Origin of the sequence: Okeania sp. SIO2F5, from assembly GCF_010692685.1 — a bacterium.
Taxonomy (GTDB): domain Bacteria; phylum Cyanobacteriota; class Cyanobacteriia; order Cyanobacteriales; family Microcoleaceae; genus Okeania; species Okeania hirsuta.
Genome location: NZ_JAAHGU010000004.1, coordinates 1 through 57,671, shown reverse-complemented (window position 1 = coordinate 57,671; position 57,671 = coordinate 1). Strand labels below are relative to the sequence as shown.

The 57,671-nt window shown below is 36.4% G+C and carries 48 protein-coding genes and 1 other RNA gene (1 of these 49 running past the window's edge); 29 read left to right on the top strand and 20 right to left on the bottom strand.

The annotated features are described in order from the left end of the window. The 5 genes from F6K27_RS02425 to F6K27_RS02405 form a co-directional block, all read right to left on the bottom strand. Positions 1 to 371, bottom strand: the 5' portion of a protein-coding gene (locus F6K27_RS02425) for a RidA family protein (protein WP_287273206.1). 22 nt of this gene lie to the left of the window's left edge; the window shows 371 of its 393 coding nt (coding positions 1-371); the start codon lies at positions 369 to 371; its stop codon lies beyond the left edge, outside the window. 267 nt (positions 372 to 638) lie between these two features. After that, positions 639 to 1,457: an ion transporter gene (locus tag F6K27_RS02420; protein WP_287273205.1), complete on the bottom strand. Its 819-nt coding sequence runs from the start codon at positions 1,455 to 1,457 to the stop codon at positions 639 to 641. A 323-nt stretch (positions 1,458 to 1,780) separates the two neighbouring features. After that, positions 1,781 to 3,106, bottom strand: coding sequence for a photosystem II assembly protein (locus F6K27_RS02415; RefSeq protein WP_287273203.1), 1,326 nt, complete (start codon positions 3,104 to 3,106; stop codon positions 1,781 to 1,783). Positions 3,107 to 3,405: 299 nt separating this feature from the next. Then, on the bottom strand, positions 3,406 to 4,287 hold the full coding sequence (locus tag F6K27_RS02410) for a radical SAM protein (protein WP_287273201.1): 882 nt from the start codon (positions 4,285 to 4,287) through the stop codon (positions 3,406 to 3,408). A gap of 628 nt (positions 4,288 to 4,915) precedes the next feature. Further along, positions 4,916 to 5,920: a Gfo/Idh/MocA family protein gene (locus tag F6K27_RS02405; protein ID WP_287273199.1), complete on the bottom strand. Its 1,005-nt coding sequence runs from the start codon at positions 5,918 to 5,920 to the stop codon at positions 4,916 to 4,918. A gap of 308 nt (positions 5,921 to 6,228) precedes the next feature. Between F6K27_RS02405 and F6K27_RS02400 the strand changes: the two genes are divergently transcribed. The 3 genes from F6K27_RS02400 to F6K27_RS02390 all read left to right on the top strand — a co-directional run bounded on the left by F6K27_RS02400 (position 6,229) and on the right by F6K27_RS02390 (position 7,584). Beyond that, a complete protein-coding gene (locus F6K27_RS02400; RefSeq protein ID WP_287273197.1) occupies positions 6,229 to 6,519 on the top strand; it encodes a 2Fe-2S iron-sulfur cluster-binding protein in 291 nt (96 codons plus the stop codon). Between the two features lie 395 nt (positions 6,520 to 6,914). Next, a complete protein-coding gene (locus F6K27_RS02395; RefSeq protein WP_287273195.1) occupies positions 6,915 to 7,208 on the top strand; it encodes a ferredoxin in 294 nt (97 codons plus the stop codon). Between the two features lie 67 nt (positions 7,209 to 7,275). Continuing rightward, entirely contained in the window at positions 7,276 to 7,584 is a 309-nt protein-coding gene (locus tag F6K27_RS02390) for a 2Fe-2S iron-sulfur cluster-binding protein (RefSeq protein ID WP_124144346.1), read from the top strand. A gap of 86 nt (positions 7,585 to 7,670) precedes the next feature. Here F6K27_RS02390 and F6K27_RS02385 read toward each other — a convergent pair whose 3' ends face one another. Further along, complete coding sequence (locus tag F6K27_RS02385) at positions 7,671 to 7,823, bottom strand: hypothetical protein (protein WP_287273193.1); 153 nt, start codon at positions 7,821 to 7,823, stop codon at positions 7,671 to 7,673. A 386-nt stretch (positions 7,824 to 8,209) separates the two neighbouring features. Here F6K27_RS02385 and F6K27_RS02380 point away from each other — a divergent pair, with 386 nt between their 5' ends. Continuing rightward, a complete protein-coding gene (locus tag F6K27_RS02380) occupies positions 8,210 to 8,374 on the top strand; it encodes a hypothetical protein (RefSeq protein ID WP_287273189.1) in 165 nt (54 codons plus the stop codon). A 77-nt stretch (positions 8,375 to 8,451) separates the two neighbouring features. Here F6K27_RS02380 and F6K27_RS02375 read toward each other — a convergent pair whose 3' ends face one another. The 3 genes from F6K27_RS02375 to F6K27_RS02365 form a co-directional block, all read right to left on the bottom strand. Beyond that, a complete protein-coding gene (locus F6K27_RS02375) occupies positions 8,452 to 9,294 on the bottom strand; it encodes an aldo/keto reductase (protein WP_287273188.1) in 843 nt (280 codons plus the stop codon). Between the two features lie 832 nt (positions 9,295 to 10,126). Next, positions 10,127 to 11,029, bottom strand: coding sequence for a hypothetical protein (locus F6K27_RS02370; protein WP_287273186.1), 903 nt, complete (start codon positions 11,027 to 11,029; stop codon positions 10,127 to 10,129). Positions 11,030 to 11,128: 99 nt separating this feature from the next. Continuing rightward, positions 11,129 to 11,695: a Uma2 family endonuclease gene (locus tag F6K27_RS02365; protein WP_287273184.1), complete on the bottom strand. Its 567-nt coding sequence runs from the start codon at positions 11,693 to 11,695 to the stop codon at positions 11,129 to 11,131. 481 nt (positions 11,696 to 12,176) lie between these two features. On the opposite strand from F6K27_RS02365, the gene dacB reads away from it, so the two are divergent. From dacB to F6K27_RS02295, 14 genes are all read left to right on the top strand, one after another. Next, positions 12,177 to 13,640, top strand: a complete 1,464-nt coding sequence (dacB, locus tag F6K27_RS02360; protein WP_287273182.1) for a D-alanyl-D-alanine carboxypeptidase/D-alanyl-D-alanine-endopeptidase — start codon at positions 12,177 to 12,179, stop codon at positions 13,638 to 13,640. Then, entirely contained in the window at positions 13,631 to 13,753 is a 123-nt protein-coding gene (locus F6K27_RS02355) for a hypothetical protein (protein ID WP_287240270.1), read from the top strand. Before dacB ends, F6K27_RS02355 begins: the two co-directional genes overlap by 10 nt. A 1,024-nt stretch (positions 13,754 to 14,777) precedes the next feature. Then, on the top strand, positions 14,778 to 15,269 hold the full coding sequence (locus F6K27_RS02350) for a (2Fe-2S)-binding protein (RefSeq protein WP_287240268.1): 492 nt from the start codon (positions 14,778 to 14,780) through the stop codon (positions 15,267 to 15,269). Further along, positions 15,256 to 16,236 (top strand): xanthine dehydrogenase family protein subunit M, encoded by a 981-nt coding sequence (locus F6K27_RS02345; RefSeq protein ID WP_287273181.1) that lies wholly within the window; start codon positions 15,256 to 15,258, stop codon positions 16,234 to 16,236. The genes F6K27_RS02350 and F6K27_RS02345 overlap by 14 nt, the downstream gene beginning before the upstream one ends. Next, entirely contained in the window at positions 16,211 to 16,387 is a 177-nt protein-coding gene (locus F6K27_RS02340; protein ID WP_287273179.1) for a hypothetical protein, read from the top strand. Before F6K27_RS02345 ends, F6K27_RS02340 begins: the two co-directional genes overlap by 26 nt. A gap of 495 nt (positions 16,388 to 16,882) precedes the next feature. After that, complete coding sequence (locus F6K27_RS02335) at positions 16,883 to 19,090, top strand: xanthine dehydrogenase family protein molybdopterin-binding subunit (protein WP_287273178.1); 2,208 nt, start codon at positions 16,883 to 16,885, stop codon at positions 19,088 to 19,090. Between the two features lie 642 nt (positions 19,091 to 19,732). Next, on the top strand, positions 19,733 to 20,116 hold the full coding sequence (locus tag F6K27_RS02330; protein WP_124144353.1) for a hypothetical protein: 384 nt from the start codon (positions 19,733 to 19,735) through the stop codon (positions 20,114 to 20,116). Between the two features lie 435 nt (positions 20,117 to 20,551). Then, positions 20,552 to 21,658, top strand: a complete 1,107-nt coding sequence (locus F6K27_RS02325) for an XdhC family protein (RefSeq protein ID WP_287273176.1) — start codon at positions 20,552 to 20,554, stop codon at positions 21,656 to 21,658. A gap of 127 nt (positions 21,659 to 21,785) precedes the next feature. Continuing rightward, positions 21,786 to 22,421 (top strand): nucleotidyltransferase family protein, encoded by a 636-nt coding sequence (locus tag F6K27_RS02320; protein ID WP_287273174.1) that lies wholly within the window; start codon positions 21,786 to 21,788, stop codon positions 22,419 to 22,421. A gap of 312 nt (positions 22,422 to 22,733) precedes the next feature. Beyond that, complete coding sequence (gene sufU / locus F6K27_RS02315) at positions 22,734 to 23,174, top strand: Fe-S cluster assembly sulfur transfer protein SufU (protein WP_124144356.1); 441 nt, start codon at positions 22,734 to 22,736, stop codon at positions 23,172 to 23,174. A gap of 355 nt (positions 23,175 to 23,529) precedes the next feature. After that, positions 23,530 to 23,865, top strand: a complete 336-nt coding sequence (locus F6K27_RS02310) for a CU044_2847 family protein (protein WP_124144357.1) — start codon at positions 23,530 to 23,532, stop codon at positions 23,863 to 23,865. A 153-nt stretch (positions 23,866 to 24,018) separates the two neighbouring features. Further along, positions 24,019 to 24,162 carry a hypothetical protein gene (locus F6K27_RS02305; RefSeq protein WP_161564447.1) on the top strand — a complete coding sequence of 48 codons (144 nt, stop codon included), beginning with the start codon at positions 24,019 to 24,021 and terminating at the stop codon, positions 24,160 to 24,162. Between the two features lie 363 nt (positions 24,163 to 24,525). Then, entirely contained in the window at positions 24,526 to 26,013 is a 1,488-nt protein-coding gene (locus tag F6K27_RS02300; protein WP_287273171.1) for a SulP family inorganic anion transporter, read from the top strand. 397 nt (positions 26,014 to 26,410) lie between these two features. Beyond that, positions 26,411 to 27,418: a Gfo/Idh/MocA family protein gene (locus F6K27_RS02295; RefSeq protein WP_287273169.1), complete on the top strand. Its 1,008-nt coding sequence runs from the start codon at positions 26,411 to 26,413 to the stop codon at positions 27,416 to 27,418. Positions 27,419 to 27,983: 565 nt separating this feature from the next. Here the strand turns inward: F6K27_RS02295 and F6K27_RS02290 are convergent. Beyond that, positions 27,984 to 30,065, bottom strand: coding sequence for a HAMP domain-containing sensor histidine kinase (locus tag F6K27_RS02290; protein WP_287273167.1), 2,082 nt, complete (start codon positions 30,063 to 30,065; stop codon positions 27,984 to 27,986). 845 nt (positions 30,066 to 30,910) lie between these two features. Here F6K27_RS02290 and F6K27_RS02285 point away from each other — a divergent pair. The 4 genes from F6K27_RS02285 to F6K27_RS02270 all read left to right on the top strand — a co-directional run bounded on the left by F6K27_RS02285 (position 30,911) and on the right by F6K27_RS02270 (position 35,636). After that, positions 30,911 to 32,473 carry a cryptochrome/photolyase family protein gene (locus F6K27_RS02285; RefSeq protein ID WP_287273165.1) on the top strand — a complete coding sequence of 521 codons (1,563 nt, stop codon included), beginning with the start codon at positions 30,911 to 30,913 and terminating at the stop codon, positions 32,471 to 32,473. A gap of 732 nt (positions 32,474 to 33,205) precedes the next feature. After that, on the top strand, positions 33,206 to 33,442 hold the full coding sequence (locus F6K27_RS02280; RefSeq protein ID WP_287273163.1) for a DUF2811 domain-containing protein: 237 nt from the start codon (positions 33,206 to 33,208) through the stop codon (positions 33,440 to 33,442). A gap of 342 nt (positions 33,443 to 33,784) precedes the next feature. Then, entirely contained in the window at positions 33,785 to 35,221 is a 1,437-nt protein-coding gene (gene hemG, locus F6K27_RS02275; protein WP_287273161.1) for a protoporphyrinogen oxidase, read from the top strand. A 292-nt stretch (positions 35,222 to 35,513) separates the two neighbouring features. After that, entirely contained in the window at positions 35,514 to 35,636 is a 123-nt protein-coding gene (locus tag F6K27_RS02270) for a hypothetical protein (RefSeq protein WP_287273159.1), read from the top strand. Positions 35,637 to 35,853: 217 nt separating this feature from the next. Here the strand turns inward: F6K27_RS02270 and F6K27_RS02265 are convergent, their stop codons facing one another. From F6K27_RS02265 to F6K27_RS02250, 4 genes are all read right to left on the bottom strand, one after another. Beyond that, positions 35,854 to 36,540 carry a response regulator transcription factor gene (locus tag F6K27_RS02265; RefSeq protein WP_287273158.1) on the bottom strand — a complete coding sequence of 229 codons (687 nt, stop codon included), beginning with the start codon at positions 36,538 to 36,540 and terminating at the stop codon, positions 35,854 to 35,856. Positions 36,541 to 37,011: 471 nt separating this feature from the next. Then, a complete protein-coding gene (locus F6K27_RS02260) occupies positions 37,012 to 39,168 on the bottom strand; it encodes a tetratricopeptide repeat protein (protein WP_287273157.1) in 2,157 nt (718 codons plus the stop codon). 314 nt (positions 39,169 to 39,482) lie between these two features. Continuing rightward, positions 39,483 to 39,656, bottom strand: a complete 174-nt coding sequence (gene psb34 / locus F6K27_RS02255; RefSeq protein ID WP_124145780.1) for a photosystem II assembly protein Psb34 — start codon at positions 39,654 to 39,656, stop codon at positions 39,483 to 39,485. A 201-nt stretch (positions 39,657 to 39,857) separates the two neighbouring features. Next, on the bottom strand, positions 39,858 to 40,694 hold the full coding sequence (locus tag F6K27_RS02250) for a thiazole synthase (RefSeq protein ID WP_287273156.1): 837 nt from the start codon (positions 40,692 to 40,694) through the stop codon (positions 39,858 to 39,860). A 720-nt stretch (positions 40,695 to 41,414) separates the two neighbouring features. Here F6K27_RS02250 and F6K27_RS02245 point away from each other — a divergent pair. Both F6K27_RS02245 and F6K27_RS02235 read left to right on the top strand, forming a co-directional pair. After that, entirely contained in the window at positions 41,415 to 41,570 is a 156-nt protein-coding gene (locus F6K27_RS02245; protein ID WP_287240229.1) for a hypothetical protein, read from the top strand. Between the two features lie 275 nt (positions 41,571 to 41,845). Then, positions 41,846 to 42,010, top strand: a complete 165-nt coding sequence (locus tag F6K27_RS02235; RefSeq protein ID WP_287273154.1) for a hypothetical protein — start codon at positions 41,846 to 41,848, stop codon at positions 42,008 to 42,010. A gap of 580 nt (positions 42,011 to 42,590) precedes the next feature. Here the strand turns inward: F6K27_RS02235 and F6K27_RS02230 are convergent. From F6K27_RS02230 to corA, 3 genes are all read right to left on the bottom strand, one after another. Next, positions 42,591 to 43,460, bottom strand: coding sequence for a phytanoyl-CoA dioxygenase family protein (locus tag F6K27_RS02230; protein WP_287273152.1), 870 nt, complete (start codon positions 43,458 to 43,460; stop codon positions 42,591 to 42,593). Positions 43,461 to 43,516: 56 nt separating this feature from the next. After that, positions 43,517 to 43,906: RNase P RNA component class A (gene rnpB, locus F6K27_RS02225), an RNA gene on the bottom strand. Positions 43,907 to 44,743: 837 nt separating this feature from the next. After that, positions 44,744 to 45,907 carry a magnesium/cobalt transporter CorA gene (gene corA, locus F6K27_RS02220; RefSeq protein ID WP_287273150.1) on the bottom strand — a complete coding sequence of 388 codons (1,164 nt, stop codon included), beginning with the start codon at positions 45,905 to 45,907 and terminating at the stop codon, positions 44,744 to 44,746. Between the two features lie 357 nt (positions 45,908 to 46,264). Here corA and F6K27_RS02215 point away from each other — a divergent pair, with 357 nt between their 5' ends. Together F6K27_RS02215 and F6K27_RS02210 are read left to right on the top strand one after the other, a co-directional pair. After that, on the top strand, positions 46,265 to 47,461 hold the full coding sequence (locus F6K27_RS02215; RefSeq protein WP_287273148.1) for a lipid-A-disaccharide synthase-related protein: 1,197 nt from the start codon (positions 46,265 to 46,267) through the stop codon (positions 47,459 to 47,461). A 693-nt stretch (positions 47,462 to 48,154) separates the two neighbouring features. After that, positions 48,155 to 52,294, top strand: coding sequence for an amino acid adenylation domain-containing protein (locus tag F6K27_RS02210; RefSeq protein ID WP_287273147.1), 4,140 nt, complete (start codon positions 48,155 to 48,157; stop codon positions 52,292 to 52,294). 551 nt (positions 52,295 to 52,845) lie between these two features. Here F6K27_RS02210 and F6K27_RS02205 read toward each other — a convergent pair. Both F6K27_RS02205 and F6K27_RS02200 read right to left on the bottom strand, forming a co-directional pair. Then, positions 52,846 to 53,877, bottom strand: a complete 1,032-nt coding sequence (locus F6K27_RS02205) for a leucine-rich repeat domain-containing protein (RefSeq protein ID WP_287273145.1) — start codon at positions 53,875 to 53,877, stop codon at positions 52,846 to 52,848. Between the two features lie 474 nt (positions 53,878 to 54,351). After that, positions 54,352 to 54,555, bottom strand: coding sequence for a hypothetical protein (locus tag F6K27_RS02200; protein WP_287273144.1), 204 nt, complete (start codon positions 54,553 to 54,555; stop codon positions 54,352 to 54,354). A 450-nt stretch (positions 54,556 to 55,005) separates the two neighbouring features. Between F6K27_RS02200 and F6K27_RS02195 the strand changes: the two genes are divergently transcribed. Both F6K27_RS02195 and F6K27_RS02190 read left to right on the top strand, forming a co-directional pair. Next, complete coding sequence (locus F6K27_RS02195; protein ID WP_287240218.1) at positions 55,006 to 55,158, top strand: hypothetical protein; 153 nt, start codon at positions 55,006 to 55,008, stop codon at positions 55,156 to 55,158. An 83-nt stretch (positions 55,159 to 55,241) separates the two neighbouring features. Further along, the gene (locus F6K27_RS02190; protein WP_287240216.1) at positions 55,242 to 55,445 is read left to right on the top strand and encodes a hypothetical protein; all 204 of its coding nucleotides are present in this window, start codon (positions 55,242 to 55,244) and stop codon (positions 55,443 to 55,445) included. 491 nt (positions 55,446 to 55,936) lie between these two features. Here F6K27_RS02190 and F6K27_RS02185 read toward each other — a convergent pair whose 3' ends face one another. Continuing rightward, complete coding sequence (locus tag F6K27_RS02185; RefSeq protein WP_287273142.1) at positions 55,937 to 56,659, bottom strand: M15 family metallopeptidase; 723 nt, start codon at positions 56,657 to 56,659, stop codon at positions 55,937 to 55,939. A 629-nt stretch (positions 56,660 to 57,288) separates the two neighbouring features. On the opposite strand from F6K27_RS02185, the gene F6K27_RS02180 reads away from it, so the two are divergent. Then, positions 57,289 to 57,651: an EF-hand domain-containing protein gene (locus F6K27_RS02180; RefSeq protein ID WP_287273140.1), complete on the top strand. Its 363-nt coding sequence runs from the start codon at positions 57,289 to 57,291 to the stop codon at positions 57,649 to 57,651. Positions 57,652 to 57,671: the final 20 nt, after the last annotated feature.

Below are 57,671 nucleotides of genomic sequence, written 5' to 3'. Positions count from 1 at the left end.
ATTTCTACAAGTACATCTTTGGGTAAGCGAGCAACTTCAACACAGGCGCGGGCAGGGGCATTTTCGGGGTTGAAGTATTTAGCGTAGATGGTGTTTACGGTGGCAAAGTCGTTCATGTCTTTGAGGAACACGGTTGTTTTGACAACATTTGACCAAGATGCACCTGCTGCGGTAAGTATAGCTTCTAGGTTTGCCATAACTTGTTCTGTTTGTTTACTTACATCATCGGTGTAGACTATTTGATTGGTTCTAGTGTCGATCGCTATTTGACCGGAGACGAAAATCATTTGACCTGTGGCAGCGATCGCTTGATTATATGGGCCAACTGGTTCGGGAGCTTTATCAGTTTTGATTATTTTACGGGTTGTCATATTTTGTTTTTTTGTTGGTTGATTATGGCTTGGTGTTGATGGCTAATAATTTTCAGCTTGATACATTTCACCATTTCGCATTATTGCATAAGTAAAGTCTATTTTTTCAACTTTAATGTAGTTATATCATGTCTGCTTAATTAGTGATAGAAAACTTTCTTCTTCTGTTCCTTCTTTTTTCCTCCTGACTTTTGACTCCTGAGGAGGTCCTCCTCCGTCATTATTTATAAGTATTCAACCGGACATGATATTACTGCGATAATCTTGTTATTCTTCATCTATTTTTTGACCACAATGGGGACAAATTATAGATTTTTTATTTTGATTTGAAGCCCGTTTTTTTTCTATTTCTTCAGTAAAACCAGAAGCAACTATACCTGCTGGTAAAGCAAATATACCAACTCCTACTAATGCAGCGATCGCCCCTAAAAATCTACCTAAAGGAGTAATGGGATAAACATCTCCATAACCCACAGTAGTTAAGGTGATAATTCCCCACCACATAGCAGCAGGAATATGAGGAAAATCATCTGGTTGAGCTTCATGTTCAGCGAAGTAAATTAAACTGGCAGAAGTTACTAATAAAACTAAAGCAATAAATAAAGTAATAACTATCTCTTCTTGTTTTGACTTGATAACTTTACCAAATAATTTTACTGTGCTTGAATATCTACTAATTTTGAATAACCTAAATATTCTAAACAAGCGAAACGAGCGAGTAAATATTAGATTTGGCCAAAATAATGGTAAATAAAATGGAAGAATTGCTATTAAATCAATAATTGCTAAAGGTTTGATTATAAATCTTATTCTTCCCCATATTGGATGTTTATATCCAGGAGCAACATTGGATGACCAAACTCGCAAAATATATTCTATGGTAAATATAATTACTGATATTAGTTCAAAGTTATCTAACCAGATTTGGTATGGCTGATAAATCTCTTCTACTGTGGAGATAATTACAACTAGAATACTCAGAAAAATCAATGTGATGATGCAGATTTTGAAGGTTTTGCTGTAAGTATCTCCGGGATTATCTAGCTCAATAATTTGAAATATTCGGCGTTTGATTTTGTAGAGCATTTTTCTAGATAAGTTTTGGAGTTATATCATGTTCAGTTGAATACTTATGCTTTAGAAAAAAGGAAGGCAGAAGGCAGAAGGCAGAAGGCAGAAGGCAGAAGGGAAAGAAAGGTTTAAAGGGAGAAGGTTTTTTATTACACTATGTTATTTCTTAGGAGTTAGTGGTAGGGTAAAACGGTCGCCCGTACAGAAGTTAGAATAAATAGCTTTGATACCATTTATTAGGTCGGAATTTATCTTTTTAGTCTAAGGAAAATATCCCACAGGTGTCTTTTTATTGCCCTTATTTTTCGTAAAATTATTTTTCCAAATTGGTATTATTTTCATTTTTTGCCGATAATTATATAGTCATCTATTATATGATGCGAGTCATAATTTTGTCCTAGATATTCACGTTGAAGTGGACTTATATATTTCAAAACTGGTAATGTCTTGACAAATTTTGAAAAATTTCCTCTATCTTCTCTCATACCTGTTGAAGTCACATATTTATACCACTCCAGTTTTAATCCTAATTCCTCAACTAACTTTTCAACTAATTTTTTTTCTTGGATAATATCTTCTTTGGGCTGCATATTATAAAATCCGAATAATCTTTTTATTTGAACAATTAACATTACATAACCATCACGACTCAAACTTTCCTGAAATATTTTTCGATAAACATCAAAAGACTTTTTCTTTTCTGCTTGGTCAGCAAATAAACAGTGAGAAATAACTATAAAGTCAAAAAAGCGTTGTGGCAAAACTTTCGATTGTTCGTTGTATGTAAAAATATCAGTTGTATCAAATCGAAAATAAAGATTAGTTGGCATTCTTTGTTGTTCTATATATTGTCGCCAAAATTGAAGACCTCGATATTGAAATTGAGCTTGTTTTTCCAAAGAATAGTAACAAATGTGCATTGGAGGAGGGGAGAAAAAACCACTACTACTTTGTAGGAATAAAGCTAACCCATAAGCAACGGTTCCCGGACCAGCACCGATGTCAAGAATATTAAGTTTTGTAGGCAATAATCCAGATTTATATACTAGAAACCAAGCCAAATAACTAGAATATACATGATCGGGAAAATATTTCATCATATAAACATAAGGAGTAAAATTAAAAGCATAATCAGGATCTATATTACGCTTTAGTAATTTCATATCCTCGATGGCTGCTTGCAATTCTGATACTTGTTTTTCTTGGGAAAATATATTAATTTCTTTCTGTATATACTCTGCCAACTTTGATTCAAAATCGTCAAATATCCGTTCATTTATTCCAGTACATTGCCATAAATTTTCATCTTTTTCAATTAACTGAAAACTTTTCGTGACAAATTCAATAAATTTTGGTTCTGGGGTCAATACATAGTCATCAAGTCGTCTAATTACTGGCTCGTCAAAATCAATCTTTAATTCTAACTCATCTAATTTATAAACAGCTTTTCTCAGATGCTCGGTTAAACTATTGATTTCTCTATCTTTGTCATTTAAAGCTGTCTGAAACTTCAGCTTATCCTGATACAACTTCTCTAGGGGCGATAATTTAGCTCCTGAATTTTCAATAGCTTTAAATATTTGATTAGCTTGAGCATTTTTGCCTTGTTTTAGGGCAAACCAAAACTTGAGAGAACGCCAAAAATTTGTGATGTAATTATTCATTAGTCAATTCTGCCTGAAATTATTTGATTCCTCAATTATTTAGTTTTTGTATTAACTTAATCGGGGAAATTTTGAGAATTTATCCCTAGATTAAACTGTTGATTTCTCTATCTTTGTTATGTTAAAGATGCCTGAAACTTCAGCCCATTCTGATCCAACTTTTCTAGGAGCGATAATTTATACCAATTTGGAAAAAGAATGTTATAGCAGTTGAAGGAAAGGTTAGGATAGATCAAAAACTGAAAACTCAAACAACCTAAGATTTTTTCTTCTTACTTCTTCCTTCTTCTTTCTTCCTTTTATTCATAAGTAAATCCTGCTTGACCTTCTTTAATTTCTACATCACTCAGTATTTCTACTAACTGAGATTTGAAGCTTTGATAATTTTTATTTTCATTATTGTACCACCAACTATACTTTTTTTTCATATCTATAGCTTCCTCGCGAGTGCTTGCTATGAGCGATCGCTTATGACTAGCATGAAACTCTTGAATTACAACTCTATCTACAAAATTTAGTTGTCTAATAAAATTTTCTTGTTCTTCTGGCAAAGTCGGCAGTAAAGGAGTAATAGTAATAGAAAGTTTAGGCAAATAACCTGTTAAATCATTAATTGTAGTTTTAATTTTTTTCATAGCATTAAGTCTAGCTCTAATACTAGGAGTTTGAGGCTCAAAATCTTTTCTTATTTTCTCACTACCAGTGGGAATACTCATATTAATTCTTAGATGTTTAAATCGCTGTAAAATATCAATATCTCTAGTTATCATTGGGCTGCGAGTTTGGATAACTAAAATTGGTCGATATTCCAACATTACTTCTAATAATCTACGAGTTAATTGAGTTTTAGATTCTATCGGTTGATAGGGGTCTGTCACACTACTCATATAAATACTAGGGGCTTTACTAGGATTTTTATTCTCCCATTTCAATAATTCTTTCTCTAAAACTTCCGCAGCATTTTCTTTAATCAAAACCCATTTTCCCCATTCATCTCTCATTTTTTCATTAGGGCTAAAAGCTGCAGCATAACAATAGCTACAACCATATTGACAACCGCGATATGGATTTAAAGTAAAGTCATAAGCTTTAATAAAACCACTAGCTTTATTTAAGATCGATTTAGCGTTTTGTGCGTAAACATCAGCACTGCCAAATTTTTCACTAACTACTAATATCATGTTCGGTTGAATACTTAATAAATAACTGTTGTGAGGAGTCAGGAGTCAGGACTCAGGAGTCAGGAGGGAAGAAAGGAGTAATACATAGGAAATATTAGAGAATAGTATTGATAATTTCAGGATTTATTTGGTACTGTCAGTGTTATCAGTCCTTAAATTTTATTATAACTGACCCGTCCGTTAGCGTAGCTCCCCCGGAGGGGGAACATGATATAATATATTAAATGATGAAAATGTTTTTTAAAGTTACCAAAATTCCAGATTAATTCAGTATTTTCAAGGCTAAAATTTTCATAAATAAAATCAACAAATTTTTTGTTGAAAAGGATGTAAATTTTAATTTAATTAGAACAAAACTATTCCAGAAAATAGGCAGTAGGCAGTAAGGGAAAAGAATTGATAAATTCTGTGTGATAATTGATTTGATTTTTTATTATAGGAGATGTCTATTTTAAATTCCCAGCTCTGTTGTTGTAAGCATTTCCTACGGAATGCTGCGCAAACAGCATTCAGCTATGAGTTATGAACTTATATCATGTCCGGATAATAGCGCGATCAAAAAACTTTCTCTTTCTTCTTCTTTCTTCCCTCCTGTCTCCTGTCTCCTGACTCCTGACTCCTTCATCTTCTATAGATTAATAATTTTATTTATTTCTGATGCTTTTCTAGTCGCCTCAGCAACTTTTAGGGTATACAAACTTGCTTCTGGAGTTACATATAAAGGAGTTCCCTCCAATAAATGTTCAATTACCATTTTTGTATCTTTAGCAAATAAACCTCGTCGCGCCCCCACTTCTATAGTTTGTGTTTTTTCTCCCTGCAATAGTTGACCTTGTTGAGGAGTAAAAATTAATGTGCCTGCTTCGCCGTAAATACTAAAAATGTTTTCTGAGAGCCAAAATGTTTCACCTTTGCCATAGACGCTTTCCCCAATAACACCATTGCTAAATTTTAACTGGGCAGTACACAAACAAGCATTATAAAGGTCTGCTTCAGTGTACCAAAACTGACTTTGGCAATTGACATTATCAACTTGACCAAATAGGTCGGTAAACCGATGCAAACGAGAAAGCGCTCCCATAAAAGGAAAGCCAAATAATGAAGGTTGATAAGTCCATTTTACAGGTGCTGGCTGTTTAGAATTGATTGTAATGTAACGAGCGTAGAAGACTTTACCAATAGCTGATAAAGATTGTTTAATAGCATTATGAAGACTGCCAAGAAGCTCAATATGTTCGACGTGCAATAGCTTATTTTTCTTAGCTGCCAGAGAAATTAATGATTCGGCTTCATTTGAGTCTAGGGAAAGAGGATACTCCACAATGATGTGTTTATCATTTTCTAGGGCTGCACGAACAATTGATCCATGGTCTCTATTAATAGTAGAAACGATAACTAGATCCAAATCTTCTCGTTTTACCAACTGTTGCCAAGAAGCTGTATTCTGAACTTGGAAGGTTTGACTAAATTCCTCAGTTTTTTCTGGGGTATGACCTGCGACTGCAACTAAGAGCGATCGCGTATCTACTTTTAATGCCTCAGCTCTAGTTTTAGCAGCATGACCAGTACCAACAATACCTACTCTGATCGGGATAGTGGGGCATAAAGAGGAAGAGAGATTTGTTTGGGCCATAGTTAAAATACAAAATCAAAAACTTATATTTTAGATTGTATATGCCAATGGTCGTACTATACTTCAATATTTTTTAACATCTGTCTCAGGGTTGTTGTCCAATCAGGTATAAGTAATCAGAATTAAATTAGAATTATTTATAACAAATTCTATAGTAATTTTTTGCCTAATTTGTTTTACAACATTGATTTTTTCCCTTAATATCAAAGATGGAAATAAAACAAGTACAAATAATTTGGCTAATCAAGCCTTGTAATTTGTATAAGTTTAAATTATATCTATACCAAACTACCAAAGAGGGAAATTAAATGGCCACCTACAAAGTTACTCTAGTTACACCAGATGGTGAAAAGGTAATTGATTGTCCTGATGATGAGATCATTCTTGATATTGCTGAAGATCAAGGATTAGATTTACCCTATTCCTGTCGCGCTGGTGCTTGCTCCTCCTGTGCTGGTAAAATTGAATCAGGTACAGTAGATCAAGACGATCAGTCATTTTTAGATGATGACCAGATAGAACAAGGATATGTACTAACCTGTGTGGCCAAACCAACGTCTGATTGTACTATTAAAACTAACGTGGAAGAAGAGCTATAAGTAGTAGAACAGATCAAATTAATTAATTTTTTTTGGTAATAGTTGAGTATCTTTCAACTATCAGCTAATATGCTGAAATTAAGGCTCTTCTCTTGTGTGAGGTAATTAATCAGCTAGCTTAAGCTCCAAGTAATTTTGGGGTTTTGCTTGTTTGGGTAATTGACCTCTACTAATTCTAATGTGAATCCCAGAAAATGAGTATCAGCGATCAAAATGAATATAAGTACTGATCGCTATTTTTCTAGTGGATAGCAGTAAAATCAATCAAAGAGTTGCTGATTTAAAGCATCACGAGTCAGCTCTATTGCCTTAAAAATGAGTATGACTCTATCTAAACTAATGAACCCTTTTGTTTGTGGGATAGAGACGAAACTATTGAATATAAGGAATGCAAAATGGCAAGCTATAAAGTAAAGTTGAAAACTCCAGATGGAGAGCAAGAAATTGATTGTCCTGATGACAAGTATATTCTTGATGAAGCAGAAGAGCAGGGACTTGACTTACCCTACTCTTGTCGTGCTGGTGCTTGTTCTACCTGTGCTGGTAAAATAGTAGAGGGTACAGTAGATCAAGGCGATCAGTCATTTTTAGATGACGATCAGATGGCCGCAGGGTATGTTTTAACTTGCGTAGCTTATCCCACATCTGATTGCACAATTGAAACCCACCAAGAAGAAGCACTTTACTAAAGTTAGCAACTTCGAGTCAATCAAAAATCAAAAAATTTGTCTAATTAATTATTGAGAGGAAAATTATATGCCTACCTACAAAGTTACTCTAATAAATGAAGAAGAGGGAATCAACCAAACTATTGATTGTGCCGATGATACCTATATCCTTGATGCTGCTGAAGAAGCAGGTATTGACCTACCTTACTCCTGTCGTGCTGGTGCTTGTTCGAGCTGTGCAGGAAAGGTAGAAGGTAACGCAGATGATGTGATAGATCAAAGTGATGGCTCCTTCTTGGATGACGATCAGATTGCAGAAGGATATGTACTAACTTGTGTTGCTTACCCTAAAAAAGACTGCACCGTTACGACTCACCAAGAAGAGGCACTTACTTAGTAGTTGAGAGAGTGTTTGTCAAATAAATATTAGACAGCGTAGTGGCGCGTCAAGCTTAAAATGGTATTGACATGGAGAAACAGGTGTTAATAGTCTTGGCGTGCCACAGTTTCAACAACAGGATAAAGATGCTTCAATTTAATTCGTGCATCTTGGGTTGTCAAATGCCAAATTACTGGACTAGCTGTGCGATTTTGTTCCTGTTGCCAAGCCTTCAATTCCGATGCCAGTTGCGTCACAGTAGGAATACGCCCAGCCAGACATTGCTGTGATCAAACACTCAATTCCATCTCGGCAACCCGATCGCCAACTGCCATTACGAGGTGGCGTGATCAATGTGGATTTGGTGGACTTAGGGGAGTTCGACGATTCAAACTCAGTCCGATTCCCTCCTCTAAAAATCTTTGGCGAATTCGGCCTACTGTGTTGGTATGGACGTTTAATCCAGAACTGATTTCCCTATCTGTCCATTTTTTCTGGGCTTGAGTTCCTTGAGCACACATCAATCAAACTTGTGCATGAAGTATTTTTGTTGTTGGTGCATGACCATTACGACTAATTTCTTCCAGTTTGTTTCTCTGGTCTGAAGTAAGCATTATATCAAATCCGGTTAAACAGCCATAGAATGGTTAAGTTACGAGGAGTCAGGAGTCAACCCACCCCTAACCCCTCCGGTGGAGGGGAAGTCAGTCGGACCTCCTCAGGAGGAGAAAGAATTACAAAGATAAACGTAGTTATGGCGATTGAAGATTTTTTTTATGTCCAATTAAACGGATTTGATATTACCTGATCCCGACGACTTTTTCCCATAAGCTCTAGTATTTTTCAACAAACCTAAAACCTAAAACCTACAACCTACAACCTTCCTCAAGTCCAAGCACGGAAGAAAGTATTTTCTTGCCAAACACTGGCTGTTTTTTGTTCGATCGCTCCCATGTCCTGTTGAGTTAACTGTTGAAACGTTTGGGCGACTCTAACATTAGACTGCAACATTTCCACAGACTCTGTAGCTACGATACAACAATGTACGCCCTCTAAGGACAATACATATCCCATCGCTTCCTCCATATTCAATACCCCCGGTCGGAGTAATTTACCGTAAGCGGGTATTTTCATTCCAATAACGCCTACATTTTTTTGTTGCGCAACAGGTAACACAGTAGGAGCAAATGGTCGGGGATGATGTTTGTCAGCAGCATTAATAGAAACCAGAGTCGTGTCAAATGGATAGCGACGTAGTCCCTCAGCAATAATATCAGGTTCGTGATGACCTGTAATTCCCGAAAATTTGACTATACCTTGTTCTTTTGCTTCTTCCATTGCTTTGATAGCACCTTGGGAACTGAATATTTCATCTAAAGTTTCTGTAAATGAAACATGGTGTAACTGCCACGAGTCGAGATAATCTGTATTTAATCGTTTTAGCGATCGCTCTAATTCCCTCCATGCTCCGTCGCGGTCGCGTCTTCCGGTTTTACTTACCAAAAATATATCTTTTCGATAAGCGGGTAAGACTTTTCCTAAATGTTCTTCACTTGCACCATAACTAGCAGCAGTATCAAAATATCTAATTCCTAGAGACAGAGCAGCTTCAATTATTGCAACTGACTCTTTTTCCTGTCCGCTTTTATTGAGGGGTGTTCTTCCTGCTCCACCTAAACCTAACAATGGTACTTTTACACCCGTTTTACCTAATACTCGTTCTGGCATTGTGGATGTGGTGGGTAGTTTTTCAGCAGATGCTACTTTGGTTTGAGTCTGTTTATTGATGGCAGCACCACCGATGATGCCACCCGTAACCGCAAGACTGGTTATTATTAAGTTACGTCGAGTCGTTTTTTTTTCATAGTTATCGATAGGTTTTTTTGACGTTATAACAACTCTAAAAAATTATGTTTTTTGTGAGAGCAGATTTCATCTTAGTAAGGTACAACTGTGACAACAAGGCTCCTGTGTTACAGTTTTTATCATTAGACATCTCCAGAAAATAAATAACGGGACTTAAAGCATTGTATAAAACTAGCTTAATCCTGAAAATTAACCATAAAAAATCTTTTTTATACCTTTTTCCTGAAAATCTATATTCCTGTTGCCTGTTGCCTCTAAGAGCAAGAAGCCCATTCTTTTTCGGAGATGCCTATTAATATTTGTATTTCATATACTTGGAATTTACTGTATATTATACCAAGCGTGAAAAAAGAATGTTACGAATAGTAAGAAGAATAAAAAGAAAAATGCAGGATATGCCCTTTGACAAAAACGATGATTTCCGATCTAAAAAACGCTTTAAATACTATTCATTCTGACTCCTGACTCCTGAGGACTGACTCCTAAGAAATATCCTAGCTATTTGTAGCAAACATTTATCAAATTGGTATTACTTACTTATTTTGGGTTAGCAAATATCAATTACAGGACTTACGCAAGTGAACTCAGAAACCGGGTTTCTCGTAGATGTTTACTGTCAAAAACAATGATTTACCCTAGAAACCGGGTTTCTTGGTGCTGAATATACTCTTGCAAAAAAAATTACGATCCACCACTACCTAGAAATCTTCTCTTGGGTAAGTGCAACAGCATCTATTTTAGTAGGTTCCTTGTTTCTATCTCTTCTTAAGAGAATATTAACGGCCTTAAAGGTTATAGCTTCCTTCATTCCATATATATAATCTCCAGTCTCTTCATTCTGACCAATAACGTGTTTCCATTGTGACGGTGCTACTACTAAAGATTCACCTAATGATTCCCATTTATCATCTTTGAAAAAGAAAAGCTCGACCTCAACCTGCTGATTTTTTTCCTGAACTCGCATACGGTATTCTCTTTGAGAATTAGGTTGACTATCCAAGGTGACATAGGGAAATTTAGAACCATCGCGCTCTTCTGGTTGTACGCCAGGAGTAAAATCTGGATCTATATGCAGTCTTATGAATCCAGGGATAGTAGGTTCTTTAGGACGTATCCAAGCCCTAAGTTCAGGATTTTCCCTAACCTGACTGAAACTTTTTGGACAGGGAGAAGCATCTTCTGTGAGAATAATTTTAACATCTTGACCAACCTTCCCATTCCAACAGAAGGGTGAATTCTCGGCATATTCTAAGCCTAAAATATAAGTATTTCTCGGCTTTGTTGCATCTTCTGGAAAAATCCCTCTCCAATACAAATTAATCGCACCATTACTTGGATCGAGAGGACTTATTCCTAATTTGGCTAACTTCAGTGATGCAATTTGAAAATCACCATCTGAAATTAAATAACCTGAATCAATACGAAGTTTTGAACGTAGTCGCCAATTTCCTTGACTATCAAAGTCATCTTTTAATAAAACTGTCTCATTTGAACTAAATTTAAAATCAAAAATAAAGGTTTTTTCAGAGAAAATTGCTATACTTACTACCATGCTTGCTACCAGAATAAGAACCAGTAAATAATTTTTAATTTTCATTGATTTAGTAAATTAATTTGTGGTCAGTTAATAATACTACTAATTAATCACAAAAATCAAGGAATAACAAAAACAAGACTTACACACCAACCACTAAATCTAAAAATCCCACTCCATAAATAAGTCTGTTACTGGTAATGTAAAACCTGGTAAAATATCTTCTCCATCTAAATTATCAGCAACTTGTAATAATTTATCTGGTTGTGGTTTATGGTAGATTAAAATTGATTTTTCATCAGGATTAATTACCCAAACTAAACGACAGTTATTTTCAAAGTATTCAACAATTTTTTGATGTAGTTCCTCAAATGTATTATTGGGAGAAATTACTTCTACTGCTAAATCGGGAGCGCCCTGAAAATAACCTTTAGGTAATCGCTTTAATCCTAATAAACGGTCTTTGGAAACAAAATAAATATCTGGAGAACGTTTATTACCAGATTTGAAAGTAAAGGCTGTACTAGAATCGCAAGTTACACCTAATTTTTTAGGACGAGCATATAATTCTATTACACCACATAGATAAGCGGTAATATTACCATGCTCCATTCCCGAATTTCCCATATCAACAACTTCTCCATTAATTAATTCATAATGACTGCCATCTTCTGATAAAGCCTGAAACTCTTGGTCAGTTAATATCTTATTTTCGGTTGCTATATTCATCAATTTATTCTGCTATTTTGTGATATTTTTTTGTGATAATTTAATTAAGTAATTTAATAATTTATCAAATTAGCCCAATTACATTTTAGATCATATCAAATCTGCTTGCTATGGTTCCCGTTTGCGTAGTATAAACTAGGAGAAAATTGGAGTATATAGAATTTATACTGTCAGTAGGGGCAAACTGCCGTTTGCCTCTACAATATTGATTCTTATTACTAAATGCCAAATAATACTAAAGAAAAGCGGATTTGGTATCATAGCAATTTGAAAAAAGAATGTTACAAATAATAAGCAACATGAAAATAATTTGTAGGAAATATATATTGGACTAAAAAGATAAATTACTACATAAAAAATGGTATCAAACCTATTTATTCTGACTCCTGACTCCTGTCTCCTGACTCCTAAGCAGTAACCTATTTATTTGCAGCAAATATTTATCAAATTGGTCTCACACTCTATTTTTAGTCAATAGCAAATGTTTAAACTTTCCCTCAAACAAATTACAATTACTTTTCTTGTAGTATTTCTCAATCCATTAATAGCACTTAGTCAGGAAACTGCTACAACAATTTGTCCCTCTGAATTAAGTAATCGGATTGATACTGTAATTAACCGCCCAATTTTTAATCGTTCTCGGTGGGGAATTTTAGTTGAAACTTTATCGAAAAAAACAACAGTTTATAACCGAGATGCTGAATATTATTTTATTCCTGCTTCTACGGCTAAACTATTAACAACTGCAGCAGTATTACAAAAACTTCGCCCTCAATTTAGAATTAGAACTTCAGTTTATGGTGATGGGAATGGCAATATATATATTGTGGGTAGAGGCGACCCTAGTTTAACAGAAACTCAACTGCAAAGTTTGGCTGAACAATTAAAGGAACAGGGGATAGAAAATATTAATCAATTAATTGCTGATGATAGTTATTTTGAAGGAACAGGAGTTAATCCTAATTGGGAATGGGAAGATGTTCAGGCTGGTTATGGGGCACCTATTAATAGTTTAATCCTGAATCAAAATGCTATAGATTTGGTTTTGTCGCCTCAAAATTTAGGTCAACCTTTACAAGTTACTTTTGTTAATTCTGTTGAAGGTCAAAAATGGCAGATTGAAAATAATTCGGTGACTGTAGGAAAGAATGAAAAAGAATTTGTTGAGGTAGGAAGAGATTTTATTCAGCCAATAATTCGGATATCTGGGCAACTAAGAGTTGGTTCGACATCGGAACCTGTTTATGTGGCGGTTGTAGAACCTGTGGATAATTTTTTAAATAAATTTCGTGAAGTTTTAGCAACAACAGGAATTCAGGTTTCTCAAATAGTAAAAAAATCACAGATTGCCTCTAATATAAATTTGAATGAATTAGCTTTTGTGGAGTCTCCAACATTAGCGGAATTAGTGGAGGAAGTTAATAGAAAGAGTAATAATCTTTATACAGAAGCTTTGTTACGGCAAATGGGAGTTAGGAGTAGATTAATTCCTAGGAAAAAATCTAATAATCAGACTTTAGCAAAAAGTTTGGAGGAGGTAAAAGTAATTTTAACTAGGTTAGGAGTTACTCCCAATAGTTTTGTTTTAAATGATGGCTCTGGTTTGTCTCGTCATAATTTAGTTAGTCCGGAAGCTTTGGTACAAACTCTCAGAATAATGGCTAATTCTCCTTGGGCAAATATTTATAGAAATTCTTTACCTGTGGCTGGTGTAAATGGTACATTGAGTAGACGTTTTAGAAATAGTTTTGCGGAGGGAAATGTACAAGCAAAAACAGGAACAATTAGTGGAGTTTCGGGTTTAGCAGGATATATTCAACCTGCTAATTTTGAGCCTTTAGTATTTAGTATTATTGTCAATCAGTCTGACTTAGAAACCAAAGATTTGAGAAGTGCTATTGATGAAATAGTTTTGCTCTTAACTCAGTTAAAATCTTGTGGTTAGAAGAAGGAAGAAGGAAGAAGGAAGAAGAAATAAAAAGGAAAAAGTGGATGGGGATAGTCTTCGACAAGCCGCTCCGCGTCTACAAACCTCAACTAATTGTAAACACCATGTAGACAGTGGGGTATTAAACCCAAAAGAAAAAGATAATTTTTGGAGTAGTTAAAAATTATTAAAGTAGCACTCAGCAATCAGCAATCAGCTTTTCAAGGTGTATAATGGGGGATTAAAACCCCCATAAAAGGCACACCACGCGCTTTTTCAAATATAGTGGGGGACTTAAACCCTTGAATTTTCAGCTGATAGCTAAATGCTGTTTGCGGAGCATTCCGGAACGGAAAAGCTGATAGCTAGTTAAATTATATTAATTCACATTAATATACAGCAGATTCCACTTTGGTACACCGATGGCGAGCAAGATGCCCGCACTATAAACATTTAATTGTTAATTTCTGTACTTCTTATGCGAGGAATCTGCTGTAATACCAATAGTAAAGTTTTTCCCTGAATCTATCCCACTATTTTTTTTTACAGGTTTATTTGTTTAAGTAAAATGTGTTTTAAAAGCTGAAATTTTCGTTTTTAACTCTCAAAATATTTAGGGTTTTTAGCAAAAATCTTAGGTGGTAGTGCATTGTCATGGTCGTGCATTGTCATTATTTTTGTAACCAGACACAGTAGTGGGAGCATCTTGCTCCCTTTTGAACTTTCCTAACCTTTCCTTCCAATGCTATACCAGATACAGTAGTGAGATCATCTTGCTCCCTCCCTTCGAGGATGCCCGCACTAGGCATTGTTCATCTGCATATAGCATTACTATGCAGGACTATCAAATCTTATACCATTTCTGAATAGTAATGCTATGTTTGATTAACATCTCCCTATCTCCCTATCTCCCCATCTCTCCATATTATGATAAAAAAACTTAAAAATTACTTCGGTTAAAAGTGAAAAAGTCTGATATTATTTTAGTTGGTACAAAACTTACGCACAAGGCACGAAAAATTAGTGTTTGAGATTGCTTTCCGTTCCGGACTGCTCCGCAAACCCTATCGGTCGCAATGACCGAAATACACTCTACTGCGTAAGTCTTATGGTAGTTATGACAGAATAGTTATCTAAATTTTACAGATTATTAAAATGTTAGAAAAAGAAAAAATAGCACTAACATTAAAAATTAATGGAGTGCAACATCATCTAGAGATAGAACCTCGCGTGACTCTGTTAGATGCACTGCGAGAATATCTAGGTTTAACAGGGACAAAAAAAGGATGCGATCGCGGAGAATGTGGAGCTTGCACGGTATTAGTTGATGGAAAACGAATTAATGCTTGTATGACTTTGGCAGCAATGCAAATGGGAAAGTCAATTATTACTATTGAGGGTTTAGCAGAAGATGGACAACTCCATCCAGTGCAAACAGCTTTCATTGAGCATGATGCCTTTCAATGTGGTTATTGCACTCCCGGTCAAATAGTTTCCGCAGTAGGTTTACTAGCAGAAACACAACCAAAGTCAGATCGAGAAATTCGGGAAGGTATGAGTGGCAACCTTTGTCGCTGTGGTGCTTATCATCATATCGTTGCAGCAGTTCGTGAAGTAGTGGAGAAAACAGAAAATGCAGCCATTTAGTTATGCCAGAGTTAATGAAGAAAATACCGCCATAAGCACAGTTTCTCAGGATGAGACTATATATTTTATTGCTGGTGGTACAGACTTAATAGGTTTAATTAAAGATGGCGTACAAACACCAAAGCAAGTTCTAGACATCAACTCTCTGTCTTTAGACTCAGTGGAAGTCGATGCTGACAACAACCTCCGTATCGGTGCTTTGGCAAAATTGAGCGATGTTGCCCGTTATTCCACAGTGAAAAATTCCTATCCTGTCATTTCAGAAGCAATATTAGAAAGTGCTTCTCCTCAACTGCGGAATATGGCAACAGTGGGAGGAAATTTATTACAGCGTACCCGTTGTAATTATTTTCGCGACCCAGTTTTTCCTTGCAACCGTCGTATTCCAGGTACGAGTTGCCCTGCTATAGAAGGTTACAATAGAATGCACGCTATTTTAGGTACGAGCGAATATTGCATTGCCACTCATCCTTCAGACTTGGCAGTAGCATTAGTTGCTTTAGGTGCAGTAGTTTGTATTCAGGGTAAAACTGCACAACGTCGAGTGCCGATAAATGATTTTTATCTGTTGCCTGGAGATACACCTCACCGAGAAAATGTTTTAGAGCATGGGGAGTTAATAGTTGCTGTGGAAGTACCTGCTGTTTCGTGGTTTAGCAACTCCCACTATCTCAAAGTACGCGATCGCGCCAATTATGAATTTGCCCTAGTTTCTGTAGCTGTTGCTCTGGAAGTTGAGCAAAATATTATTAAGTCTGCGCGACTAGCATTAGGAGGAGTTGGTACAAAACCTTGGCGTTCCCAGGAAGCAGAAACAGCATTGCAAGGAGAACCGATAAATGAAGCAACTTTTTCTACTGCAGCAGAAGCAGCTTTGGCACTAGCAAAACCACAAAAATATAACCAGTTCAAAATTGAACTAGCTAAACGTAGCATTATTCTTGCGCTGTCAACTGTATTACTATAGGAGTAAACCCACCCCTAACCCCTCCCAGGAGGGGAAGTCACCGAGTCAGGAGTCAGGAGGGAAGAAAGAAGAAGAAACAGGAGTAGAAGGAGAAAGTTTTTTGTTTGCTGGCGTACAACGCATCCTATCTCCTGGGTCGAAGCTGCGCTAAGGTCATAAAGGGCGCAAACGTTAACGGTTTTGCTTCGCCAAACGCAAAAAAAACGGCGTTGGTAAATTAGTGTATGATATTAATCTTAATTACTTAGGAGTCAGGAGTCAAGCCACCCCTAACCCCTCCTGGGAGGGGAAGTCACCGAGTCAGGAGGGAAGAAAGAAGAAGAAACAGGAATAGAAGGAGAAAGTTTTTTGCTAGGGTAAAGGTCACGGAGTTCTATAGCGCTCTTCTCCGGACATGATATCATACCTCAAATTACCAATGCCCGCAAAAAAAACTAACTATTACGAACCTATTTTCAGTAAATGAAACAGGAGTCAGGAGTCAGGAGGGAAGAAACAATAAGAAACCCCCAGTAGAAGGAGAAAGTTTTTTGTTGAGCTAGCGCACAACGCCTCCTGTCGGAATGAAGGGCGCAAACGTTAACGGTTTTGCTTCGCGAAACGCAAAAAAACTAACTATTACGAACTATTTAAGTAAACACGAAACATGAATAAAGTTATCGGAAAACCCATCAACCGTGTAGACGGAAAACTTAAAGTTACAGGTGGCGCATGTTATACCGCTGATATGCCAGTTGAAAATTTGACTTACGGCGTATTAATAGAAAGCACCATTGCTAAAGGCAAAATTACCAAGCTCGAAACTACCGCAGCAGAAAACGCCCCCGGAGTATTAGCAGTTATTACCCACCGCAACGTTCCCAAATTTAATCAAATTACTTTTTTTCCTGGGGGACAAAGTCTCCCCATTCTCCAGGATGAGAATATCTATTATCAAGGACAGCACATTGGGATAGTAGTTGCAAAAACTTTAGAGCAAGCTCAATATGCAGCTACCTTGGTTAAAGTCGAATATAAAATTGAACAACCAATTATAGATATAGATACAGCACTCCAACAGGGATATAAACCAGAAAAAATTTTTGGTGGAATGTTACCCGCTCATATATTCAGGGGCGATATTACCTACGGGCATTCCCAAGCAGAGGTATTAGTTGAACAAACCTACAGCACTCCGATGGAAAACCATAACCCCATCGAACCCTCAGCAACTATAGCAGTTTGGGAAGACGACCGTCTCACCCTCTACGAAACAACTCAAGGAATTTATTCTGCACAAGAAGCGATGGCTAAAGTTTTCGACATTCCTCCAGAAAACATCCGAGTCATTTCTGAATTTCTCGGCGGTGGGTTTGGTTGTAAAGCACTTGTTTGGTCTCACACCATCCTTGCCACTTTGGCAGCGCGTTATGTGGAGCACCCAGTTAAACTCGTACTTACCCGCGCTCAAATGTATACCTCTGTCGGATATCGCGCCCCCACTAAACAACATCTTACCCTCGGCGCAACTAAAGAAGGCAAACTCACACTCATCAAACACATCGGCGAAACTATAACGTCACCCTTTGACGAATTTACCGAACCCGTGACAATGACAACGAATATGATGTATAACTGCCCCAACATTGATATCAACTATCGCCTTGGCCGTATCAATGCTGGCACTCCCACTTTTATGCGGGCACCAGGGAAAGCAGCGGGAATGTTTGCCTTAGAGTCAGCAATGGATGAACTTAGTTACGCTTTAGAATTAGACCCCATAGAACTCCGCCTCCGCAACCATGCAGATGTAGCTCCTGCTACTGGACACCCGTGGTCGAGTAAATCTCTGAAAGAATGTTATCAGCAAGGAGCAGAAATATTTGGTTGGAAACACCGCAACCCTAAACCCGGTTCTATGAGTAACGGCGAAAGTCTAATTGGTTGGGGAATGGCAAGCGCAACTTTTCCTGCTGGCACTAGGTCTGCCACTGCGAAGGTAACTATATATAATAGTGGAGAAATATTAGTCGAAAGTGCTACCCACGACATAGGTACAGGAACTTATACTGTGATGACACAGGTGGCAGCAGAGGTTTTAGGGGTATCTCTAGAACAGGTGGAATTTAAACTCGGTGACACAAATTTACCTAAAGCTCCAAGAACTGGAAATTCAACTACAGCAAGTAGTGTGGGTTCGGCAGTACAAGCAGCAGCAATGAATGCTCGGAATAAAATATTAGAGATAGCAATTTCTGACTCAAACTCTCCACTGTATCAAGCAAAACCAGAGGAGATAATTTTTGATTCAGGGAAATTATTGTTGCAAAATAATCCTACTGTGGGGGAAAGTTATCAGGAAATTCTCACTCGTCATGGTAGGGAAAATATTGAAGCGGTTGGTGATAACGCATCGAAACAGAAACAACCAGAATATGCTAAACATTCTTTTGGGGCAGTTTTTGTGGAAGTGCAAGTAGACCGACTTTTGGGAGAAGTGCGGGTGAAGCGGTGTGTTGGTGTCTACGGTGCTGGACGTATTCTCAATGCGAAGACTGCCCGCAGTCAAATGATAGGCGGTATTACTTGGGGTATTGGTATGGCGTTGATGGAACATACGGTAATGTCTCCTCACTATGGTCGCATTCTCAATCATAATCTTTCTGATTATTTGATACCCGTGCAGTTAGATGTGCCGGATATTCAGGTGCAGTTTGTAGAGGAGGAAGATCCTTATGTGAATGCTTTGGGTACTAAGGGTATTGGGGAACTTTCTCTAGTAGGTGTTGCAGCAGCGATCGCTAATGCTGTTTATCATGCCACAGGTAAGCGTATTCGAGATTTGCCTATTACTCCAGATAAGTTATTAGAATAAAGTTGAAGGGAGGAGTCAGTCCTCAGGAGTCAGCAGGGAAAGGAGGGAAGAAGAGGAGAAAGTTTTTTCATCACTAATTATTCGGACATGATATTACGCAGTAGAAAGTATTTCCTTCATTGCGACCGACAGGGTTTGCGGAGCAGTCCGGAACGGAAAGCAATCTCAAAGGCTACTTTTTCGTACCTCGCGCGTAAGTCCTGACACAGTGAAGAAAGTGGGGTTTTTCACAAGGGTTGCCGAGTAACAGAGAGCTTGAAAAAAAGGAACGAGTTGCTTAGGACTGATGTTAATGATGAACCGTAAGACAGGGAAATGTTTTTCTCACTGTTCTCTGTTCCCTGCCATAATTTTCACTTGAAAAACTAAAAGAAAATAAATTATGATACATAAATCATCAACCAATTTTACCTTTGACTTACTTCCTTTGTTATCTTTGGTGTTTTCATGTTACCAATTATTCCACCTCCGAAAGGGTTCAGAATCTTTTATTCGCCTAACAGCGACCTCCTATTAGTTTACCGTCCAAATGGTATGACATACTTACTTATATTCTCAGTTATCTGCTTTTTTATCTGGATACTATTTTGTATTTTCATTGCTACATTATTAATAAGTTCATTTATACTGACTCAAGATTATGTGATTAGTATTTTAACTTTTCTATTTTTTTTCATTCCTTTAGTTTTGTATTTTTTTGCCGCTAAAATATTTAATCAAGTCTATATAATTTTCTATTTTTTTCTAGGTAAATTAAGTTTTGACTTTAGATTTAATTGCTTAATTTTTACCAAAAACATAGGTATTTTAACAAATGAAATACAAGAAATTAAACGGTCAAAAATCAAATATGTACAGCAAGTTAAAACTAGCGGTTTTAAAGGCAATAGATTTTCATCATGGGGCTTATTAATCAAAACTACAAATCAAGAGTATAATCTTCTTTCCTATCAATCTTATGACAAAACTAAATGGTTAGGTAATGTTATTGCCGCGTGGGCTAAAGTTAAGTATCTGCCATTATAGAAGGAGTCAGGAGTCAGGAGTCAGAGTTAATTAAAACAATAACAGAAGGCAGAAGGAAGAAGGAAGAAGGAAGAACTAAAGTTGAAAAAATCTTACTTTGTCTGAGTTTTAAGCTTTTGATCTATCCTAACTTTTCCCTCAACTGATATACTTGGAGTCTGCTGGAATTTATCAGAAATATCAAATAATATCAAGTCTCATTAATTAGCCATAATAAAAATATTTTCTCTGATAAATTTCTCCCTGTTCCCTTTTTCCAAATGATATCATTTCCTTTGGTATCGTTTGTGTAAACCCAAGGGTGGATATCTACAGGAAATTTAGGTTTTTTTCTTGCTCAATAGTTTTCTTCCCTCTTTTCTCTTCCCTCTTCCCTCTTCCTTCTTCCTTCTTCCTTACCTTCGCGCTTACAATACTGATGCTACCTAACATGATATGAAAGAATTACAAGACATTATTGCAACTTACGCCAAACTCAAAAATGCTGGTCAAACCCTTGCCCTCGCTACTATTGTCAAAGTTGCGGGTTCCACATATCGCCGAGCTGGGGCACGAATGTTGATGACTGCTAAAGGTGAAATGGTCGGTTCCCTCAGTGGCGGTTGTCTCGAAGGTGATGTTTTGGAGCAAGGGCAAGAAGTCATGAGTTCCGGTAAGTATCGCCTTGTTACTTACGACACAACTTCTGAAGCAGATATTATCTGGGGTTTGGGAATGGGTTGTCAGGGAATAGTTGATATATTCATCGAACCTCTATCCGGTGAGAAGGGAGTAGACTTAATGTCATTTTTTGCTGACTGTCTTCAGCATAGACAACCAGGAGTTTTAGTTACAGTATTTAGAAGTCAAACTACCGAGCAATATCATTTGATGTTATCTGCGGATGGTGATTTTACTACTAAAATAACTGATAATTCCCTAGTTCAACTATTAGTAGATAATGCCAAAATAGCTCAGAGTTCGGGTAAGTCATTTCACATATCTATTAATAATATAGAAGCTTTTATTGAGGTCATTCATCCACCCCTATCTCTAGTAATATTTGGTGCTGGTCACGATGCAATACCTGTAACATTTTTTGCTAAACAATTAGGATGGTATGTCACAGTATTAGACTGTCGTCCTGCTTATGCCATATCTGCTAGATTTCCAGAAGCAAATTCCATAGTTATTTCCGAATATGAAAAACTACCAAAATCGGTAATTTTAGATGAAAAAACTGTAGCAGTTGTAATGACTCATAACTATCTTTATGATTTGACAATTATCACAAATATTTTACCTTTGCCCTTACGTTATTTAGGAATACTCGGACCCCGCAGAAGAACCGAAAAATTATTAGGAGAAATTCCCATAGATGAGCAATACAAAAAACGTTTATATGCTCCAGTTGGTCTAGATATTGGTGCTGATAATCCACAAGAAATTGCTTTAGCAATTATTGCAGAAATTCAAGCAGTAATTTCTAATCGTTCGGCAGGTTTTTTACGTCATCGTAACCTACCAATTCATAGTCAAATTGAAGAAGGAGACAGGAGATAGGAGACAGGAGACAGGAGGAAAATTACATGGGGATAGTCAACGAAGGGCCGCTCCGCGTCTACGCTCCCCCAAGTAATTTTGAACACCCTGTAGACGGTGGGGTATTAAACCCATAAAGAAAATGATAATGAATAAATCTATAGGAATTATAATTTTAGCTGCTGGTGCATCAACCCGTTTGGGGCAACCCAAACAATTGTTGATTTACAAAGGAAATACTTTGATTTTAAATACTGTTGAAATTGCTGTAAATTCTGGTTGTTCACCAATTATTGTAGTGCTTGGTGCTTATGGCAATCTAATACTTCCTGAAATTAGTAATTTTCCAGTAAAAATTGTAGAAAATCATGATTGGCAGGAAGGCATGAATACTTCAATCCGAGCTGGTATTAATACTTTGCAAACTACTCAAGAAATTATAGAAGCAGTAATAATAATGGTTTGCGACCAGCCTTTTTTATCTACTAACTTAATCCATAAAATGATTGATGTTTATTATTTAAAATCAAATCCAATAGTTGCTTCTAAATATGCTGGCGTTTTAGGGGTTCCGGCTTTATTTAGTTCTAGCCTTTTTCCAGAAATGCTCAACTTAAACACAGATAAAGGTGCGAAACAAATAATTAATAAGTATGCTGGCCAAGTAGCAATAGTTAATTTTCATAGAGGAGAAATAGATATTGATACTTTTACTGATTATGAAAGATTAAAAATTCTCTCAGAAGGGAGTAGGGAGTGGGGGAGTAGGGGAGTAGGAGAGTAGAGGAGATCAGAATAATTAATATGCTACTGGCTAATAATCAAAAATATCATTGCGCCTGTGTTATTGTAACTGCTAGGTTGATGTTTGACAATTAGTGCGAATATCTTTCTCGCGTCATAAATCATCATAATTACCCGATGTCCTGACTATAGTGGCGACTGCTATGCTATAATACCAAATCTCATAAGTATTGATGAAATATAGCATTATTTTTGGTAATTAGTATAATTACTTAATAATTAAAGTTTCACCTCACAAAAGCATTCTTTTTTCACGGTTGATATCACACCTAAAACCTACCATCTAACACCTATGAATACTCAAAACCATCTTCGTAACCTCCAACATCAAACAATTCTTGAACGGGCTAAATATCCACAAAACAGAGGAAAAACAAACCCTATAGACCGCTATCAAATAGGAGATAACCCCTTATGTGGCGATCGGATTGAACTAACAATAAAATTTAGTCAAACAAAGCAAATTATAGAAGATATAAAATTTCAAGGGAAAGGTTGTGTATTAACTATTGCTTCCGCAGATTTAATGGCAGAAATATTGTTAGGAAAAACTAGAGAAGAAGCATTAGAAATCACAGAAAAATTTCGTCAAATGCTCAAAGGAGAAATTAGTCTTTCCGATAATTTACCAAAACTAAATATCTTTCAAGGAGTTTCCCAATTTCCCATCAGAATTAAATGTGTTTTACTAAGTTGGCACACCCTGAAAACAGCACTAGAATCACCAAATTAAAAAGCATTTAGCAGTTCAGCAATCAGCGGTCAGCTTTGAGCGTCCAGTACGGAAAGGGGATAAGAAACCCCTCCTAAAATTAAACAACAAGCTAGAAGTCGGGGATTTAAACCCAAGTAGTATTTAATTCTGTGGGGTTTGTTGCAACACACCAATAATAATTAGTAGTAACCAAGTTTAGTTTTTCTATATCTATACATTAGACATCTCCAATAATAAAAAATAAAATCAATCATCCCAATAGATACATCAATTATTTCTCCCTGCTCCCTCTTTTGGAGGAGATGTCTATTATTCTGAAAATCACTGAAATGTGCTTGAATAGAATAGCAATTAGATTCAGTAATAAACATATATGGCCACCAGATTAATTAAACTAGAAGATGGGATTTTGGTTGAGGCAGAAGTTCCAGAGAATGAAGCAAAACCAATTTCTACTAATGTTATTAAACAAGTTAAATCTAGTTTTGCTAAAGTTAAACCTATATTAATAAATATTAGTCGTCCAATTACTGAGACTTGGCAAGAAATTAATAAAGATTTGGAAATTGAACAAGCTGAGGTGGAAGTTGATCTTAACTTTGAAGGGGGAGGTAATCTATATATTCCAAAAGGAAAAGCTGGTACAAATTTAACAGTGAAATTAGTGCTGAAACCGAAAAAATCAGAGAAAATCAGCCTTGAAAAGTAGATTAAAAAGCTAAGAATAATTAAATCAATAAAGAGCTAGATTGGCTACTTTAGACATTTATTTTTCTGCAATTGTTACTCTACTATCATAGCAGGATTAGGTATCAGAGAATGAGTAACTTAGAATAATCTATTGTTTTAATTACCAGTACTATTGACAAATAAAGCAAATGTTATTGGTACTGGGTTTCCTTTTTATCGGGAGCAAAATTATACTGATTTTCTAACTTGTGCCCATGTTGTTGAAAATGTGGGTGGAAAAGAGAATGTATTAGTAAATAATACTCCCTCGCCATGACAAGATGAAAGTTAATAATCATTGCCACATTAGAAAAGTGATTAATAGCAAATATTTCCCCATAAATCTGTCTAATTTGATTACTTTACCTAATTTACTTAGGGATATGATGAATTAGGTTAACATACCACACCTAACTGCAGACTCTTCGCGGAGCAAAATGTGCCTTTGATACCAATTTTAAAAAAGAATGTTACAAATAGTTTCAAACTTTAGATGTCGAATAATTTGCTGAAATTACTGAAGAATCAAAGTTTTGAACTATGAAATCATAATGCATGACTTTTGACTTTTGAATTCCGTGAAACGGTATGACTTCCAGGGAAAAATATTAACTGTTATTGTGCTAAAAATTGGGAGAAAATGAAAGATATATTAACAAAACAAGCCTGGTTTTCTAATGTCCAAAAAGATTTATTAGCAGGCGCTGTAGTCGCCTTAGCCTTAATTCCTGAAGCCATTGGTTTTTCTATTATTGCTGGTGTCGATCCGAAAGTAGGATTGTACGCCTCATTTTGTATTGCCATAGTTACAGCTTTTTTAGGTGGGCGGCCAGGAATGATTTCCGCAGCAACCGGAGCTATGGCATTGCTGATGACAAGCTTAGTTAAAGATTATGGTTTAAATTATCTATTCGCAACCACTATTCTCACAGGTATCCTGCAAATTTTTCTAGGATGGATTAAGTTAGGAAATCAAATGAGATTTGTTCCTAGAGCGGTGATGTTAGGATTTGTCAATGCTCTGGCAATATTAATTTTTGATGCTCAACTCACTCAATTTGAAGATGCTTCTATCTGGGTTTATATAATGGTAGCAGCAGGATTAGGTATTATTTACGGGTTGCCTCGCATCACCAAAGTAATACCTTCTCCTCTAGTTGCTATTGTTGTCATCACTGGGTTCGCACTAACTACGGGATTAGACATACCCACTGTAGGAGACATGGGAACATTGCCCGATGCTCTACCTAGTTTTGCCCTACCAATAGTACCGCTCAACTTTGAAACCCTTGATATTATTCTGCCTTATGCTTTAGCACTTTCTTTAGTGGGGTTACTAGAATCATTTTTAACAGCTAATGTTATTGATGACCTCACCGATACTTCTAGTGATAAAAATCAGGAAGCAGTAGGACAAGGAATTGCTAATATTGTCGCCGGATGTTTTGGTGGAATGGCAGGATGTGCGATGATCGGTCAGTCGATGATTAATATTGGGTCTGGTGGAAGGATGCGACTCTCGTCTCTGAGTGCAGGCATTTTTCTGTTTGTTTGTATTATTCTGCTCAATGATTGGGTGGCGCGTATTCCCATGGCGGCCTTAGTTGCAGTGATGATTATGGTCTCTATAAGCACCTTCCATTGGGATTCTATTCGCAATCTTCGTCGAGTACCCAAGAGTGAAACAGCAGTGATGATGACAACTGTGTTTATGACAGTTTTGACTCATAACTTAGCTATTGGAGTTGTTGTTGGAGTGGCGTTGAGTGCAATTTTCTTCAGTCGTAAAATTGCTGCGCTGATTTTCGTTGACTCTTATTTAAAAGAAAGTGGTGTTGAGCGTATTTACAGCGTTAATGGTCAAGTATTTTTTGTTTCTGTGGAAAATTTTCTCAACACCTTTGATTTCCGCGAACATATAGAATCTGTAACTATTGACCTAACTCATGCTCATTTATGGGATCAATCTGCTGTAGATGCAGTAGATAAAGTTGTACTACGTTTTCGCAGACGGGGTATTAAAGTACATTTAATTGGTTTGAATGAGGCGAGTGCAACTTTATTAGACCGTTTGACTACTCATTCTAGTAAACAAACTATTTTTAAAGAGGGACGGGTTATTCATTAGATATAGCGCTGTGCGCTGGGAGATGGGGAGATGGGGAGATGGGGAGATGGGGAGATGGGGAGATGGGGAGATGGGGAGATGGGGAGATGGGGAGAAGTAAACATAAGAATAATAGACATCTGGTGAAAATAAAAAATAAAATCAATTCTTATCCATAAATTATCAATTATATCATGTTCCCTGTTCCCTCTTTTCTGGAGATGTCTAATTAACACGAATTAATTGAATACTATAGCGCTACGCATTAAGGTGTTTGACATTTCTCAACCCTGTTAGCGGAGCTTTTCCGCACCGAAGTTTACTATTCCCTATTTCCTGCTATAATTGCCATATTAGCATCAATATGATAGGGTGAAAAAACTCTGATAGAATCACCTATATTTTTACATCAAAACTAATGGAAATAGGAATTGCTATATTTGGTGCAGGTCGTTGGGGAACTCACCTAATTCGTAACTTCTGCAATCATCCTCAATCTCGTGTTATTGCCATAGTAGACCCTAACCTAGAACAGTTACAAGCAGTTCAAAAACGCTTGCAATTGGACCAAGATATCGCATTATTAGAAGATTGGACAGAAGCTTTAGAGTTACCAGGAATAGAAGCAGTGGCGATCGCTACTCCTGCTTCTACCCACTACGAAATTATTAGTGCTGCTCTGAAAAAAGGTTATCATGTTCTTTCGGAAAAGCCTTTGACTCTTAAATATTCAGAGTCAGTGGAATTATGCAAATTAGCTGAACAACAACAACGTCAACTTTTTATCGATCATACTTATTTATTTAATCCAGTTGTCCAAAGTGGTCAAACTATCGTAGCAGAAGGTAAATTAGGAGAATTACGCTATGGGTACGCTACACGCACTCATATTGAACCTGTACGTCCAGATGTAGATTCTCTCTGGGATTTAGCAATTCACGATATCTGTATTTTGAACAGTTGGCTCGATCAAAGACCTGTGGAAGTACAAGCAAATGGCACGGTTTGGCTACCTCAACAACCCCCACAATCAGATTTAGTGATGGCTAAACTTACTTATCCTAGTGGTTTTCAAGCTTTTTTACATTTATGTTGGCTAAATCCTGATAAACAACGTCGTTTAGGAGTAGTAGGTACTCAAGGAACATTGATTTTTGATGAAATGTCTGCAGATGCACCTTTAGTTATTCAGCACGGTCATTTAGAAGAGCAAAATAATCGCTGGAAAGCAGTAGGTGTCAGTCGGGAAGTTTTAGCGATCGCCAAAGCTGAACCTTTAGGTCAAGTATGCAATGAATTTTTAAATTGTATTCGTCAGAATACTGCTTCACAAATTTCTTCTGGTTGGGTGGGTGCTGAATTAGTAGGAATCTTATGTGCTTTAAATGATTCTCTTGAGCAAGGAGGAAAAGTAATACCAGTTTAATAAATGTTTGCTACATTTTTTTGAGCAGGGGAGCAGGGGATAAGTAAACATCAGAATAATTTATACGCTACTGAGGTACTAATTATCAAAGATGTCATTGCGCCTATGTTATACCAATTTGAAAAAAGAATGTTACGAATAGTAAGAGCGATAAAAAAACTTTATAGGAAATGCCCCTTTGACTAAAAAGATAGTTTACGCCCTAAAAAATGGTATTAAAGACATTCCGATACGACTCCTGACTCCTGACTCCTAAGAAATACCCTAGATATTTGTAGCAAACATTTATCAATTTGGTATGAATTATTGCTCTGCTAATTAACTATCAAAGCATTGACATATAAAAGTTTCAGCCTTCTTAAGTTGAAAAAAGTGCCAGCTTTTCGGTCAATAAAGCTCATGCATGGAGCGCATTTTGTGCAAGAGTTGGACAGAAAAATTAAGGGACAATTATTCCAACTACATCCTCTGTAATTCCCATTTTTCCTGACTCCTGACTCCTGACTCCTAACTCCTAACTCCTGATTCCTGACTCCTACCCTCTTTCTGCAATGTTTAATTAACTCTAAGAATTTAATTGCATTTCAGTTTGAATATCTTGTTGTTTCTTGATTGGCATAATAATATCAACTGTAGTTCCTTGGTCTACTCCCTCACTATAGAGATGAATACTGCCATTCATCATTTCCATCAGACCGCGAGAAATAGCTAATCCTAATCCATTTCCTCCAAACTTACGCGTTTTTGTACCATCTACCATCACAAAAGGCTGAAACAGTTTATCTTGTTGCTCTGGATTAATACCAATTCCCGTATCTTCAATCTTAACTAAAACCCGATTTTCTTTCCCACCATAATTATCAGATAAATTATTTGTATTTTCAGCAACAATAAAGTTATTGTATTCTTGGATAAGACAAATATTAATACTTCCTTTTTCCGTAAACTTAATTGCGTTACTTATAACATTTTCAAACACTTGCTTCAACTTTTCTTGGTCAGCATTAACAATTATTACTTGTTCAGGAATATTTAGTTTTAATAATAAAGATTTTTGTTTAATATATTCTCTAAATGAATCTATTGTTTCGTGTAATAATTTGCCAATATTGACATCCTGCAAATATATCGATAAAGTTTCTGAATCAATTCTACGAATATCTAGGATATCATCAATAATTCCTAGTAAATGAATTGCAGAATCATTAGCTTGTTTCAAAAACTCCTTTTCTTCTTCTTTCGTATCACAAAATCCATCATCAATCAATTGAATAGAGCCAATAATTCCATTGAGTGGAGTTCTTAATTCATGAGAAATATTAGCCAAAAATTCGCTTTTTAACTGGTTAGCAACTTGAGCTTCTTTAGAAGTAACTTCTAATTGATTTGCCCATCTTTTAAGCCTATAGACCATACTTTCCAATGCAATTGCTAATTGATTAAATTCACGAATTCTTAGACTTATAGGTACTTTATTGGGAGAGTCTAAATCATTGACAGCAAGAGCATAATCTCTAAGTTTTTCCAAAGGACGAGCTAAATCGCGAGCCAAATAAATAGTTGCCATAACACTAGCACCAACTAAACCAAAAATCAGAATAATTAGAACCTTTTGAACTTGTCTAAGACCAGATAAAGCAAAGTCTATAGGTGTAATAGCTAAAACAATCCACTTTTGATCATCATCACGGTCTACAGGACTAGAAGTTGGTGCATATCCTACTAAAAATTCATCATCTGCTGATAATTTGAGTCCCAATAATTCAGGCAATATCTTTTTAAATTCATCAATAAATTCTCTCAGAGGATTACTATTACTCTTTTTTGAAATATCTATTTCTTCAAAAGAGAATATGTGGATAAAATCTTTTCTACCTTCCTGTGCATTTCTGATAATATGTTTTAGTCTTTCTGCATCTGGTCCATCAGAAATATTACGCCCTACTCTATCAGGATCTGGACTAGCTAAAATTGTACCTTTATAATTAATTACTACAGTTGAACCTGCCAGTGAACCTCTTCTGCGATTTGTTTGCATTGGTAAATCCGACTTAATGCTTAAGGCATAACGCAATTGTCTTTCACTACCTTCAGCAACATATACTGGTACACTCAAACCTAAGCTAACTTGTTTTTTCTGAGCAACTGTATCATCACTTGAGAAACTATCCGAGTTTAACTGTTCTGGCCATATATAACTTATATCAACATTAGACATCTCTCTAATTAGCTGTCTGTGCTGCGCAGGCCATATATTTAGTGATGGAGAATTTATTGATTCATCATCACAAGTATTAGCTATAATCTCAGAAGTTTGTAAGTTACTCAATTGAACGCATCTTACCTGAGTTGGTAACATTTGGTATAACTGCTCAACATATTTTTGATACTCTTCAGTTTGACCAGATTGAAGTACATAACTTTCGCTAGCATTAATTAGATTAGATTCTAAAGATTTAGCCCAAAGTTGAATATCTTCGGCCTTTCTGTCTGCGCTTTCTTTCAGATTTTGACGAGCAGTGTCTAGAAGTGTAGAACGTGCTTTTCTGTAGATGATATACTGTCCTAGTATTAATACTGGTACAGTAAGTAGTAAAATTCGCGACAGCAGAATCCTACGAAAGGAGGATTGAACTTGCTTAATCATAAGATTTTTTACTTAAGCTGCAACTTGCAACAATTTTGACAATTATTTGCGTTTTTATTTCTGAGGATCTCCGAAAACTATAATTATTATCTATGAATATGGAACTTATCAGACTTCAGTTAATTTGATTTTAGTTTTTTATATATTAACTCTTTTATGGTATACCGCATTTGATAATATTGCCTAGGCAATATAAAAGTTCTAAACTAAAAAAAATTTGAGATTTTGCCATTAATACAAATTAACTTTAATCGCATAACTACTTACATTTCAAATTATATATGCTAGATATTGTTCATAGATTTTTTTATATGTAGTTCTGCTTATTATAAAAGATATCTTTAGTGGCTGCCATATTATACCAATTCAAAAAAACAATACCACAATAGTAAAGCTAAGAATTAAATAACGAAGAATAAAAGAAAAATAAATAATGATGTAAATATGTACTAAATAAGATTGGTTCTGTCACCTCTATGGATACACTTTTAATTTGTTTTTTGTAGATTTGTTTTTGATAGTTAATCTTATACTCTGAAACAAATCATTTTTTTTAACTTTAAATTCCTCGTCAATGAAATTTATTTATCATCACAAGTATTTTGATGAATTGTTCAATAAATATAGTTGATAGTCATAATCTTGAATTTAGTGAAAAACATCTCTAAAAATTTCAAATTCAACGAACTCTATTTATGGCGTTGCACAGTGACGAATGATTTTATATTTTTGATGAACAGGATTTTGGATTTGATAATTGCTAGAATGACTAATTAATAGTTTTTTTAGTTAAAGTCTAAACTAATTTTTGGTAATATCATTCCATAATGTGCAACCCCCTATTTATGAATATAGGAATCTGGGTCTTAGGAGACCAAATCAATATTAATCAAGCAGCTCTTCAAAGTTGCACTGAAAAAGATAACATTTTTGTGATTATGATTGAATCCTTAGAACATATCCAAGTTCGACCATACCATCAGCAAAAATTGGTCTTAATTTGGTCAGCTATGCGTCATTTTGCCGTTGAGTTGCGTCAAGCAGGTTGGCAAGTTACACACACAGTATCCACAGATTTTGAAACACCACTTAAACACTGGGTCGAAACTAATCAAATTACTGAACTACGGGTAATGAAACCCAATGATAAACCTTTTCTTGAAGTCATTAAAAATCTCCAAATCCCCTGCGATCTTACAATAATTCCTAATAACTTGTTTATTTGGCATGAAACAGAATTTAAGGAATGGGTTAGAAAGAGAAAACGCTTATTAATGGAATATTTTTATCGAGAAGGACGTAAACGTTTAAAAATTTTAATGAATCAAAATAAACCTGTAGGAGAAAAATGGAATTTTGACAAAGAAAACCGCAAATATCCCAAAGGCAAATTAAATACACCACAAACTTTATGGTTTCAACCAGATGAAATTACTAGAGAAGTTATTAATCAAGTTAAAGACTTGAATTTTACTAAATATGGAGAAATAGAGCCTTTTCGTTGGGCGGTAACTCGTCAACAAGCACTGCAAGTACTAGACAATTTTATTCAAAATAGTTTGCCTAATTTTGGTGATTATCAAGATGCTATGGTAACAGGGGAAGAAACCTTATGGCATTCTCTACTTTCTCCCTATATTAATCTTGGTTTGCTACATCCTTTAGAAGTAATTAAAAAAGTAGAGTTAGCTGATCAAAATCAACAATTAAAACTAAATAGTGTGGAAGGTTTTATTCGGCAAATTTTAGGTTGGCGAGAATATATGCGGGGTGTTTATCTTCTCATGGATGATGAATATTCCCAGTCTAATTGGTTTAACCATAATCAACCACTTCCAGAGTTTTTCTGGGATGCCAATAAAACAGATATGAATTGTTTACATCAAGTTCTAATTCAAGTACAAAATACAGGTTATGCTCATCATATTCAACGTTTAATGGTATTAAGTAATTTTGCTTTAATTTCTGGTATTTCTCCTCAAGAAGTAGAAAATTGGTTTCATGCAGCATTTATTGATGCTTATGATTGGGTCATGCAAACTAATGTTCTGGGAATGGGATTATTTGCTGATGGAGGTATTCTGGCATCAAAACCTTATGCTGCTTCTGCAAATTACATCAACAAAATGAGCGATTATTGTCAAGATTGTGTTTACGACTGGAAAGTTCGAGTTACATCACCTCAAGACAAGGGCAATAATTCACCAGCTTGTCCATTTAATTATTTTTATTGGGATTTTCTGGCCAGACATCGGGATAAACTTAAATCCCAGGGTCGTATGAACTTTGTTTTGGCTAACTTAGATAAAATAGACTCTGAGGAATTAGAAAACATTCATCTAAAAGCAGAAAAATGGCACTCTCAAAAGACTTCTTGTAGAAGTCAGGGAATAGGGAATAGGCAATAGGGAGTAGGGAATAGGGAGATAAAATTGTTGATTTCATAGTCTTGAATTGATTTAATTAACACTTTTGCTAGAGGTCTACTGTATTTGACATCTCAATTGCTTAAAACTCAGACAACGCAAGATTTTTCCTTCTTCCTTCTTCCTTCTGCTATACCAGAGGCCAAAAGGGAAAAACTGGCGATATAGCGTTACGCATAAAGGTTAGGACATGAATAAAAGCTGAAACCCTTTTGTATTGTCCTATTGCCTATTGCCTATTGCCTGTTGCCTGTTGCCTGTTGCCTTGCGCGTAGCGCTATATGACTTTTGACTTTTGAAATTTGACTTTAGCAAAGAGTTCAGAATTCTTATTTTTTACCATAATTTTCCACATAGATTCCACAGCATTTCCACAAGCAAGTTCAATGTTTTCCACAGATTAAACAGGTTTTTCCACAGACTTTAACGACATCATAATACTCTTGCAATTGAATTGGGGATTTTTTCAGTGGGGAATAAACAGCTTCATATTAACCAGTTTTCATAAAGTTTTATAACAAAAAGTGCCTTGAAATACCTATTATTTCGTAAATCTTTTATTTATTGAAAGTCTGTTGTAACATTTCTCTACATTGACAACCATACCCCCTCTTAGTACACAATAGTGCGACATTGGTAGTTCAAAGTCAGTGGTTTATGGCCACAACTAGGGACTATGAAGAAGAAAAAATATACAGATAATCTTACTTAAACATGAACTTAAGCGTTAGTATTTTGGCCGAAATTCCTGAAGCACTCCATGAATCTCTTAAAACCTACTTAGAAACCCACCCTGACTGGGATCAAGACCGTGTATTTTCAGCAGCTTTGTCACTATTCTTGTTACAGAATGGAGATAGCAGTACACCAGAAACGTCCCTTTGTTATCGGCAAGCTGCTAGGGTTTACCTAGAAACTCTTTTCCAACATCATGATATAAGCAGCATTTAGTGGTGCATATATTGAACCTCTCTTTGCTGCTGATACTAATGTATTCTAAATTACTAAATTGTTATATGGCTTAAGCTCTGCTTTATAGTAGGGTTATTTTAAAGTTCGATACGGAGAATAATTTTGAAATACGAAGGTAATAGGGAGGTAGATTAGTAGGAAGATGAAATAAGTTTGTACTATTTTCAACTAATGCAAGTCTGAAACATTTTCCCACTACCTTAGTTAAATCAGAATTGAGCTAAAAGTATCACACTTTGAAACTAAAGTAGTTTAAATGACAAAGCTATGGTGAAATACTAAAACTTGAAACTATAGTAGAACTAAATTTTTAGCAAACAAATGACTGAAGTTTTAGATGTCTTAGTTGTTGGCGCAGGTATTAGTGGGTTAAGTTTAGCCCATGCACTGACAAAATTAGGTAATAATTCCCCCTTAAAGATTTTAGTTGCTGAAAGCCAAAATCGAGTAGGCGGAAATATCACAACAGTCTCTTTAGGAGACTTTCTTTGGGAAGAAGGACCGAATAGTTTTTCTCCCACACCGGAATTTTTAAAGTTGGCTGTAGATGTTGGGCTAAAGCAGGATTTAATCTTTGCCGATCGCAAACTGCCTCGCTATGTTTATTGGAATGGTCAATTATTACCAGTGCCCATGAGTCCAACAGCTATGCTACAGTCTAAGTTACTGAGTGATGCTGGTAAGTTACGCGCCTTAGTTGGTGCTTTGGGTTTTGTATCACCTGCTATTGGCGATCTGTCAGAGCAAGGGGGAGAAGAAACTGTATCTCAATTTTTCCAGAGACATCTTGGTGCTGAAGTGATGCAGCGACTGGTGGAACCTTTCGTTTCTGGTGTTTATGCAGGAGACCCTAGTCAACTGAGTGCTACTGCTGCTTTTGCTAAAGTGGCTCGAATGGCTGACTTGGGAGGTGGACTTTTAGCTGGTGCTTTGTTGTCTGCTAAAAAAAATCGTAAGTTCAAGGTTGCTCCCGACCCTAATATTCCTAAAACTAAAACAGGAGAATTGGGTTCTTTTCGAGGTGGTTTGGAGGCATTACCAAAAGCGATCGCTTCTTATTTAGGAGAAGCAGTTAAATTAAATTGGCATCTTATTGGTATTCGTCGGACGGAAAAACAAACTTACATAGCAGAATTTTCTACTCCCAATGGTCCTGAGCAAATAGAAACTCGTACTATTTCTCTTTCTACTCCTGCTCGTGTTTGTGCAGAATTATTCAAAACTTTGCAACCTGAAATTGCTTCTATCTTTAATGAGTTTTATTATCCTACTGTTGCCTGTGTAGTCTTGGCATATCCTGATACTTCTATTAAGGCTAAGATAGACGGTTTTGGTAATTTGATTCCTAGAGGTCAAGGTATCCGGACTCTAGGTACTATTTGGTCTTCTACTTTATTTTCTGGTAGGACACCTCCAGGATGGCAAATTTTTACTAATTTTATTGGTGGTGCAACAGACCCGGAAATTGCTCAGTTAGATAGTGAAGCGATAGTGCAACAGGTACATCAAGATCTTTGTCAAACTTTGTTAAAACAGGATGCTGAACAACCAAAAGTTCTCGCGGTGCATTTATGGTCTCGTGCTATTCCTCAATATAATTTAGGCCATAATTCTAGATTGGAACGGATTAATAATGGCTTAAAATCTTTGCCTGGTCTATATCTATGCAGTAATTATATTGGTGGTATAGCTTTGGGAGATTGTGTTCGCCGTGGCACAGAAGTAGCGACTGAAATTTATCAAGGTTTGCAGACTTGATATTCTAGAGTTTTAATTTCGATGAAACTAGTTCTTTGCTTCGACTGCTATAATTCTAATTTTTCTGTTTGTAAATACTAGAATTGAATGATTATTTTATTGATCTCAACGTTGGTTGAAGACCCGCGCTTTCCCAAAGGGGAGCGTCCTATGGGAAAACCAATCAATTTTGTGGTTTTGCCAATAGTGTGTTAGGATTAAATAAGGCTACTGGGCTAGCAGTGTCTAGGGGAGCCGTCGGATTGGCGACGTACTGTGGAGCGCGCCTTTAGACCAGAAAGGGGGAAAGACCTTGGAGGCAGGTGCGTTAGAAGCAGAAAGTTCTAATCTACGAGGTTTAGGAATCCCGCGTTGTCGCGCCATGCGCAACGTCGGGATGATGTCAAATATACCAGAAGTAAGAAGGAAGAAATAAAGGAAGAATTATCTTACGTTGTCTGAATTTTAAGCTTTTGATGGAAAAACGCGTGGTTCATTTTGATTGTGGGTTCATAGATGCGGAGTGACTTCCGTGGCAAAATTCTCTATTATCCCTCACACCCTTACCTCTGGTGAAATTATTTGTTCAAATCTATCTTTTTCCTTGACAATATTCTCCTTCTTATAAAACTATGTATGTATGACTATCAAAATCAAACATCAAGCTTATAGCCAATACCTCTAACAGTTTTGATCTTTGGAGAATTGTCATTACTATTCTCTAGTTTTTTCCGTATTTGACCAATATGGACATCAACTACTCGCTCATCTCCCATATATTCATAATCCCAGACTTCTTGGATTAAATCTGATCGCTTCCAAGCACGGCCAGGTTTACCTGCTAGGCAGTATAATATATCAAATTCTAAGGCCGTCAAAGCAATTAATTCTCCATTAATTTTAACCTCTCTACCGTGAGGGTCAATTGTCAGATTTCCTAATTGTATACCTTCTGGCTGTGAGTTGGAAACTAATCTTTGACGTTTTAATATAGCTCCGACACGAGCGCCTAATTCTACTAAACCAAAAGGTTTTGTGATGTAATCATCTGCACCCTCTTTAAAACCGTGTAATTTACTATCCTCATCTGCAAGACTGGTTAGCATTAGCACAAATACATTTGTATTACTTTGCATTTTTTTGCACAGTTGAAATCCTGTTGTATCAGGCAAGTTTACATCTAACACTACTAGGTCTGGTGAAAATTTATTGAATAATTCTAGAGCTGTTTTACCATCTCCAGCAGACTCTACTTGATAGTTTTGTTGGCTCAAATACCGATGAATTAAAGTTCGGATGGCTGGGTCGTCATCAACCGCAAGGATCTTTACAGGGGCCATGACATAAATATCAGGATAAACTAAGTACGATATAACTAAATTGCTGTTTTCAATTAAGAATTAGCAATATTTTGAAAAAAAGTGGAAAAGTTGTTCTATATTTCAAGCTAAAGTATAGTTTTGATGATTGCTTATAACTAAACAATCAGTTAAACCCTAAATTAGCAAATTAGTTGATTATACTCATTTATTTAATCTAATACAAGAACAAAATTAAAAATTTTTTCTTTAGACATTTTTTTTAGATATATTTTCGAGAAGTTAAAATTTGGCTAATAGTTAGTTATTAACTATAATAATAGATAGCACAACTCAACTACTTATAACTACAACTAGATATATCTATGCTATTCTATCATAGTGACAGTAGCTTACTTAAATAAAGTCTCAATTAGAGTTGATCATAACGATAACTAATATGTAGATTTCATCCATCTATCATTAATAATACTATAACTTATGTCTTTTTGGTTACAACATAGTTAAAATTTTAGGTAACAAATGGCTAGGAATCTTAGCAAGAGCTAGATTTTGCCTTTGTATTCCATACTTATTGTAAAATGCACGAATAGTTCTGACAATATGATTAACAGTAGTTTCCTTTCCTTGTACTACGTCAATATTAATATTAGTTTGTTGCTCACCAGTATAAGCCAGTAAGTGATAATCCAAAGCTGATTCTAAATTACTCATTTGACTGTCTTTATCTGATGTAATATTGGCTTCTATAACTATTTGATAATAGGCAAGTCCAATATTATTATAAACAGCCAATAAATCAAAAGTAAGTTGATATGGGGAAAAATGTTGAGCTATATTAACAGCTTGGGAATAAGCAGCGATCGCTTGATGAAAAAGTTGATTCCGTATTTGATGTTCCTCAAATTGCTTGGCCAAATACCAATAACTAGTACCTAAGTTATTCTTTGTTGCAGCACAAGCAAGGGGAGCAATTTCTGGGGTTCGATATTTTAAGGCCTCTAAATAAGCATCAACAGCTTTTAACATCAAGGTTTCTGATGACTCTTGCTGAAATTGAGCTAAATTCCAATAAGCTATGCCCAAGTTATTTTGAATCATAGCATAGTTGAGAGGTTCAATTTCTGGTGTAAAGTAATCAATAGCTTTGGTATAAGCTGAAATTGCCCCTTGCAAGTGATCCACTGCTTGAGTATATTGAGCCAAATTCCAATAAGCTGCACCTAAATTATTTAATGTCGAAGCATAATCTTGAGTATGAGTTACTGTATCTAAGTACAAGATTGCTTCTTGATAGGCCATAACTGATTTTTCCCAATTCTTTTCTGCTTCCTGATAATTAGCTAAATCTCCGTAAGCTAGACCTAAGTTTTTTTGTAATCTGGCATAAGTCTCTTCCTGGGATGGGTTAATCTCACCTATAGCCATTTGATATAAAATAATACTTCGCTCTAAATAAACTAATGAATCAGATTTACTAGATTTGATTTGACGAGATAACATCCAGTAAAGAGTGGCAAGATCGTTGAGAATGTCAAGAACGGGAATTTGGGATGGAGAAAATTGGCTCATATTTCCTACATCTTCAAATGTCCACTCAATTACCATTTCATAAGCACGAATGGCAATAATTAAACTTTGTTCTGATACTTCCCCTGCTAAGACGCGGTCGCGATGAAAGTCCCCTAAAGCTTGATAAGCTATGGCTAGTTCTGGAGATGGATATTTGGACTTGTTTAAATCTTGAATCTGTTTGAGAATTTGAAACTGTTGTTTTTCTAGGGATGTTTTTTCTTCACCGGACTTTCTAGAAATTTCTGACCATACTAAATTTGCTAGTTCAACTAATTCCCACTGTGGCAGTGGCGTATTCTCCTGTTCTTGGTCAATGCCAATGGGCAACTCTGGTAATTTTTGTGGAGCGGGGGGGAGAAGATGAACTGTCAGATTTTTTGATTCAACATCAATAGTAGTGTAAGACTTTTGTTCTAATGCCATTAATGGTCTTACAGTATTGATAGAAGGTAGGCTAATTTTTGGAGATAAGAAAGATTTAGAGTTTTGTTGATTTGGCAATGATGATTTATTTTTTCTAGGAGCTATAGGTGTGGGGTCTCCTTCAAATTCAAATATTCCTGTGTGCCAATGCCAAAATTCTGGGGCGGATTGTTTGATACTATTGAGCCAAGGTCGGTTAATCCAAAGTAATATACTGGATTCTAGGGTAGATAGATTTGTTTCTATTTTTTTGAGATTACTAATAAATGACCATTGAACTGTTGAAGGTTGTTTGGTTAAGCTTTCTACTCCAATAATTTGAAATCCTAATATTTGATATTTTTGTGTTTTTTGATATTCAGGATTTTCGGTAAACCATTGATTAATTTGAGTTACTGGATTAGGATTATTTAGATTTAAGTTGAGAGTAACAAATAAAAGATTTTTATGATTATTTGGCGTTTTTTCTGTGTAGTCGATAGTATTGGTTAAATCTACTTCTAAGTTTTCAACTAGGTTATTTCTTAGTTGTTGATTATCACATACAGCTATAAAAATTTGGCGACGTAGATTTAATGATAGAGCTTGTTTCAAGCGTTGATAGATTTGCCAGTTCAATTGAGAAATTGTTGTGGAGCCAATGTCTATCACGGTTCTATATAGGGGGGGAAATTTCAGTTATCAGTTATTAGTTATCAGTTGTTAGTTATCAGTACCTTTGCAATAAGGAGAATTGACCTTGGCGGATATTCTCTTGACTTTTGACTGTCAGATGTGCGTCTTACATTCTGAGGAAACCTCGCCAATTAGCACTCGCTTTTGACTTATATTTTTATGGTACATTTTGTGGTGCGAAATGTGAGTTAAAAGGGGAGACTTTAGACCAGAATCTTTCGGTAATAGAAAACCAGACTCTTGAAAATTCAAGAACCCGGTTGAGTCTTTAAATAATTTTTACTTAAAATTTAAGCAGAAACAGAAAAAGCAACAAATACTAAACTACCTACTAATACAGCTCCTAGAGTTCCTAAAACTAAATAGTTCATTTGTTGTTTCTGATCTGGAGCGTCCGCTTGATACATTTTTGGCTCTGCAGCAAAATTATTTAGACGTCCACCCTCTTCTGTTGTATATGGCATGATTAAAAATCCTTTATCTTTTTTTTATCTTTACCTAGCTTAACATAAATTTGGTGAATATAAGAAATTATTACTAGGGCGTGTCATAAATTAAATCTGAAATAGATACACGGCAAGAGTTTTGGGCTTTTAGCCTCGAAATACCCCAAACGCTCAAAATCTTGACTGACAAAGCTTTTAAACTCTAATTGATGACAGACCCTAGCTTTGCTCCGAATTAATCCTTCCAGTCAATGGTGAAGAGGCGATCGCATAATCTTTTTTGGGTATCCTTCCTGCTAAATAAGCCAAACGTCCTGCTTCTGTCGCCATTCCCATTGCTTTGGCCATCACTGATGGATTTTTAGCTAGAGCGATCGCTGAATTAATTAGTAAGGCATCTGCTCCCATTTCCATTGCTTGAGTTGCTTCACTGGGAGTACCAATTCCTGCATCAACTACCACGGGAACCTTAATATTGTCAATAATTATTTGAATGTTAGCGGCATTTTGTATTCCCTGGCCAGAACCGATAGGAGAACCCAGGGGCATAACTGTGACACAACCAGCTTCTTCAAGTCTTTTGGCTAGTAGTGGGTCAGCATTAATGTAAGGTAAAACAGCAAAACCCTCTTTAATTAATTGTTCTGCTGCTTGTAGTGTACCGATAGGGTCTGGGAGTAAATACTTAGGATCGGGAATAACTTCCAGCTTGACAAAATTATTGTCTTCTTGACCCAATAATTTAGCCATTTCTCGTCCCAGTCTGGCAACTCTCACAGCATCTTCAGCAGTTTGACAACCTGCGGTATTTGGCAACATCCAGATTTTTGTCCAGTCTATAGCTTCTGCCAAACCTTCATGGCCAGGAGCTTGAGTTTGCACCCGTCGTACTGCCACAGTTACGATTTCACATCCACTAGCTTCTATACTTTGCTGCATTTTTTCTATGCTGAGATACTTGCCTGTACCTGTCATTAGACGGGAACTAAATTTTTTATCAGCAATAATAAGAGGTTGTTCTGGAGTTTGTGAAGTTGGTTTTTCTGCTATTTGCATTGCTTAATTTTGATGTTTACCGAACAGCTTTCGTTGAAAGTCCTTGTGCTTCAGCCGAGGGATGAAAACGAGTAAATCGTTCAGACTAGAGGGATAAATCCTTCTTGTTCTATGATACAGTCTTTTTCATCTCTAAGAGTTATTATATGTACGGTTGTCAACAAATCCTAGTTAATCAATACAAAGAATTAATCAACATATTAAAGTTTCTCTGTGAACAAGCTCACAAATTAACTAATATGGGGATTTATTATGCTAGACAATTGTATTTTAAAGCTCAAAAAGCTCTCGGTAAATTTTACCTATAAAAAGAATATAAAACCAATAACCACTATAGAATTTTACATTCTCAAGCTGCACAACAAATATTAACAACTGTAGCAGAATCTTTTAAATCTTATTATGGATTAGTTAAAGCTTATCAAACTGGAAAAATAGCAGACAAGCCGAGAATACCTAACTATAGGAAAAAAAGTGGATTAGCAATAGTCAGTTATCCTAAGCAGGCACTTAAGCTGAGGAACAATTTAATTAGAGTATCATTAGGAAATACTTTTCAACAATTAATAATTAATAATTAATAATTAACAATTACCTCTCCTGGAAAAGAAGAAAATTGACTCAAAGGAAAATTTTTTCTTGTTTCTACTTTAAAGGATAGGCTTTAAACCTTAATTATTCGGTAAGAGGTGGTTTGGACTAGATAGCTTTAATATTCTTATGCCAAGTAATCTGAATTTTGCCGACATCAAACAGTTAAGAATACTACCTCGCAATCAATGCTTTTATTTGGAATTTATTTATGAAAAACAAGTAGCAAAAGTCAATTTTAATTCCCAGAATGTATTAGGTGTTGACTCTGGTTTAAATAATTAGACTTGTCGCTTTATAACTATAAAAAACTGCTAAACCCTTATCATGTAAGGATTTTAGCAATTTCCAGTGCAAAACGTATGGAATTACTACTGTGTCTTAATTTGAGCGATTTTTTCTATCTATTTAGCGACAACTCTATTGGTTAACTTGCGTTTCCAACGTTGGTACAAGTTTTATTGTTGATGGCCAGCAGATTAAATCAATGAATCGTTGGTATAACAAGCAAATATCAATTATCAAAGCAAATAAACCTCTTGGGTTTTGGAACAATAAGCATGACACTAGGCTTAGACCTGAGTGGAGTGTCTAGGGCGATTTTGACTTCGCCCCACAGGATGAGACTGTGGTCAGTTAATAAGATAAAAATGCCGAAGGACTCGGCTAATGCCAGTGCTGAAACAACCTTATTAGAATCTCCTGAGCTTCAGCCAGGAGAGTAGTCAAAACTATTGTAAATTTTTTATTTAAATCCTAGTTTTTATGTTTATAGGAAAGGAAGCTACAGAAGATGAAGATATTTCTGGTATTGCTTCTGGGGAAAATTCCTGAATACTCGATCGCAAAGCGGAACGGATGTTCTATCGCCTCTGAGCAAGGAAATTTAGTTGAATAAAAAGTCATGCGTATGGGCGAACTATCCCTTATGTTTTTTATAATATCACAAAAATTGTGAGAATGCAGCCAAAAATCATTTGACGCGCTGATTTTTTTTGGAGCTTCAGAAAATGAAAAAGTTTGTGGTTTTCCACTGAGGAGGTATAGATGGAAAGATTAGGTGATAGGAAAAGCCAGCATATCTTGGAAGCTTCACAGAATGCAAAAGTTAGTGCTGGCTAACATAGCGGTCTAAAGGAATGAATCTTCTGATTCTAATCTTAAAAAGAGGGGAGTATTTTTCAATCTTTTTCCTGTTCCTGTATTGCCCCTATTCCACATTACTCAACCTACATATTAAGGTAGTGATTATTTCTCAAGCCTAAAAAACTTAATAGTAAGGAAAATACCGAGTAAATTCTATGATTAACCATAAGCACCGTGAGGTAAAAATCCCAAAATTCGCTTCAATCTTTCATCTGCTTCTTCATAACAATGACTTGGCATCTGATAATTCATAAATGGTGCATATTTATGTCCAACTAATCTTTTCCCATAAGTAATTTGTGTAATGTACCGGGTGACAGAAGATGAATTTCTAGAACCTCTATGCCAAACTTGATTGTTAAAACAAACTGCAGTACCCATTCCTCCAAGACAACTATGAATTTGATCTTCATATCTCAACATATTACCATCACAAAACTTGCCAAACAGATGTGAACCTGGAATAACTTGTGTTGGTCCGTTGTCTGGAGAAAATACATCAGTTAAGTAATAATTAACGGAAAATGCTAGAACATTCAAGCGAATATTTTTTAGGGGTTTACCATCAAGAGAAAGAACGTGTGGTGTATCATCTTGATGCCAGGCATTGTTGGCTAGTCCATCAGTTTGAGGAGGAACTTTAAAAGAATTATTGTGGATAACATGAACAACATTAGCATTAGGAATTCCATCACTTATTGAGTAACCTGTTCCATTTGCTCCACCGATTAAATGTTCTGCAAATGTAACAATTGGTTCCATCGCAAACAAGTCTAGATTATCTGGGGAATGCTCAAACATTCGCTCCATTATTTTGATTGATGTGTAAGCTTTCGCTACTGGATTAGACCTGTCAGATTTTTCTTCTTCAGTTTTCTTTAAAATTTCATCTAAGTCATTTCTAAGAAATTCACATTTTTCAGGTGTTAATACATTGGGAATAACTAAAAAACCATTAGTATGAAAATATTCAATCCATGTATTTAATTGTTCTGTTGATGGAGTTTTATCAGCTAAATATTCAGGCATTTTTTTTCATTATTTTTTATAAGTATTAATTATTAATTGCTTTGGGATAAAAAATAAGGAAAAAGTAGGGAGTAAGCCGGGTTCTGTTCCCTTAACTGAAACCAGCTAAGAGGGCAATTATCTATCTGGGATGCCTGTTACCAGACACCTCTAGCGGTACACTTGACAATGGAGCTGGAAAAAGACCAACCATTGCCCCTCCGACCTTGCTCCCCGCCGGGGTTTACCTAGCCAGTACCTCACGATACTGCTGGTGCGCTCTTACCGCACCTTTGCACCCTTACCTCAGAGACTTGAATAATATCTGATCTCTATGGCGGTATTTTTCTGTGGCACTATCCTCACGATCGCTCGCACTGGGCGTTATCCAGCAAGCTTGGTCTTTTGGGAGCCCGGACTTTCCTCAGACCCAAGATATTGAGTCCGCAACTGCCTCGCCTACTTTACCCCTATATTTACATATTAGCAAATAAATAACCTATTGTTAATTTTTTACCCAGGATAATTTTGATGATCAGTATAGAAACAATTAATAGGGAGTGGGGAGTAGGGAGTAGGGGGAAATAATTGATTAATAAGAGTGCGATAATTGATTTTATTTTTTATTATTGGAGATGTCTATTATACAAGTTTAAAAAAAGAATGCTAGAAAAAGGTAGATGTCGATCAGATCTGCTTAAAAATAGCCGATCTAGTTCATTTTAGATAGTTATATCTATCATTTTTCCCTTTTTTTCAATATATACCCCTTTTTCCTCTCTTGGTGTGCATTCCCTTGCGTTTGCCGCCGACGCGGAGTCGCACCGCTTCTTCCTTCTTTCTTACTTCTACCTTATGTAACAAACATTTATCAAATTGTTATTAATCATCTATCTGAAATTTAATATCATCCAGTATTAATGTATAAATGTATTTTTTTTCTAAATAACTACTATTTTGCGACTATAAGGTATCTATTAAAATAATTTATTAGGGACACTAAAAAGTTGCTTATTGGTGAGTTAAGACTTTGTATTTTCTCCTGACTCCTGAATCCTGAATTCTGATTTTAATGCTACATTTTGAAGTACCTAATATAGACTTTAATGTCGTGAGCATTCAGCTATTGAACATATTCAAGCAACGACTAAGGTTCGCTAATGACCAATTTCATTAATAACTTTTCATTCTTCTTCTAGACTAATTATTCCTGTCAAAATAATGAGTTAATAACTCATAGCTCATAGCTGATAGCTGACCGCTGTTTGCGCAGCATTCCGTAGGAAATGCTTACTTAATCTATGCTAATCTTCTGCTTCGATAGTAGTTGGAAGATTTTCAAACCATCCTCTTCGCCAAAAGAAGTAAATCAAACTAATAGCAGTAGAAAACATTATGACTAAGCAAAGAGGATAACCATAATACCAATCTAATTCTGGCATATTCCAAGGAGAATCTGCTGGGTCAAAATTCATCCCATAAATTCCGGCGATAAAAGTTAAAGGAATAAAAATTGATGAAATAACAGTTAGTAGCTTCATTACTTCATTCATTTTATTATTGACAGAGGACAAATAAATATCCATTAAATCAGAAGCTAAATCTCTGTAAGTTTCTACTATATCTCTGAGTTGAATTGTATGTTCATAACAGTCTCTAAAATAAACCAATACATCAGGATTGATTAAATTACTACCATCTCGAATCAGAATATTAATTGCTTCTCTTGATGACCAAATAGCTCGACGTAGTGTTAATAATTCTCGCCTCAGTTTATAGATTTTTTGCATGGTATGACGGTCTGGTTTAAATACTACTTCATCTTCTAATATCTCTATCCTTTCTCCATATTCTTCTAATACAGGAAAAAATCCATCAATGATTGTATCTACTAGAGAATAAGCTAAATAATCTACTTTTTGTTTCCGAATAATTCCTTGATTATTTTTGATTCTTTCTCGTACAGGTTTCAGACAATCATATTCAGGATTTTCTTGGACTGTGATTAAATGTTTTTCTCCTAAAATAATACTGACTTGCTCTTTTTCAAATGATTCTGAATCTGATTTTATTCTTACCATCCAGGTAATAATTATGAGTTGATTTTTGTCATGTATAACTTTAGGTCTTTGTGGTACATTAACAATATCTCCAACACTCAGAGGATGTATTTGAAATACTTTTGCCATCTGTTGCCAAGATGTTTTATTGCCTAAACCAAGTACATTAATCCAAGAAATTGAATCTGATTTGAGGTAGGGAATACAAATTTCTGGGTTTGCTATTTTGATCCTGGTAGCTATATTTTTTGTATAATCTATCAGAGCCATCTCTGGTGGTGGAGCATCAGGTTCTAAATTGAGAGTTCCAGGTAAATCTTCTGGATCGTCATAATAATAGTCAACATGAGATTCTTCTTCTGAAGGTAATTCATAAGAATTAGGTTGTATATTGATTGAATGTGCCATAATTTGAAAATTTGAAAATTATAAGTACTACTTCTAACAATTTTAAGTTTGATAAATAAAGTGATATAAGGTGATTTTCTTTTAACTTTATTTTTTTGATAACAGGGGTTGAAATATATTTTTAAATTGACGTTATATCATGTCTGCTTAATTAGTGATAAAAAACTTTCTTATTCTTTTACTTCTTTATTTCCTCCTGACTCCTGTACGTCGCCAATCCGACGGATCTTCTACCTGACTCCTGACTCCTCCGTTGTTATTTATTAAGTATTCAACCTGACATGATATTATTCCTTCTTATCTTTAATTTTGACAATTGGAAAACTTAAAAAATTTATATTTGTCTCAATAATAATTATGAAAACAAAAAATATACTGTTTTTAAGTAATGGTCACGGAGAAGATACACATAATTGTCAAATTATTAAAGCTTTTACAAAAATTTGTTCAGATACAACTATATCAGCTATGCCTATTGTTGGTGCTGGTAATAGTTATAAAAATTTAGGAATACCAATTATTGGCCCTACATCAAATATGCCATCAGGGGGTTTTTTTTATCTAAACCCTTTATTATTATTTAAAGACTTGGGACAGGGATTAATTAGTTTAACTTGGCGACAGTTACAAACAGTTTGGCAATTTGCAAAAAACTGTGATTTAGTTATGGCTACTGGAGATATTGTAGTCGCAGCGATCGCTTATTGGACAAAGTTGCCTTATGTGGTGTTTCTTTCGGCTGATTCTAGTTATTATGAAGATCGAATTAATTTGGGTTTAATATTGCCAAAATTACTGAATAATTCTAGATGTTTAAAAGTTTTTGTTAGAGATGCTTTGACTGCAACAGATTTAAACCGACAAGGAATTAAAAAGGCAGAATTTGTCGGTACGCCTGTGATGGATAATTTAATTTCTACAGGAAAAGATTTACAGCTTAAACCAGGATTATTTACTATTGGTATTTTACCTGGTTCTCGTTTACCGGAGGCTGGCATAAATTTATCATTGCTACTTAAATTGGTCAGAGAAATTGTCAAATTTATGGGAGAAAATGTTTGTCAGTTTCGAGTAGCTGCTGTTCCTATTTTAATGTCTGAACTAGAGGCAGTCGCTACTTCTGAAAATTGGCAATATCAAGCAGGTAAGTTGACGTTTTTAACTGAGGAATATTCAATAGAAGTAATTTTTTACGAGGATGCTTTTGCCGATATTTTACAACAATCAAATTTGGTAATTGGGATGGCAGGAACTGCAATTGAACAAGCAGTAGGATTAGGAAAACCTGTCATTACTATCCCCGGTGAAGGTCCTTCATTTACTTATCGGTTTGCGGAAGCTCAAACCAGACTTTTAGGTTGTTCAGTACAGGTTATTGGTAAACAACCAGCTAATAATTTTATTCTGCAAGAAGCAGCTCAAAAAGTAAAAGAAACTTTGGCAGATAAGGAATATTTAGAAGCTTGTATTCGTAATGGTATTCAAAGGATGGGTAGACCTGGTGGTAGTGAGAAAATAGCTGATTATTTAATTCAATATTTGAGTAGGGAATAGGAAGTTCATTAATGGATAATGGATAATTCATTAATGGATAATTACCTCTGGTTAAAACCGTTACGGAATTGAATGTAAGGAAATATTATATTATGTCTGGTAGCATCGGTCTTGTATAGCAAAGGTAGGCAACAGGCAACAGCTCATCTGGCAACAGGCAGGAATACTTAAGAGCAAGAAAAAACTTAAATTTCCTGGAGATATTCACTCTTGGGTTTACACAAACGATACCAGCGGACATGATATTATTTCTTTTCTCTTGGTCGATTGGATATGGCTCCGAGACCTCGCCATCCCACCCTGCGGGAAGCTACGCTAACGACCAATTTTTCCCCTTGAAAGGGGAGGCTTGAAACCAGAATTATTTAATTATTAATTAGGGCTTGCTGATTAAATCTAAAAGTATTTACAGATAAAGGTAAGTGCCTTTTTGGGGCCTTGAAAAAGTGCCTGATTTTCAGCTATTGATGCTCAAAAAGTTAATATTTTAGGCGCATAGTTGGGCAGAAAAATCCCAAATTGACAATTGTTACTCCTACCTCCTTGCTCCCGACCCATTTCTCCCGACCCATTTCTCCCGACCCATTTCTCCTGTCTTCCCCTCCTGGGAGGGGTTAGGGGTGGGTTGTCTCCTACCCTCACCCATAAGACTTTTGAGCGCAAACCCTAATTATTCATTCGGTAAAAGGCATCTTGATACAGAATCAATCTCTAGAAAACTCCCAGTTACCTTCCCCTCTCTCGCGGGGACAGCAAGCCTTATGGTTCATCTACCAGAAGGATCTAGAAAGCGTAGCTTACAACATATTTATAACCACTCGTCTGGCTGGAGAGTTAAACCTAGAGGCTTGGCAAATGGCCTGGCAAAAGCTGATTGCACGACATTCGATCCTGCGAACTACCTATAGGAATCAGAACGGTAAACCCGTTGCAGTAGTTAGTCAAGACTGCAAAGTCAAGATTGACGTAACAGACGCTTCTAGGTGGGAGTCCGACGAATTAAAAGCCAAAATTATGGCAGCAGTAGAGCGTCCGTTCAATTTAGAAACGGGTCCGATAATGCGCTTGGAGCTGTTTGCCCGATCGCCCCAGGAGTTTGTCCAATTGATAACCATGCACCACATTGCCGGGGATGGGTGGTCATTTGACTTGCTGCTCAAAGAACTCCGGGTATTATACGCAGCTTCCGTCGAGAACCTCCCAGAAGCAAAAATAGCTAACTTGCTAGCAGATTCTCCCTGGCAATACGCGGACTATGTGTCCTGGCAGTCCGAGATGCTCTTGTCTGCACGAGGAGAACAACTCTTTCGCTACTGGCAGAAACAACTGGCCGACTGCTTGCCGATTTTGAATCTGCCAACAGACAAAGCGCGACCAAGGGATTTGAGCGGTCGGAATGAATTCCATATTGTCGAGATCGACCAACGACTCCGAGAGAAACTGCTACAACTAGCTGCCGATCTCGGAGTCAGTCTTTACCGGACTATGCTGGCTGCCTTCTTTGTCCTGCTACATCGCTTATCGGGTCAAGAAGACATCCTGCTAGGAAGCGCAATGGCTGCAAGGTGGAGCGTTGACGAGCTTAAAAGCCTTGTCGGTTACTGTAACAACGAGGTAGTGTTGCGGGCAACTCTTGCGGATAACCCCACCTTCGTTGAATTTCTCGCCCGCATCCATCACACGGTAACGGAGGCACAGACTCATCAAGATTATCCCTTCGACTTATTAGTAAAACGACTGAACCCTCGTCGAGATGCTAACCGACACCCTCTAATTCAAGTCGATTTCACTTGGCGCAAGCATCGCTGGTACAAACCTGAGAGACCCGAACTCCCAGCAGGTGAGAAAGCACTGTCTATCGAGCCATACTTAGCCGTACACCAACAGGGTTCCGTATTTGATCTGAGTTTGGCAATTGAGGAACTTGACAAATCTCTCCATTTCATCTGGGAATATAGTGCCGACCTATTTGATGCCAAAACTATTCGCCGCTGGGCGAGACATTTAGAATGCTTGCTAGAATCGATTGTCGCCAATCCACAACAGCGCGTTGCGTTTTTACCAATCCTGAGGTCAGAGGAACAACATCAATTGTTGGTGTCCTGGAACAATACTCAGACAGATGCTCCCCAAGATAAGTGCATTCATCAGTTGTTTGCAGAGCAGGTAAAACGGAGATCAGACAATATCGCGGTAGTTTTTGGGAACGAACAAATTACCTATCGGGATCTGAACGCTAAGGCAAATCAATTGGCCTATTATTTGCAATCTCTGGGAGTAGGTCCAGAGGTAATAGTGGGGATTTGCATAGAGCGCTCGGTGGAAATGCTGGTGGGATTGTTGGGCATTCTCAAAGCGGGTGGGGCGTATTTACCCTTAGACCCGAGTTATCCGCGCGATCGCCTGGCTTATTTGTTAGAAGATTCGGGAGTAACTTTGCTGTTGGCTTCCGAAAAGTCAGTGGCTCGACTCCCAGAAAGCAAGGGACGGGTTGTTTTCTTGGATAAAGATTGGCCGGTCATTTCTCACAATAGCGCGGAAAATCTTGCCCTCCGTACCAAACCAGCTTCTTTGGCTTACGTCATCTACACTTCAGGTTCTACCGGAAAGCCAAAAGGGGTGGAAATCGAGCATAAAAGTTTGGTAAATGCCTATCGTTCCTGGGAGCAAGCTTACCAGCTACGTCCCCAGAGCAGCCATCTGCAAATGGCGAGTTTCTCCTTTGATGTCTTTACGGGAGATTGGGTTCGCGCCCTTTGCTCGGGAGCCAAATTAGTTCTATGTCCGAGGGACTTTTTGTTAGAGCCAGAAAAGCTGTATCAATTGATGCTCCAAGAGCAAGTCAATTACGCAGAATTTGTGCCAGCGGTAATGAGAAACTTAATCGAGTATTTGGAGAACACCGAGCAAAACCTAGATTTCATGAAGGTATTGGCGATCGGTTCGGATAGCTGGTCTGTGCAAGAATACCAACGATTTCGCCAATTCTGCGGTTCGGGAACTCGGTTAGTGAATTCTTATGGAGTCAGCGAAGCAACCATTGACAGTTGCTATTTTGAAAACGCCAATATCCAGCGACCCCTTGAATCTCCAGTTCCTATCGGTAAACCATTTGTAAACGCTCTTCTCTATATTCTCGACGATCATCTCCAACCGGTTCCCATCGGCGTACCAGGAGAACTGCATATCGGTGGCATCGGTTTAGCCAGAGACTATCTCAACCGTCCGGAGTTAAGTGCAAAAAAGTTTATTGCTAATCCTTTTAGCCAAGAAGAGGGAGCGCGTCTGTACAAAACCGGAGATCAGGCACGCTATCTTCCGGACGGCAACATCGAACTTCTCAGTCGCATCGACAACCAGGTAAAAATTCGCGGCTTCCGGATCGAACCAGGAGAAATCGAGGCGCTACTGGCGAAACACCTAGAAGTGCAGCAAGCTGTAGTTATACTTCTCGGAGACCAACCGAGTAACAAGCGCCTGGTGGCTTATGTAGTTCCCAATCAATCTTTTTCTCCATCTTCCCAGAAAAATTGTAGCGACTTTGTCAATAACCCCTTGTATGGGAAGCAAATGCAGAAACTAACTCCAAAACTGCGTGCTTTTCTCAAGGAAAAGCTGCCGGACTATATGATGCCTTCGGCTTTTGTGATGCTAGACTCCCTACCCCTAACTCCCAACGGCAAAATTGACCGGCGGGCGCTCCCCGCACCGGATGGGACTAGCACCGGTAGCGATGCCACTTTTATTGCACCTCGCGATACCCTAGAATTGCAACTGACACAAATCTGGTCTGATGTTTTGGAAGTTTCTCCCATAGGCATCCGAGATAATTTCTTTGACATCGGCGGTCATTCTTTGTTAGCGATCGCCTTAATTACTCGGGTGAAACAGCAGTTGGGCAAAAGTCTCTCTTTGGCAACACTTTTGCAAAGTCCGACTATTGAGCAGATAGCTATTTCTTTGCGTTCGGGTAAAGATTCTGAGTCAACTTCGCCTCTAGTTAGGATTCAGCCTGATGGAGATTTACCGCCTCTATTCTTAGTCCCTCCCAGCAGCGGCACAGTCTTATTTTATCTCGATTTAGCCCGCAATCTGGGGAGCGAACAACCGATTTATGGTTTGCAAGCGCCTGGTCTCAATGGAGAGCGATCGCCTTTTACTACTCTCAAGGAACTCGCCACTCACCACCTAAAAGCAATTAAAACTATTCAACCTCGCGGTCCTTATTACTTGGTTGGTTTTTGCGTGGGTGGTCATTTAGCTTTAGAAATGGCACAACAGTTACACCAACAAGGGGATACCCTGGCATTGCTAGCGCTAATAGAAGCTTCTGCTCCCGAACACCACAGGCTTCTGATTGATAGCACGCCAGGAAGAATGCTAAGTCCCGATATTTTTTATCTCAGATTATTTGCTGAAGAAATGAGCGCTCCTTGGGGGAAAGAAGTTCTCGTATCCTGTGAGGAACTACAACAACTGATACCAGAGGAGCGATTGGGGTATGTCCTCGAACGAGCTAAGATGTTTGATCTATTGCCGGAGGAAGTGAGAGTTGAGGATTTGGAAAATTTGTTTGAAGTTTTTCAAGCCACGGCTATTGCGTCTTATAACTATGAAGCGCGACCTTATCCAGGTAATATTGTACTGTTTAATGCCAGCGAGCAGCTAATAGATATAGGGGGTGATCGGACTTTAGGTTGGCGAGATTGTGTTGGGGGAGAAATTGAAATCCACGAGATTCCTGGAGAACATTTCTCGATTATCCGGGAACCTCAAGTGCGGGTTTTAGCAGAAAGGTTGATGCTTTGTCGCGATCGCGCTCTGGCGAATTAATATTGGACCGATGGGCGACAGTCGAGTTGCGTTGTAATAATAAACGCTCTTATCATTGAGATCAATGGTGGTCAGGGACATTAGGAAAGTCAAGGTACATTGCTGTACTGCAAAGACCTAAAATATTAACTATGCGAATAGGCATAAACATTTCATATTCATTAAATATCCCCTTTTAGTTGAAATCAACCTTCAACAACTCTGGTATTTCTTCGCTAAAGTTGCCTTTAAAAGGAGATAGCTTATTTATACAGGTTGGCCACATAATTATTCCTGATATTTAAGAGTCATCTTTAACCTAATTATAGATTTTATTTGAAATTTTAGTCAACTTAAGCGAATTAAGTTAGGTTTATACTTTAAATTGGTAGTTAAAAGGCAAACTAGACTATATTTTTAAGCTATTCAATACAGGCGTTAGATCGAGAATCAGCTAATAATTTTACTCTGCAAGGAGCAGTTCAAAAAATCAAAAAAAACTTGAAACGCAAGATTTTCCCTCTTCTTCTTTCTTCCCCCTTCCCTCTTCCTTCTTCCTTCTTCCTTTTTTTTTAGAAGCGACAAATTGATTCAGGTTGGAGGGGGCAAATTCTGGCAACTGGGTTATTTCGCAAATTCAGTACATCTAATTTAATTAAAGTTGAGAGGGAATTAATATCTGTTATTTTGTTGCGACTTAAATCTAGTAAATTAAGGTTAGTCAAAGTTGATAAAGAATCAATTTTTGTAATTTGATTGAACACCAGGATCAGAATTTTCAGATTCCTTAAACTAGAAAGATTGGAAACTTCAGTAATGTAATTATCACTCAGATTAAGATAAGTTAGATTAGTGAGGTTAGAAAGAGAAGAAATGTCACTAATTTGATTGCGATATAAATACAAATTAGTGAGGTTAGTTAAGTTAGATAAGGGCGCAATTTTTCTGAGCTGATTATCGTTAAGATATAGGTGAGTTAAATTGGTTAAATTAGCTAAATGTTTAATATTTGTAACGCGATTAACTCCGAGATTTAGTTCAGTTAATGTTGTTAAATTGGATAGAGAAGATACATTTTCAATTTGATTAAAAATTAGGCTCAGATTAGTTAATTTAGTCAAATTAGACAGAGGAGATATATTTTTTATTCTATTATCGTTGAGTTCTAGATAAGTTAAATTAGTTAATTCAGACAAGTCATAAATATCTTCAATTTTATTACTATCGAGAAATAAATGAGTTAATTGATGAAGGTTAGATAGGGGAGATAATTCTTGAATTTGATTAGCATTTAGGGATAGTTTAGTGAGATTTTTAAGGCTGGATATAGGAGCAATATTTATAATATAATTATTATTCAGGGAGAGGGCAGAAAGACTAGAAAGTTTTTTGTCTGCTTCAATACAGTCATTCGTTCTGGCTTTTTGCAATAGAATTTTAACTGTATATTGAGAAGTGGGAGAAATATTTGTTTGATTTAAACACCATTCTCTAAAGGTAGAAAAATTTTCTGGCGAGGTAGAATTAGCCTTTAAATAAGGTTGCATCAGCAGTATCCCTACCCAAATATAAATTCCCAAAAAGATTACTTTGAGTCTTTTCATTGCAGCTTCTACTCCAAAATTTTGTTGATGTTAAAGTAATTATAATCAATGCTATAGCAGGGAATAGGGAATAGGGGAAAAAACATTTTCCTGTCTGAGGTTTATGATTAGTCTATGTCCTAATGGGACTTACACATTTTATGGAAGAGTCAGTCTAGATAAGGGAATTACGTCAATACCCTCAAAATGCCTAGAACCCCAAATAAACACGAGTACCCATCTTAGTAAGCGTCAGATGAAAATTATGATGTTTAGTTCTTGCTTGAGAAAGTTTTGTTGTCTCAAAGAAATTTTTGGTATGATTTGTAAAATTAATTTTAGCTGAATACTCAGTAATATTTGATTGGCTATTGCTGAGTTGAGGATGATATTTGACTTCGTATTTTTGGAGTCAGTAATTAAAGGATTTTGTTGTTGATTTGTCTCTGAGTTGAGTTGAGATACAATAGTTTTTAAGTCTTCTATTTGGGCAAATTATTGATCGAGATTTATCGACTTTTCTAAAATTTTTAATTGATTTCTAATATTGAGGTAGAAAATTTTACAAATTCTTTGTAGCCAAAATACATCAAAGCTCAGAACTAATGTTACTAACATAAAAAATATACTTTTTTTGAAGTCATTCAATTGTTCTTCAGTATAAAATATAGGGTCTTTTTCCCTTATTCCTGCACTCATATTTGAACTAATTGTCTTTTGCCATTCTTGAGCTAATTATTTTTGAGTTATTCTTTTTGAGTTTTGTTGTGATGTAAAAAATCAGCTTGTGTAAGAGTTATAATTATTTTTTGTGCCGCTCCAAACTGCTTAATTAGAGCAGGCTAAGGATACAAAAAATTAACCCTAAAAAATCCTTTTTCGTGCCTTCGCGCGTAAAAATATCTTACCTGTTGCCTGTTGCCAGATGAGCTGTTGCCTATTCCTGCAAAAAATCTATATCTTTTTCACCAGATGTCTATTAGATTAATTATTTAGGTTTAATTTAGGGACTCAGAATTCCTGAGATTTGTCTGATTGGAAAATTGTACTAGACTGCTTAACAAAAATCAATTAAAAAGTAAACTTTGTTACAGAATTAAACATAGTGAAATTGAGATACTATGGCAGCAATTTTCCTAGTAATCATCAATGAATAACTTCGCTTCTTTAGTATTGCCAGCCATCTTAGGACTAATAACTGGAGTTGGTCACGGAATCATTTCCCATAACGCAGACCTTCCAGTATCTTTGACCGAGCAAGTTGTCTTGTCCCTACAAATTGGTCAATTCCCAGAACCATAAAGATAAATTTTTATTAAAAGTATCTGTTAATACAGAAATATCTGAGATACTGAGAAAGTAAGTAATTGAGGAGACTTAGCTCTATGAACTCTCAAAACTCTCAGAATTTAGATAATATATCTGGTTTAGATCGAGTTGTGGTAACATTCTTGGTAGCTTTTTCTATGTTCATTGTTAGTTATAGTGCAACCCGTGTTTATCTAACTCAATCATCTGAACAAAGCCCTCAAGTTGAATCTAATGTTATCCCCCATCCAGCTTCTTTGTGGAGCGAGCTAGGTCGATAATTTATTCTATCGAAGCGGAGATAATATTTGATTTTCAAAACTCATAAACAAGTTATTTTTCTGAAAAGACTTTTATATAAGCTGTAACTTCTCACTATCAAAATGTTACAGCTTATGATAATTTTAGATTTTCTTTAATTAACCAGAAAAGTTAAAGAGTTTGAAAACCCCCATTTTTAACTAGGGGATAAAAAATTTCACGGTTGTTTTAAGCGCGAGTAAATATTAGTCTTTAATTTATCATTAATCAATCATCAATTAAAAGTTGATATTTTTAACATTGGCTTTAAAATCCCAACTATATTTTTAAAGTTAGTGATACACCTTGGTGGCAGGTTTGAATTCTACACAATAACGCCTGTTAACGCAGTTTCAACCCAGGAGGCTAACTGATATAGCAGTCGAAGCAAAGGGCGCGGACAGATCAAAAGCTTAAAACTCAGACAATACAAGATTTTTCCTTCTTCCTTCTTTCCTCTACTATAACTGTTTCAATTTACTCGCCCATACCGTGCCACAACCTCACCTCCACCATTCTCCTGACTTGTCAACCAAGCCCACATTTGGTCGCCCAGAGAAAAATGCCACCATTCCTGTTGATGTTGCTGAAACCCCACCGATAACATTACTTCTGCCAATAACTGTCGATGTTGATTATATTTCTGAGCTTCCTCATTTTTACTCCCCAAAAAATGATTCGGGTAAGAGCGGGGAGACAACTCATCAATAGGAGAACCCATATCAACAGTTTTGCCATTAGCATCCACTAAAGTTACATCCACAGCAGCACCCGTACTATGAGGTGGTGGGGTAGCAGGATTTAGACTAGGAGCAGCCCAAAACTGATAAACTAACTCTAAAATTTCTTGACGTTTTGCTTCTGTCAACTCCGGACTATCTAATGTTAAACCTTCAGCTTTTACTGTTTCTACAAAAGTGTAATCTACCATAAATTGTTGTACAGCAATGGGGCGATAAGCATCAAATATTTGGATGTGCCAACTGGGATATTTTTGTTGTAGTTTTGTTTGAGCTGCTATCAAACTATCTAATACTTTTTGACGTAAAAAATAAGGTGAATTTGCTGGAGATAAATGATAAGGTGCGCCTAATTTTTCATAGGGATGGGGTGATTCAGTGGCAAATTTTTCTAAGGGAATTGGGATGAGTGGTTCGTGACATTCTTGGATTTTAATTTTCTGGTATGGTTTCATTACAAATTGGCACTTAGTTATCAGTAGTCAGCTTACAATTATCAGGTGGAAGCGCTCAATTATTACTAAATTTAAAGCAAGATTTTACATTTAGTAGCTTGGGTTGAAAATTTTTAGGGCGGTTATTCGCAGGATAAAAACAACACGATATCTGATTTTTTTTTGGTTGCACTACCGTTGAACCCAACCTACAGTATGATAACTTCCCATTACCTAATCCCAAACTTCTGTCAAATCTAAAATAAATCCCGGCAATACATTTTTCCCAGATTAACAATTAGGATTTTCCCATATTTCTACTTCCCGATTTTGTCAATAAATCTCCACTTTTCGATTTTTACTATCGTAAGCATTTAGCGGTCAGCGGTCAGCGGTCAGCTATCAGCTTTATTGCCTTTAGTGGGGAATTTAAGCTCGTTGTTCTTGTGCTTCAATTCTTTGTTCAAAAATGTAGTAGAAGTTAAGCAAATACCTGGTTCATTCATTTTTATTGCTGAGAGCTGATTGCTAATAGCTGAATGCTTACTTACTATCAATTCAAACCTAGCACCATTTAATTGAAATTTTGCTTCAAATATGCTAATTTCTAACTCAAAAAATAGCTGAGAAAATACAACAGGAGAAAAATTATGTTATCGCCATTTGTGCAACGCAAACTTGCCTTGGCATTTTATCAGTATGACCAATCGAAAAATGGACTGCTAGAAAAGGAAGACTTGCAGCTAATTGCCAAAAGAATAGCTGAGTCTTTTGGTCTCAAAAAGGAAGATAGCAAATATCAGGAAATTCTTGATACCTATGCTAAAGTTTGGGATCATTATTTGAGTGCTGCTGATACAGATGGAGATGGAAAAGTTTCTCTAATTGAATTTTTTGAAGTTCGAGGGCTTTGTTGCATGAAAGTAGCGATCGCCAAAAACTCCCTTAGTTGGAAGTTAACTAGATTTCTACTTTGTAGCTCTGGGGTTTACCATTTTGAATCATCACGTTGAGTATGGAACATTGTATGAAT

Coding starts and splice junctions, on each gene's coding strand:
- F6K27_RS02235 (WP_287273154.1), top strand. CDS start 41,846: ATGACACTAGGCTTAGACCTGAGTGGAGTGTCTAGGGCGATTTTGACT.
- F6K27_RS02410 (WP_287273201.1), bottom strand. CDS start 4,287: ATGATATTAGTAGTTAGTGAAAAATTTGGCAGTGCTGATGTTTACGCA.
- F6K27_RS02180 (WP_287273140.1), top strand. CDS start 57,289: ATGTTATCGCCATTTGTGCAACGCAAACTTGCCTTGGCATTTTATCAG.
- F6K27_RS02205 (WP_287273145.1), bottom strand. CDS start 53,877: ATGAAAAGACTCAAAGTAATCTTTTTGGGAATTTATATTTGGGTAGGG.
- F6K27_RS02370 (WP_287273186.1), bottom strand. CDS start 11,029: ATGAAAATTAAAAATTATTTACTGGTTCTTATTCTGGTAGCAAGCATG.
- F6K27_RS02245 (WP_287240229.1), top strand. CDS start 41,415: ATGCCAAGTAATCTGAATTTTGCCGACATCAAACAGTTAAGAATACTA.
- psb34 (WP_124145780.1), bottom strand. CDS start 39,656: ATGCCATATACAACAGAAGAGGGTGGACGTCTAAATAATTTTGCTGCA.
- hemG (WP_287273161.1), top strand. CDS start 33,785: ATGACTGAAGTTTTAGATGTCTTAGTTGTTGGCGCAGGTATTAGTGGG.
- F6K27_RS02300 (WP_287273171.1), top strand. CDS start 24,526: ATGAAAGATATATTAACAAAACAAGCCTGGTTTTCTAATGTCCAAAAA.
- F6K27_RS02400 (WP_287273197.1), top strand. CDS start 6,229: ATGGCCACCTACAAAGTTACTCTAGTTACACCAGATGGTGAAAAGGTA.
- dacB (WP_287273182.1), top strand. CDS start 12,177: ATGTTTAAACTTTCCCTCAAACAAATTACAATTACTTTTCTTGTAGTA.
- F6K27_RS02350 (WP_287240268.1), top strand. CDS start 14,778: ATGTTAGAAAAAGAAAAAATAGCACTAACATTAAAAATTAATGGAGTG.
- F6K27_RS02295 (WP_287273169.1), top strand. CDS start 26,411: ATGGAAATAGGAATTGCTATATTTGGTGCAGGTCGTTGGGGAACTCAC.
- F6K27_RS02285 (WP_287273165.1), top strand. CDS start 30,911: ATGAATATAGGAATCTGGGTCTTAGGAGACCAAATCAATATTAATCAA.
- F6K27_RS02415 (WP_287273203.1), bottom strand. CDS start 3,106: ATGAATAATTACATCACAAATTTTTGGCGTTCTCTCAAGTTTTGGTTT.
- sufU (WP_124144356.1), top strand. CDS start 22,734: ATGAATACTCAAAACCATCTTCGTAACCTCCAACATCAAACAATTCTT.
- F6K27_RS02190 (WP_287240216.1), top strand. CDS start 55,242: ATGAACTCTCAAAACTCTCAGAATTTAGATAATATATCTGGTTTAGAT.
- F6K27_RS02375 (WP_287273188.1), bottom strand. CDS start 9,294: ATGCCAGAACGAGTATTAGGTAAAACGGGTGTAAAAGTACCATTGTTA.
- F6K27_RS02420 (WP_287273205.1), bottom strand. CDS start 1,457: ATGCTCTACAAAATCAAACGCCGAATATTTCAAATTATTGAGCTAGAT.
- F6K27_RS02365 (WP_287273184.1), bottom strand. CDS start 11,695: ATGAATATAGCAACCGAAAATAAGATATTAACTGACCAAGAGTTTCAG.
- F6K27_RS02215 (WP_287273148.1), top strand. CDS start 46,265: ATGAAAACAAAAAATATACTGTTTTTAAGTAATGGTCACGGAGAAGAT.
- F6K27_RS02390 (WP_124144346.1), top strand. CDS start 7,276: ATGCCTACCTACAAAGTTACTCTAATAAATGAAGAAGAGGGAATCAAC.
- F6K27_RS02405 (WP_287273199.1), bottom strand. CDS start 5,920: ATGGCCCAAACAAATCTCTCTTCCTCTTTATGCCCCACTATCCCGATC.
- F6K27_RS02320 (WP_287273174.1), top strand. CDS start 21,786: ATGAATAAATCTATAGGAATTATAATTTTAGCTGCTGGTGCATCAACC.
- corA (WP_287273150.1), bottom strand. CDS start 45,907: ATGGCACATTCAATCAATATACAACCTAATTCTTATGAATTACCTTCA.
- F6K27_RS02290 (WP_287273167.1), bottom strand. CDS start 30,065: ATGATTAAGCAAGTTCAATCCTCCTTTCGTAGGATTCTGCTGTCGCGA.
- F6K27_RS02325 (WP_287273176.1), top strand. CDS start 20,552: ATGAAAGAATTACAAGACATTATTGCAACTTACGCCAAACTCAAAAAT.
- F6K27_RS02345 (WP_287273181.1), top strand. CDS start 15,256: ATGCAGCCATTTAGTTATGCCAGAGTTAATGAAGAAAATACCGCCATA.
- F6K27_RS02250 (WP_287273156.1), bottom strand. CDS start 40,694: ATGCAAATAGCAGAAAAACCAACTTCACAAACTCCAGAACAACCTCTT.
- F6K27_RS02335 (WP_287273178.1), top strand. CDS start 16,883: ATGAATAAAGTTATCGGAAAACCCATCAACCGTGTAGACGGAAAACTT.
- F6K27_RS02230 (WP_287273152.1), bottom strand. CDS start 43,460: ATGCCTGAATATTTAGCTGATAAAACTCCATCAACAGAACAATTAAAT.
- F6K27_RS02265 (WP_287273158.1), bottom strand. CDS start 36,540: ATGGCCCCTGTAAAGATCCTTGCGGTTGATGACGACCCAGCCATCCGA.
- F6K27_RS02195 (WP_287240218.1), top strand. CDS start 55,006: ATGAATAACTTCGCTTCTTTAGTATTGCCAGCCATCTTAGGACTAATA.
- F6K27_RS02395 (WP_287273195.1), top strand. CDS start 6,915: ATGGCAAGCTATAAAGTAAAGTTGAAAACTCCAGATGGAGAGCAAGAA.
- F6K27_RS02380 (WP_287273189.1), top strand. CDS start 8,210: ATGGTTAAGTTACGAGGAGTCAGGAGTCAACCCACCCCTAACCCCTCC.
- F6K27_RS02200 (WP_287273144.1), bottom strand. CDS start 54,555: ATGAGTGCAGGAATAAGGGAAAAAGACCCTATATTTTATACTGAAGAA.
- F6K27_RS02280 (WP_287273163.1), top strand. CDS start 33,206: ATGAACTTAAGCGTTAGTATTTTGGCCGAAATTCCTGAAGCACTCCAT.
- F6K27_RS02310 (WP_124144357.1), top strand. CDS start 23,530: ATGGCCACCAGATTAATTAAACTAGAAGATGGGATTTTGGTTGAGGCA.
- F6K27_RS02185 (WP_287273142.1), bottom strand. CDS start 56,659: ATGAAACCATACCAGAAAATTAAAATCCAAGAATGTCACGAACCACTC.